Here is a 56,898-nt window from a genome sequence, read left to right as displayed (position 1 = left end):
TCTCGTCGGCGGTGAGCGCGTAACCGGTGTTCGAGTCGTCGAGTGACTTGGCGAAGACGACGCCCGCCACCTGCCCGTTCGTGGTGAGCAGCGGGCCGCCGGAGTTGCCCTGGCGGACGGTCGCGTACAGCGAGTAGACGTCGCGGTGGACGGTGCCGCGGTGGTAGATGTCCGGGCCGTTGGCCTCGATACGGCCGCGGACGCGGGCGGCGCGTACGTCGAAGGCGCCGTTCTCCGGGAAACCGGCCACGATGGCGTCGTCGCGGGACTGTACGTCGCCGCTGGTGAACGTGAGCGCCGGCGCGTTCAGGCGCGGCACGTCCAGGACGGCGATGTCGCGCTGCCAGTCGTAGAGGACCACGCGGGCGTCGTACAGGCGGCCCTTGCCGCCGATCTGCACGGTGGGCTCGGAGACGCCGCCGACGACGTGCGCGTTGGTCATCACGCGGTCCTTGGCGAAGACGAAGCCGGACCCTTCGAGGACCTTCCCGCAGCCCGACGCCGTGCCGACGATCTTGACGATGCTGCGGCGGGCGTCGGTGACGACGGCGCTGTGCACGAGGTTCGGGTCGGGAGGGGGCACCGAGGTGATCGGCTCGGACCCGAAGGGCCCGAAGACCTGCGGCAGGCCGTTCTGCGCGAGGGTGGAGCTGAAGTCGGTGAACCAGGTGTCGGCTTCCTGCGGCACCACCCTGGAGACGCCGAGCAGCACCTTGGACGAGCGCACCTCGCGGCCTATCGTCGGCAGCGCCGTGGTGGCCAGCGCGCTGCCGATCAGCCAGGCCACCAGCAGCATGGCGAGCACATTGACCAGCGCGCCGCCGCCCGCGTCGATGGCGCGGGCGGGCGACCACGTGATGCGGGTCCTGAGCTTGTTGCCCAGGTGCGTGGTGAACGCCTGCCCCACCGACGCGCACACGATGACGACCACCACGGCGGTGATCACCGCGACCGAGCCCGGCGAGGAGTGGTCCGTCGCCTTGTCCCAGAACAGCGGCAGCAGATAGATCGCGGCGAGACCGCCGCCGAGGAAGCCGACCACCGACATGACTCCGACGACGAAGCCCTGCCGGTAACCGACCACGGCGAACCAGACGGCGGCGAGGATGAGCAGAAAGTCCAGCACGTTCACCTGGACACGGTCTCATGGCCGCCCCGCCCGACGGCACCGTACGGCCCAGGTGACCTGCGCGGTACGGCCGATGACCGGCACCAGGAGGCCGAACTCGCCCCGGACACGCACTGGACACCCCTCGACGGAGCCCCGGCACGCGCCCCCGAGGACCGCCGTACGTGCCCCGGCACGCGCCCCCGAGGACCGCCGTACGAGCCCCGCAGAGGCGGGGTACGGCGCGGACACGCCCTAGGCGAGCGGCACCTTGCGGTCGCGGTCCCAGGGCCGCTCCCAGCCCGCGAACTGCACGATTCTGTCGATCAGCCCCGCGGTGAAACCCCAGACCAGCGCGCCTTCGACCAGGAAGGCCGGGCCGAGGAAGCCGCTGGGGTGGGTCAGGGTCGCGCGGTTGGCGGGGTCGGTGAGATCGGCCACAGGCACCCGGAAGACGCGCGCGGTCTCGGCCGGGTCGACCACGCCGACCGGGGTGGGCCTGCGCCACCAGCCGAGCACGGGGGTCACGACGAAGCCGCTGACCGGGATGTAGAGCCGCGGCAGCACGCCGAAGACCTGGACGCCCGTCGGGTCGAGGCCGGTCTCCTCCTCGGCCTCGCGCAGCGCGGCGCGCACCGGCCCGTCGCCGTCCGGGTCGCCGTCCTCGGGGTCGAGGGCGCCGCCGGGGAAGGAGGGCTGGCCCGCGTGCGAACGCAGCGCCCTCGACCGCTCGATGAGCAGCATCTCGGGGCCCCGGTCGCCGTCCCCGAACAGGATCAGGACGGCGGACTGCCGCCCGCCGCCCTCGGGCGGCAGAAAGCTGCTGAGCTGTTCCGGCCGGACCCCGGCGACGGCGTCGGCCACCGGTTCGAGCCACCGCGGCAGCCCGGCCGTGCTGATCTCGACCCCGGTGCCTTCTCCGGCATCGGCGCCGAAGCCGGCTCGCGCGTCGGCGCCGAGGCCCGCTCGCGGGTCCGTGCCGAAGCCCGCGCCCGTCTCCGGCCCGGCACCCGTGTCCGCTCCGGTGCCCGCCCCCCGCGCGTGGGTCATGAGGCCGCCAGCGGGGGCGCGGGCTGGCCCGGGTAGTCCGGCGGGGGCTTCAGGCGCTGTCCGGGGGCGCCGCCCTTCTCGTACTTGAGCAGCTTCTCCGCCTTCTCCGGGTCCGTCTCGCCCTCGCCGTAGGCCGGGCAGAGCGGGGCGATCGGGCAGGCGCCGCAGGCGGGCTTGCGGGCGTGGCAGATACGGCGGCCGTGGAAGACGACGCGGTGCGACAGCATCGTCCAGTCCGACTTCGGGAAGAGCCCGGCGACGTCCTCCTCGACCTTCTCCGGGTCCTGCGACTCGGTCCAGCCGAAGCGGCGGGCGAGGCGGCCGAAGTGGGTGTCCACGGTGATGCCGGGGACACCGAAGGCGTTGCCGAGTACGACATTGGCCGTCTTGCGGCCGACGCCCGGCAGGGTCACCAGGTCCTCGAGACGGCCGGGCACCTCACCGCCGAACCGGTCCCGCAGCGCCGCCGAGAGCCCCTGCACGGACTTCGCCTTGGCGCGGAAGAAGCCCGTCGGGCGCAGGATCTGCTCCAGCGTCTCGGGGTCGGCCACCGCCATGTCCTCGGGCGTCGGGTACTTCGCGAACAGCGCGGGCGTCGTCTGGTTCACCCGCAGGTCCGTGGTCTGCGCGGACAGCACCGTGGCGACCAGGAGCTGGAAGGGATTCTCGAAGTCCAGCTCTGGATGCGCGTACGGATAAACCTCCGCCAGCTCGCGGTTGATCCGCCGCGCCTGCCGTACCAGTCCCGCATGCGTCTGCGCGACCTTCGCCTTCTTGATCTTCTTGACCACCGCACCACTCGTCGCCATGCCGCCAGCCTACGGGCCGCCGCCGACACAGGGCGCCACAACGATCGGGGCGCGGCGTCGCGTGGCCGGGACCGGCGGCTCAGGGGCGGCGGGGCGCGCCGTCACCGGCCGCGCCGGACGCGTGCGGGAGGTCGTCCCCCGGTCCGGGGCGCTCCCCCGCGGCACCCGCCGTCACGCCGTGCGGCCTGTCCGGTACGGGCCCGGCGGCATGCGAGCCGGTGACGATCCGCGAAGTGTCGGCGAGGCCCGCGCCGCGCCCGGTGAAGCCGCGGCCGACGCCGTGTCCCGGCGGGAGTACGGCCAGCTCGTGCAGGAGCTGCCGCAGCCGCAGCAACGGCCTGGTGACCGGCGGCAGCACCGTACCGGCGGCGGGGAGCCTGGTCAGGAGCGCCGCGTCGGCGGTACGCAGGGCGCGGGCGACCTCGGCCGCGGGCCGGCCCTGCGGGGCGGGCGCGAGCGCCAGGGCGGTGGCCGCGTGGCCGAGCGCGCGGCTGGCCTCCGCCAGGTGCGGCGCGGGCGCGAGGCCGGGTGAGCGGCGCGGGCCGAGCGCCAGGGCCCTGGTCTGCCGGGTGACGGCCGCGTAGAGGGTGAGCCGGTGCCGTACGAGGCGCGGGTCGTTGCCCCACACCAGGGGGCGGGTCAGCGGGCGCGCCACCAGGGCGAGCTGCTGGAGGCGGTGGTCCACCACGCGCACCAGGGCGTCGAGGTCGGCGCCGTCGGGGCTTGCGGACCCGTCCTCGCGGTCGGGGCGGCCGTCGTGCTCCAGGCGCGCGGCGGCGGCGTGCATCAGCTCGCCCACGGCAGCGAAGTAGCTGCCGCGCGCGCTGCTGACGGTGTCGCGCGTGCTGGTCGGCAGGACGACCAGGGCGACCGCTATGCCGATGGCGGCGCCTATGGCGGTCTCTTCGAGGCGAAGCATCAGCAGACCGGCGGAGAACTCGTGGAGCTGGGTGTAGAGCTGCGACACCATGATCGTGACGAAGAAGATCATGGCCGCGTAGGAGAGGCTGACCAGGTAGAAGCCGCAGGACATGCTGAGCACGATGACCGCGATCACCCACAGGGTGTGGCCCGCGGTCAGGTGCGCGAGGCCGATGCCCGCGCCGAGGCCGAGCAGGGTGCCGACGACGCGGTTGGTCGCCTTGATGAAGGTCTCCGAGCGGGTGGCGGTGCCGGTGAAGGCGATGAAGGCGGCGATCACCGCCCAGTAGTAGCGGGCCTCCGACAGCTCGCGGCCGATGACGATGGCCAGGGTGCCCGCGACGGCCACCTGGATCGCCTGCCGGGTGGTCAGCGAGAGGCCGCTGAGCCGCCGCCAGCCGCCGCGCGCCGAGACACCGCCCGCGACCGCGGCGGAGCCGGGCAGCCCGCCCATGGCCAGGGTCACGGCGGGGGCGAAGTCGGCCGGGGCGTCGAGAGCGTCGTCGTGGGTGCCGTGAGCGGGACGGAGGTCGCGGCCGGGGCCGTCTGCCGCGCCTTGTGCGGTCTTCGGGCGCCGCACCTTGTGCCCGCTTCCGTTGTGGGATCGTCCGACGTCCGCCTCCGCGGCGCGCCTGACCTCCCTGACCAGCACCGTGAACTCCCAGGCGGCGGTGGCCAGGTGATAGGCGAAGCAATCGGTGGCGGGTTCGGCGCGCGCGGCCGTCACCGGGTCGTCGGAGTCGACGAGGGCGAGTACGTCCCTGGCCCGCCGTTCGGCCGCCGCGTATTCGCTGCGCGCCAGGTGCGCGGCGATGGCCGCGGCCTCGGGCGCGAGGCGCCCTCCGGTGCCCGCGAGCGCGTCGGCCGCGGTCGCCACGGCGTCCACCGCCAGATGCGCGTCCAGCGTCCTGCGGCGTACTCCGGCCGCGGACCGGCCGGGCGGCAGGGTGCCGGGGTGGGCCGACCAGCCCTCGATGACCAGCGCGGTCTCGGCGAGCCTGAGCTGGCGCGAGTGCAGCTCGCGGCGGAGCCGGGCCAGCCGCCGCACGTCCTCGGGGTCGGTCTCCAGCAGGTCGGCGCAGACCCGGGCGACGGCCCCGGCACGGGCGCCGAAGGCGCGGCGGACGCGGGTCAGCGTCCGCTGGGGGTGGGCGCGCAGCACGGTGGTGGACAGCAGCAGGACCCAGCCGGTGGCGATGCCGACGGCCGCGAGCAGGTCGGGGAGCTGCGCGAGGCGGGCGTCGAGGAAGGCGGCGAAGAAGTAGCCCATCCAGATCATGAAGCCGTAGAAGAAGTACGGCAGTCCGAAGCGGCGGATGAAGACGGCCACGAACATGACGGCGACGAAGACCGCGAGCATCGCGTCGGTGTGCCCGGCCACCGAGACGCCGATGACCATGCCGGTGCCGATGGCGACCGGGAAGAACACGGCCGTGCGGATCTTCGGCAGCACCTGGGTGCCGTCCAGCGCCATCGAGCCCATCATCGCCATGACGGTGCCCAGCAGCATGCCGACGAGGGTGCCCTGGGGACCCGCGTGCGTGGCGCGCCCGTAGCCGTACTCGATCGCCAGGGTGGTGCTCATGGCGACCGCCGCGCCGAACGCCGTGCGGAGTCTTTGCAGGCCCGGGTCCGATCCGACTATCCGGTCCCAGACCTCGCGCGTCCAGCCGCTCGACCCCACCGCGTCCCCTCCCGCTCGGCCTCGCCGAATTCATCGGTATGATGCCGATATTAACACGTGCATCGTACCGATATCTGGATCTGGAGTGGCCGTGGCAGGGACCGCGAAGGCAGAGGGGACCGAGGGGACCTCCGCCGCGCTCGATGTGATCGAGCATCAGACCGCCGTGCTCGTCAGGAATTTCGAGCTGTTCTACCGGCGCACCGACATCCACGACACCCTGGACCGGGCCGAGTACCTGCTGCTGCGCACCCTGGCCGGGGGCGGCCCGCAGGACATCAACTCGCTCGCCGCCGCGCTCGGCCTCGACCCCTCGACGGCCGGTCGCCAGGCGGCAGCGCTCCAGGCCCAGGGCCTGGTCGCCCGCTCCCCCGCCCCCACCGACCGGCGGCGCAGCATCGTCACGCCGACCGCCGAGGGGCTGCGGCGGATGGAGGAGGTACGCGCCCGGCGCGCGGAGAGCCTGGCGGGACTGCTCGACGGCTGGACCGAGGAGGAACGACGCACGCTGGGTGCGATGTTCACCAAATACAACCGGTCGGTGGCCGCGCGCTTCCTGACGACGGCGCCGGGGACGACCGCGTCGGGGACCGCCCACGAGGGCGCCCACGAGGGCACGTCCACCGCGGCGCAGGCACCGGCGCCTGAACCGGTGCCGGTGCCGTAAATCCGCGAAGGTCCGGTAAACCCGCGCCGACGCGGGCGTTCGAGCCGTCCGGCGCGCAGGAATTCGTACGAAATTCGTACGGCCGTGCGCGAAGGGCCCACTCCGACGCCCCAGCCGTTATGTTGTTCGCTCATAGCGGAATTCGGCTCAGGGGCCACCCGTTCGGCCCTTCCTGAGCCGTTTACGGACCCCGATCGGACCCCCAATCGGACCCCCGGAGCACGGCTACGGGCCTGGATAAGACATCCTTGTGATTGATCGCACTGTTTGAGACGTCATGCATCATGGGGAAATCCCAGCGATGTCGACAAGGAGAGAGCTCGTGGACGACGTTCTGCGCCGTGCCCCGCTTTTCGCGGCGCTCGACGACGAGCAGGCCGCTGAACTGCGCGCCTCCATGACGGAGGTCACGCTCGCGCGTGGCGACTCGCTGTTCCACGAGGGTGACCCCGGGGACCGGCTGTACGTCGTCACCGAAGGCAAGGTCAAGCTGCACCGCACCTCGCCCGACGGCCGCGAGAACATGCTCGCCGTGGTGGGCCCCGGTGAGCTGATCGGCGAGCTGTCGCTCTTCGACCCCGGCCCGCGCACCGCCACCGCCACCGCGCTGACCGAGCTGAAGCTGCTCGGCCTGGGCCACGGCGACCTCCAGCCCTGGCTGAACGTACGGCCCGAGGTCTCCACCGCCCTGCTGCGCGCCGTCGCCCGCCGCCTGCGCCGCACCAACGACGTCATGTCCGACCTGGTCTTCTCCGATGTCCCCGGCCGCGTCGCCAAGGCGCTGCTCGACCTCTCCCGCCGCTTCGGCGTGCAGTCGGAAGAGGGCATCCACGTCGTCCACGACCTCACGCAGGAAGAGCTGGCCCAGCTCGTCGGCGCCTCGCGCGAGACCGTCAACAAGGCCCTCGCGGACTTCGCGGGCCGCGGCTGGCTCCGCCTGGAGGCCCGCGCCGTGATCCTCCTGGACGTCGAGCGGCTGGCCAAGCGCTCCCGCTGACGCCCTCGGCACCGCACGCACACGAAGGCCCCCGCCCGGTCGAACCGGGCGGGGGCCTTCGCGCTGCCGGGCGGCCCCGGCTACCAGGCGAGTTGGGCGATCTCGTCCGCGACGGCCGCGCAGGCCGCCGTGGACGGGTCGATCAGCGGGAAGTGGCCGGTGCCCGGCAGCCACGCGGCGACGACCTCCTCGCCCGCCACCGCCGCGGCACGGGCGAAAGCTTGGCTGACCTGCGACGGAACCTCATTGTCAGTGGTGCCGTGCACGATGGTTGTGGCGATACCGGTGGGCAGCAGCGCGGCGGGGTCGGCGTCGGGCAGACGTGCCGTCAGGTGCTCGGGTCCGCCCAGCAGGTCGACGACCGCGCCGGAGCAGACACCCAGCCGGATCGCCGAGGTGAGGTCGGCGATCGGGGCGAGGGCCACGACGCCGCGTACGGGGGGAGGTGAGGGGCGGTGCCAGGGGGATTCAGGGGGCAGGACATGACGGGCGGCGGCCCACAGCGCGAGGTGGCCGCCCGCGCTGTGGCCGGTCAGGACGGTGCGGCGGGGGTCGACCACGTCGGCGCCGAGCGCCCGCACGGCGAGCGCGGGCAGCGCGTCGAGGGCGGCGGCCACGTCGTCGAAGGTGTCGGGCCAGCGCCCGGCCGGTGGCAGCGCGTCGGGCGCGGGGTCCGAGCCGTCGCGGCCTTCCTGCGGCGCCTCAAGGGCCGGGCCGCGGCGGTATTCGACCGACGCGACAGCGTAGCCGTGGGTGGTGAGGTGGGCCGCGAGCGGCGAGACGTGGGCGCGGTCGTGGGCGGCGCGCCAGGCACCGCCGTGGAAGAGGGCCACCAGCGGGGCCGGACGGCCGGTGGGGGCGCCTTCGGCGGGGGCGGGCCGGTAGAAGTCGACCACCTGGTCGGGGTGGTCGCCGTAGGACGCGGTGGCGTCCGGCGGCACCGGAGCGTGGCCGAACGCCGACGCCTCCTCGGCCGCCGCCCGTCGCCCGGAGGCGGCATCGGCGGCGGGCGGGGACGTGGAGGGGTCGGCAGCGGACATCGGTTACGTGGTCCCTTCGGGTACGTCGAGCGGGTCGGTTTTCTGCGGTACGGCGGTGGGTCGGGCCGCGACGGGCGTGCCCGGCCCGCCGGCCAGGACGTCGGCCAGTACGCGGGCGGCGCGCAAGGCGTCGGCGTACCGGGTGTAGAGCGGTGTGAAGCCGAAGCGCAGCACGTCGGGGCGCCGGTAGTCGCCGACGATGCCGCGCGCGGTCAGCTCGCGCATCACCTCGCCCGCCCCCGCGCAGCGCAGCGAGACCTGGCTGCCGCGCTCCGCGTGGTCGGCGGGTGTGATCGGCTCGGCGCGCCCGTACGGCACCAGCGCGGCCACGCAGTCCAGGAAGAAGTCGGTCAGCGCCAGGCTCTTGGCCCGCACGTCCGCGACGGCGACACCGTCCCAGACGTCGAGCGCCGCGTCCAACGCGAGCAGCGACAGGATCTCCGGCGTGCCGACCCGCCCGCGGGGCGCGCCGTCCGCCGGGGCGTACTCCGGGGCCATGCCGAACGGGTCGGCGTGCGAGTTCCAGCCCGGCAGCGGCGAGTCGAAGCGCGGCTGAAGCTCACGCCGCACATAGAGGTACGCGGGCGCGCCGGGCCCGCCGTTGAGGTACTTGTACGTGCAGCCGACCGCGAGGTCCACGCCGTCCGCGTCGAGCGCGACGGGCAGCGCGCCCGCGCTGTGGCACAGGTCCCAGACCGCGAGGGCGCCCGCCGCGTGCAGGGCCGCCGTGACGGCGGACAGGTCGTGCAGCCGCCCGGTGCGGTAGTCCACGTGGTTGACCAGCGCCACGGCGGTACGGTCACCGGCCGCGTCCGCGATCTCGGCCGCGTCCACCGCGCGCACGGTGTGACCGGTCAGCCGGGCCGCCGACGCGGCGATGTAGCCGTCTGTGGGGAAGGTCGCCGCGTCCACCAGGATCTCGGTGCGGTCGGCGGGCGCCATCCGCACGGCGGCGACCAGCGCCTTGAAGACATTCACGCTGGTCGAGTCCCCGACCACGACCTGCCCCGGCGCGGCGCCCACCAGCGGCGCGATCCGGTCGCCGATCCGCTCGGGTGCGGTCCACCAGCCGCTCTCCTCCCAGGACCGGATGCGCAGCTCGCCCCACTCCCGGGTGACGACGTCGCTCAGCCGGGGCAGCACGGCGGTGGACAGCGCGCCCAGCGAGTTGCCGTCCAGATAGACGGTGTCGTCCAGCACGAAGCGGTCCCGCACGGCGGCCAGCGGATCGGCGGCGTCCAGCGCGTCCGCGCGGTCCTGAAGGGCGGCATCCCGTGCCGCGACGGCCTCAGACATGGCTGCGCGCCGTCCACAGCTCGGGAAAGACGTTCTTCGTGGCGCGCTTCTCCAGCCAGGCCACCCCCGCCGAACCGCCCGTGCCCGACTTGGCGCCCATCGCCCTGCGCGTGGCCACCAGGTGGTCGTTGCGCCAGCGCCAGACCAGCTCGGCGACATCCGTCAGGGCCTCGCCGAGCCTGATCAGCTCGGTGTCCTGGTCGGCGTCCGCGTATACGCTCTGCCACGCCCGCTCGACCTCCGCGTGCGGCTCGTACCGCAGCGCCGGGTCGCGCTCCAGCACCTCGGCGGGCACCGCGTAGCCGCGGCGGCTGAGCAGCCGCAGCACCTCGTCGTACAGGCTCGGCTCGGTCAGCGCCTTCTCCAGCTCCGCGTGCGCGCTGGGGGTGCCCCGGTGCGGCACCAGCATCGACGCGGACTTGTCCCCGAGCAGGAACTCCAGCCGCCGGTACATCGCCGACTGGAACCCGGAGCCCTCACCGAGAGCCGACCGGTACGCGTTGAACTGCGCGGGGGTGAGATTGGCGATCGGTTTCCACGAGGCGTTCAGCGACTCCAGCTCCGGCAGGCTGCGCCTGAGCGCCGCCATCGCCGTCGGCAGGTCGTCCTCCCTGAGCGCCGCCGCCGCGGTGGTCCATTCGTGGACCAGCAACGTGAACCACAGCTCCATCACCTGCGTGGTGACCAGAAAGGCCATCTCGCCGGGCTCGTCGGACAACGGGTGCTGCAAGTGGGTCAGTACGGACGCCTGCACGTAGTCCTCGTACGGCGTGCTGCCCTCGAACGAGAGGTTCGGGGTCGCCGCCTCATCGGTCGGTGCGTCGGACATGGTCTTACCTCCAGAAGCGGACCCGGGATCACCGGGCTACGCCGAGATCATCTGCGGTGCGGCCCAATCCGGCAAGGCCCGGCTCCCCCCAGGGTGCCCCTGCGCAAGGGCCACCGCCCCCGGGGTGCGCTCGCGCGAGGGGCTGCGCCCCTCCGGTACCGCTGCGCGAGGTGGGTTCGCCGGTAGCCATGGAGCCGAAGGGCGCGCCGGTGTCGAAAGCGACGATGAGCAGGGAGCGAGGAACGAGCGACCGTCGAAGAGGACCGTCGACACCGGATCTAAGCGCCCGGAGGCGGAAGGGCGGCAAAAAAAAGGGGATCGCGGTGAGCCTGCGCAAGACGGCTCCCCCGCACGTTCCGCCGCCACCCCGACCTCACCCACGACGGCTCCCCCGCACGTTCCGCCGCCACCCTGAGCCAACGCGAGAGGGATCACCCCTCACTCCACCCCCGGACCTCCCACGTACGTCCCCTTCGGGTCGTACGGCCACTCGTTCGCTCGGCACCCGTTCAGGCCCTTGATCTGCTGCATCATCACCGGGGCCGGCTTTCCCGGGCCCGGGCAGCCCTCGTGGCCGTGGCCGATGCGGTGGCCGACCTCGTGGTTGATGATCAGGGCGCGGTAGCCCTCGATGGGGCCCTTGAACTCGGGGGAGCCGAGCAGCCAGCGCTTGAGGTTGACGACGACGGTGGAGCCGACGTCGCAGTTGACCTCGCCCCGGGTGAGGAGACCGGCGGCTCCGCAGATGTCGTCGACGGTGTCGGGGGTGGCGATCTTGACGACGAAGTCGGCGCGGCCGGAGGAGACGAGCTGGAAGCCGTCGTGGCCGTCGGCGGTCCAGCCGCGGGGGTTGGCGAGGATGGCGGCGATCTCGTGGGCGGCGTCGGCGGCGGACAGGTCGATACCGCCTTCGACCTCGACCTTGTAGCGGCGGACGGTGCCGTGTCCCGTGGCCTTGCCGCTGGCGTCGGCGGTGCTGAAGCGGCCGGTGCCGGAGACGGGCACCTTCGGCGGCTCCGCCTTGTCCCTCGCGGACGGCGGAGTGCCGCCCCCGGTGTCACCGTCACTGCCGCTGGCGTCGCGGGCCGGTGCCGTGGTGGCGCCGAGGCCGTGGTCGATGGCGGCGGCGGAGTCGACGTTCCTGCCGTGGTTCCAGGTGGCGTACCCGACGCCCGCGGTCACCATGATCAGTCCCACGGCCAGGGCGGAGCCGACTATCGCGGCGCGGCCCCTCGTCCGACGTCGGCCCGGTTGACGGCGTGGCTGTGCCAAGACTCCCCCTGCGCTGGCGCAGCGGTCGTCGAGGCCCCGGCTCCCCTGCCGGTCGCACCCCGTGCTGCGTGTGGACAACCGGATCAGAATCGCACATGGATACGGGGGCTGAGGCGTCGGTCCGCCCTTGTGGCACGACTGCGACAAAGCACGTTCCCCCTGGTGAGACCCAGGGGGAACGCGGGGGAAACAGGAAAAGAAGGGCGGGCCGGCCGTCAGGTCAGGGTGTCGGCGGCGGTCGGCGAGCTGTCCCGCAGGAAGACCGTGCAGCGCTCGTACTCGTCCTGCTCGCCGATCGCCTGGGCGGCGCGGGCCAGCGCGTGCAGGGCGCGGAGGAAGCCGCGGTTCGGCTCGTGCTCGAAGGGCACGGGACCGTGGCCCTTCCACCCGGCGCGGCGCAGCGAGTCGAGGCCGCGGTGGTAGCCGGTACGGGCGTAGGCGTACGACTCCACGACGCTGCCGGCCTCGAAGGCGTCGTCGGCGAGCTGCGCCCAGACCAGCGAGGAGGCCGGGTATTTCGCCGCGACCTCGGCGGGCGCGGTACCGGAGGCGAGCAGTTCGCGCGGCTCCGGGTCTTCGGGCAGATGGGTCGGGGCGGGTCCCCCGAGCAGGTTCTCGTTGATGGCCATGCGTTCCAGTCTGCCCGAGCCCCCACCGGAAAGGCCCCCGGCAGATGCCAGGGGCCTTCGGCGGCGAGCCCGAAACCGCGCGGGGAGGCCCGGAGGCCGCCCGCACATCCAGCCGTACGAGGGCCGACAACGTCATGCGGTCCGTCCCGGAACCCGTCCGGAAGCCGATCCTGTGCAGTACGCCGTCCCGGAACCCGTCCGGAAGCCGGTCCCGTCCGGAAGCCGGCCCCGTGCGGAACGCCGTCCCGGAACCCGTCCGGAGGACTACTTGCGCTTGTTGCCCGCCGACCGCAGGTTCTCGGCGGCGACGACCACGCGGGCGGCCATGCCGGCCTCGGCGGCCTTGCCCCAGACGCGGGGGTCGTAGGTCTTCTTGTTGCCGACCTCGCCGTCGACCTTCAGAACGCCGTCGTAGTTGCGGAACATGTGGTCCGCGACGGGCCGGGTGAAGGCGTACTGGAGGTCGGTGTCGATGTTCATCTTGACGACGCCGTTCTCCAGCGCCTCGTTGATCTCCTCGAGCGTGGAGCCCGAGCCGCCGTGGAAGACGAAGTCGAAGGCGTTGGCCTTGCCGTACTTCTGGGCGACCGCGTCCTGGAGCTCCTTGAGGATGCCCGGACGCAGGACGACGTTGCCCGGCTTGTAGACGCCGTGGACGTTGCCGAAGGAGGCGGCCAGCAGGTAGCGGCCCTGCTCGCCCAGGCCGACGGCCTCGACGGTGCGGTAGGCGTCGTCGACGGTGGTGTAGAGGTTGTCGTTGATCTCGTGCGAGACGCCGTCCTCCTCACCGCCGGTCGGGGTGATCTCCATCTCCAGGATGATCTTGGCCTTGACGGCCTCGGCCAGCAGTTCCTTGGCGATGGCGAGGTTGTCGTCCAGGTTCTCCGCCGAGCCGTCCCACATGTGGGACTGGAACAGCGGGTCGCGGCCCGCGGCCACGCGCTCCTGCGACACCTTCAGCAGCGGACGCACGTACGCGTCCAGCTTGTCCTTGGGACAGTGGTCGGTGTGCAGCGCGACCGTGATCGGGTACTTCTCGGCCACGATGTGCGCGAACTCGGCGAGCGCGACCGAGCCGGTCACCATGTCCTTGTTGTACTGACCGCCCAGGAACTCCGCGCCGCCCGTGGAGATCTGGATGATGCCGTCGCTCTCCGCCTCGGCGAGGCCGCGCAGCGCGGCGTGCAGGGTCTGCGACGAGGTGACATTGATGGCCGGGTAGGCGAACTTGCCTGCCTTCGCCCGGTCGAGCATCTCGCTGTAGACCTCGGGGGTTGCGATGGGCATCGTGTCCGCTCCTCATGATCTGCGGGTGGTCCTGCTGTGGCCTTACTGGCGTGGCGACGTCTTTGTCGCCCCCATCTTCCCAGACTCGAACGGATACACCACCTCCGTGCACACCCAGTGGACGACGGCCTCCGGAGTGTTTCACGTGAAACACTCCAGAGGCCGGAAAAACGCAGGTCAGAGCCGGTCGAAAGCGCTCAGGACCCGGTCGGGGCAAGCTCGGAGCCCGCTCAGCGCCGGCTCAGGACCGGCTCAGGACTGACTCAGGACCGACTCAGGACCGCGACACGGCTGCGCGGCTCAGGCGGCTCACGCGACTCAGGCGAGGCCCAGGTCGTCCAGCGAGTACGCGGCCAGGTACGGCAGTCCCGCGTCCGCGATCGCCCCGGCCGCGCCGCGGTCCACGATGACGGCGACGGCCACCACCTCGCCGCCCGCCTCCCGTACCGCCTCGACCGCGGTCAGCGGCGAACCGCCCGTGGTCGAGGTGTCCTCGACCACCAGCACGCGGCGGCCCTTGACCTCGGTGCCCTCGATACGGCGCTGCAAGCCGTGCGCCTTGTTGGCCTTGCGGACCACGAACGCGTCGAGCCGCTGCCCGCGCGCCGCGGCGGCGTGCAGCATCGAGGTGGCCACCGGGTCGGCGCCGAGCGTCAGCCCGCCCACCGCGTCGAAGTCCAGTTCGGCGGTGAGGTCGAGCATCACCTGTCCGGCGAGCGGCGCGGCCTCGCCGTCCAGGGTGATCCGGCGCAGGTCGACGTAGAAGTCGGCCTCGAGCCCCGAGGAGAGGGTCACCTTGCCGTGCACCACGGCCTTGTCCTTGATCTGCCGCAGCAGCGCGTCTCGCGTCTGGTCACTCATGCCGACCAGTATCCCGGCAGACCGGGGGCTCAGCCGATCCGGTGCCAGGTCCACTCCGTGCTGATCTCCAGCGGGTCGATCGGGGTGACCAGGCGGGGCAGGGTGTTGAGGCCGTTCGGCGGGCCGGACTGGGGCTCGACGCAGACCGCCTCGGTCGGCTCGGTGTAGACGACCGCCCATTCGGAGGGGCTGGTCACCCGGACCGTCATCTCGCCGGGCCAGGTGAGGGTGATGTCCACGCCGTCGGGCATGCCGAAGCAGTCGTCCCAGGGGCCGGGCCTGGGGTCGACGCGGTTGCCGTTCGGCAGGTGGTTGTCGCCGCGCTCCTCCTGCCAGGCGGCGGTGAAGGCCAGTTCGACGTCCTGGCCGCCCTGGCCGAGGTTGCGCAGCCACCACGGGTGCCAGCCCGCCTGCGCGGGGAAGGAGTCGCCGGACGCGTCCGCCTCGACGCTGAGCGTCAGCTTCACCGAGTGCGGGGCCAACTCGACGGTGTGCGTCACCCGTCCGGGGTACGGCCACGGCTCGGCGAGGTCGAAGTAGTACGCGGCGGTGGTCTCGGTCGCGGGCGCGGCCTCCTGCCAGGCGGTGTGGCGCCCGGTGCCGTGGATGGCGTGCGGGGGCGCGTCGACGGGGAGTTGATGGGTGACACCGCCGTTGCGGAACACCCCGTTCTCCGTACGGCCGCACCACGGCACCATCAGGAAGGCGCCGAATTTGTCTCCCTGGCGCAGGAGTTCGGTCCCGCCGACCTTCAATGAGGCGATCCGGCAGCCGTCGTGGGGCCGCAGGATCAGTTCGGCGTCGCCCGCCGTCAGCTTCGTCTCGTTCGACACGGAACGAGAGTAACCGGGCTGTGTTACCTGCGGCGTCGCAGCACCCGGCCGACGACCACGGCGGACGCGACGAGAGCCGCGGCGGCGGGGGCCGCCCAGCGCAGGGTCGCCGCCGCGGAGGTGGCGTCCGGCGCGGGTACGGGCGCGTAGCGTCCGCGCGGCGGCGCGTGGTCGACCTCCTCGGCGCTGCGGCCGATCATCGTGCGGCGGGCGTGCGCGGCCTCGGCGGGCGGCACCAGGTCGTCCAGCGCGGCGGCGCTCTCCGGGACCTCCACCTCGACCTCGACCAGCTCGAAGTCGTCCAGGTCGGACGGCGGGGCGGGCTCGCCGAGGTCGTCCACGACGTCCGCCTCGGGCTCGGCGGGCTCGGCATCCTCATCGGAGTCGGCCTCGGCGGAGTCGGCCTCGTCGAAGTCGGCGGCGGTGTCGGCGGCGGTGTAGGAGGGGTCAGAGGGGTCGGACTCCGTGGTGATCCTGGAGTCCCCGGCGGGCGTGTCGGCGGCGTCCTCCGCGGTGTCATCAGCGGTGTCAGCCGTATCGCCAGCGGTGTCAGCGGCTTCCTTGGCCGCGGCGTCCGCCGCTCCCGCCTCGGCGCCCGGCTCGTCCGGCCGGTCCGACGATTCCGCCTGCACCAGCGATTCCGCCTGCTCCGCCGATTCCGCCCGCTCCGAGGCCGCCCCTGCCTCCACGACCGGCACGATCGTTTCTTCGACGGTCACGTCGGCGGGCGCCGGGTCCGGGGCCGTCTCCTCCTCCGGCGCGTGCGCCGCCAGGTCCGCGGAGAAACGGTCCAGCAGCCGCCGTACCGCCGCTTCCACGACGTCCGGCTCGTACGACGCCAGGCGGCCCTCGGCCTGGGCCGCGCCGCGGAAGATCAGCAGGGCGCCCGGCTCCGGGTGCGTGGCCTCGGCCACGACGATCTCCAGCGTGGCCTTGACCGTGCCCGTACCGCGCACCTCCGTACCGCTCGCCTCCGCCGCGAAGGGCGACGAGGCGCCGGTGACGCGGACCGTGCCGCGGTAGGTGATCGTGGAGCCGCCCACGCGCAGCCGGAGGCGGCCCGCGGCGCCGCCGTCCGGCGCGGACCCGTCAGCCCCGTCGGCGCCGTCCGCGGCGCCGGACGCGTCCGGCTGCCAGCCGGGCAGGCTCGCGGTCACGCGCGCGGGGCTGCGCAGGGCGTGGCCGATGCGGGTGGGGCTGACCGGGACGAAGACCTCGTGCTCCATGCGGCGGAGCCTACCCACCGGGACGGTGCCACGCGGCTTCGCGGGCGGAACTTTTTACGGGCATACGTGGCACGCGGCCCGGGCCCGTACGGACGCGCCCGCCGCCGTACACCCGCCGCCGTACACCTGCGGGCCCGGGCCCGTAGGGACGCGCCCGCCGCCGTACGCCACCGCCGTACACCCGCCCCCTTGTGCACACGCCCGCCGCCGTACACCCGCCCCCTTGTGCACACGCCCGGCGCCGTACGCCCGCCCCCGCACCCGTACGCGGGCGTCCCGTCCCCTTACGCCACCCGGCGTCCCCGCTGGCCGGCCGTCTCACCGCACCCTCGGGCGCAGCAACGTCGAGGCCGGGAGGGACTCGGTGGGGCGGCCGGCCAGCGGGGCGGCGGCGGCCTTGCGCAGCAGCGCGGGGGTCAGCCAGAGGTCAGGGGGGTGGCGGGGCGGGAGGGCGATGGCGGGGGTGGTGAGGCCGGACAGCACGAAGCCCCAGTTCGTGGCGGACGGCGGCACCGAGCCCGACCAGCGGTCGGGCCCCGCCTGCGCCCCGCACGTGCGGCCGGTGATCCAGTACGGCGCCGTCCGCAGCCCCACCGCCCGCAAGGTGGCCTCGATGGTCCAGAAGGTGTGCGTGGAGGCGCTGGGCGTGCCCGCGTGGACGGCGAGCCGCCCGCCGGGGGCCAGCGTGCGCGCGGCGAGCCCGTAGAACTCCTCCGAGTACAGCTTCGCGCTGCGCGAGATCCCCGGGTCCGGCAGGTCGGCGATGATCACGTCGAACGGTCCGCGCCGCTCCTCGCGCAGCCAGTCGAAGGCGTCGGCCGTGACGGCGGTGACGCGCGGGTCGTCGTACGCGTGCCGGTTGAGCGCGGACAGGCCGGGGTCGGTACGGGCGAGGCGGACGAGTTCGTCGTCGAGGTCCACGACGGTGACGGCGCGGACCCCGCTGTAGCGCAGCGTTTCGCGCAGGGCGAGGCCGTCGCCGCCGCCGAGGATGAGGACGCGGCCGTGCGGGCCGTTCATCGCGGGGTGCACCAGGGCCTGGTGGTAACGGAATTCGTCCGTGCCGCAGACCCGTAGCCGTCCGTCCAGGAAGAGTTGGAGCGGGGCTCCGGTCCTGCCGCCGCCGGTGAGGACGATCTCCTGCACGGCGGTCTGTTCCGCGACGCGCACCTGTCCCCCGTACACCGCGTGCCGCGCCGCCGCTTCGAAGGGCCCGGCGGCAGCGGCGGCGGCGCCGAGCACCGCGAGCACGGAGACGTTCGCGGCCAGCAGCCACCAGCGGGTGCGGGCGGACAGGTCGCCGCGGAAGAGCCACAGCACGGTCGCGCCGCCCGCCACCGCGTTGACCACGCCGGTGGCCAGCGCGCCGGTCAACTGCCCGAAGTGCGGCAGGAGAAGGAAGGGGAAGGCGAGGCCGCCGACGAGCGCGCCCACGTAGTCCGCGGCGAAGAGGTCGGCGACGGCGCCGCCCGCGTCCTGCCGCCGGATCCGCTGGACGAGCGTCATCAGCAGCGGCACCTCGGCGCCGATCAGCACGCCGATCGCGAACGCGCAGCCGATCATGGCCAGTCGGGCCTGTCCCGCCCACGCGAAGCAGGCGTAGAGCGCCATCACCGACAGCCCGCCGACCAGCGCGAGCGCCGTCTCGACGGCGGCGAAACCGGCCGCGGCCCGTATCCGCAGCCGCTTGGCGAGCAGCGAGCCGCAGCCCATCGCGAAGACCATCACGGAGAGGATGACCGACGCCTGGGTGACGGAGTCGCCGACCAAGTAGGAGGCGAGCGCGACGAGTTCGAGCTCGTAAACCAGGCCGCAGGCGGCGCAGACGAAGACGGCGGCCAGGACCAGCGCGCGTGCGGCGCCCGCGGCCACGGGAAGCCGCAGGTCGAGTGGTGCCGCGGTGCGGCCTGGCTGGTCGATCATGAGTGCACGCTATGTCAGTCCGGTGGCGGCACAAGTCACCCACAGGGGTGTAATCAGGGGCGGTTGACGGCGCTTTCGCGGACCGCACCGGCGCACGGGGGTACGGGTGCGGCGCACGGTGTGGACGTATGTGCCGCTGGCCGTACGGGCGTTCGTCCGTCGGTGCGTACGGAGGTACGGTTCGCGCGCCGGACCGCCCGCGCGCGGGTGCCGCCGACGTACGTCCGTACCGCGCGGGTCGGGAGGCGCGGCTCCGCGCGGACCGGCGCCGTACGCCCCAACATCCCTTCAAGGAAGGGCGTTCACCCGGGTCCTGGTGGTCACCAGCCGTCCCTCCTGCGGGTACGCGTGCCAGGTGCGCCACCGCACGCTGCCCTCCGCGCACTGCACGAGCATCGCGGTGAAGGCGTGCGGGTCGCCGGGGAAGGTGCCCGCGAGGCCGTTGGGGTGGTCGGCGACCAGCGCGAGCAACTCCTGGGCGCGGCCCGCGAAGGAGCCCTGCGACAGCGTCTCGATCCGGGCCGCGAACTCGTAGTCCCAGCCGCCGACCCTGCGTGCCACGCCGAACGGCAGCGGCGCCTGGCTGCCCGGCATGCACGCGACGGTCTCCGAACACCCGCCGTCACGACCGGTGTCGACCAGGACCTGGTGGGACGCGCCGAGCAGCCGCATCTGGACCTTGGCCCGCAGCCCGCGCGTGTCGCCGACTTCGAGGTCGAGCACGGCGAGCGCGGGCAGCGGGTCCTTCCCGAGACACCACGCGAGGTCTCCGGCACGGGTGTCGGTGTAGGCGGTCTGGAGGGTGGTGAGCATGGGTCGGCTCCGCAAGCACGCAGTGGATGATGGGCCGACCCGCGTCTGACGGAGAGACGCGGCGGCTCGGTGCCCACGTGGGGTCCGGTAGATCCGAGAGCTACGGAATCATGAAACTCGCGCCGTCCTCAGCGTTTTTACCCATCTGTGCGTACTTTCCATCCCTTGGAGCGCTTAAGGGCTCACGTGTTCACTACGTCGTTCCCACACCGCTTCCGGGCGCGCCCGGCGCACACCCCCGGCGGCGGACGCCGTACGGTACGGAACCCGGGACGCGTCCCGGTACGGTCCCCGTACGGTTCCGACGGAGAGTGGGTGCGGGAAATGGGCGGGCGGGAAGCGGGCGGGCTGGAAACGGACGGGCTGGGAGCAGGCGGGCTGGAAACGGGCGGGCGGGAAATGGCCGGGCTGGAAGCCGGCGGGCTGGAAGCAGGTGGCCGCATGCGGGACAGGCCGCTGCTGAACCGCCGCCTCGACGGCCTCGGTACGACGATCTTCGCCGAGATGTCGGCGCTGGCCCTCTCGACCGGCGCGATCAACCTCGGCCAGGGCTTCCCCGACACCGACGGTCCCGAGTCCGTACGGGAGGCGGCCGTCCGCGCCCTGCGCGACGGCCGCGGCAACCAGTACCCGCCGGGCCCCGGCGTCCCCGAGCTGCGGCGCGCCGTCGCCGACCACCAACGCCGTTTCTACGGGCTCGACTTCGACCCCGACACCGAGGTCCTGGTCACCGCGGGCGCCACCGAGGCCATCGCCGCCGCGATGCTCGCCCTGCTCGAACCGGGCGACGAGATCATCGCGTTCGAGCCGTTCTACGACTCCTACGCCGCCTGCATCGCCATGGCGGGCGCCGTCCGCGTCCCCCTGACCCTGCGCGCCCCCGACTTCCGCCCCGACCTCGCCGCCCTGCGCGCCGCCGTCACGCCTCGTACGCGGCTGCTCCTCCTCAACTCCCCGCACAACCCGACGGGCATGGTCCTCACCCCCGCCGAACTCACCGAGATCGCCGCCATCGCCGTCGACCACGACCTCCTCGTGGTCACCGACGAGGTCTACGAACACCTCGTCTTCGACGGCGTCCACACCCCCCTGATCTCCCTCCCCGGCATGCGCGACCGCACGGTCTCCATCTCCTCAGCGGGCAAGACCTTCTCCTTCACCGGCTGGAAGGTCGGCTGGGTTACCGCCTCCGCTCCCCTCCTCGCGGCCGTGCGCACCACGAAGCAGTTCCTCACCTACGTTGCCTCGGGCCCGTTCCAGTACGCCATCGCGGAAGCCCTCCGCCTCCCGGACGCGTACTTCACCGCTTTCCGCGACGACCTCCAGGCGAAGCGCGACCTCCTGGCCGACGGCCTCACCGCGGCCGGCTTCGAGGTCTACCGCCCCCAGGGCACGTACTTCATCACGACGGACATCGCGGCCCTCGGCGAGAAGGACGCCCTCGCCTTCTGCCGCTCACTCCCCGAGCGCTGCGGCGTGGTCGCCGTCCCCAACTCCGTCTTCTACGACGACCCCGACGCCGGCCGCACCCAGGTCCGCTTCGCCTTCTGCAAGCGGCAAGACGTCCTCAAGGAAGCGGCAGCCCGCCTCCACGGATAGCAGCTCACAGCTGTAATGCAGGGTCCGGGTGGCGGCAGAGAGTCGTCCGCCCGGTTGCTGAACATCCCCACTGCCAGGGCAGCGGTTCACTGAGGCTTCGTCGGCCACACGTCCGGCGCTCTGGCCGACCGGCGGTGCGGGGCCTCTGCCGTGCGCAAGTGGGCTGCAAAGGCGAGGCCCGTGACAGTCGAGACGTAGGCTGGTCCACAGTGCTTCCTCACTCGGCGCCGTATCGGCTGGCAGGCCAGCGGCGCCGGGGTAGATCGTTTAGGGCGGTCGTCATGCGCTCCGGCGGGTGGTGCTCCAACGCCACAGGGCCGGGCGGCCGTCGGTCGGAGGTCTGGCTCCCTCCAAGCGGCGGATGACAACAATGATCCGCAGAAAACACGTTTTGCCTGACGGCATTTTCCGGGCTACAAAGCGGACCGGAACACCACACCCTCAGTCGGCCCTCTCCACGACCCCACCGTCTCCCGCATCCATCCCATGTCTCCTCGCTCGCCATCGGCACGACTCGTCAGCAGGAGAAACCCGGTCCTCGAGCCCCCGCGCCGGAGCCGACAGTCCCACACGATCAGGAGCTGGGTCAGACCGGAAATCCGTGATAGAAGCCGATGGCGCAGCCCCGACGGGCTTCGTTCACGTCCGGCGGCCCCGACTCAGCCTCCGCAGGCTGGCCGCACCGAGCGATCCACCATCACGCTCGAATAATTCGGGAGCGGTGGAGTGCAGGTGGCTCGTACGATCGCGAGCGGGATGGGGCTCGTAGCGCAGTGGTCGTCGCGCCTTCACCGCATGTGGGAGGACGCCGGTTCGAATCCGGTCGGCCCCATCCCCTTCCTGCGCGGGATCGGTCTCCTTCCGATCAGCGAAGCTGGGGGCACCTGGGGTCCGGGAAACGTCATTTTCCCGGCTACTTCAGGAGTCGGAAGCCGGGCTGTTGTACCCACGCCCTGAGGAAGTCGGCTGAGCCGTACGCGGCGAGCCACGGATCGGTCACCGTCGCGACGATGCCCGGAAGGCCGGTCACGATCGGTACCTGGTCCTCCCGTAGTTCGACGTTGGCGATGCCGCCGATCAAGTCCATGACGGCGGCGGTCAGCAGAGCCGCCACGACATGGTCGACGGGACTGTTGCAGAACGCGACGACATCGACGGCGTGGGTCGGAGCGAACCCGATAAGAGGTTCCTGGTCGACCTCATCGGCGTGTTCGGCCTCGAAGACGACCTCGTCGCCGATACCGGATCCCACGAGGGAGACCAAGATGGGCCGACGTCCGTCTTCGCCCGAGGTGTCCGTGACACCAAGGCTCTCCGCGCGGATGTGCACGTTGTACTCGCCCAGCCGCGTCTCCTCAAACCCCACCGAGGAGCGAACCAGGAACTCGCGGACCCGCAGGATTGCCGCGTGCGACGGGGCCTCAGCCAATTCGATCACCAACACGGGTCCGCTCATGGCTCGGAGAGTAGCCAGGTGGGATCGCCGTCCCCAACGAATTACTCAGCGTGCCGGCTCCTCAAACCCGGGCCAGGCCGGGAGCCGATCGTGGCCCACCTCCCACGGTCCGTGGGTATACGTCACCGGTCAGATCCCGAAAACGGCCTCTTCTTGCGGCGGTACCGGAGGGTCGAGGACATCACGGAGGCGGGTGATGTCCCGGTGCCACTTCCGCCCTTCCGCAACGTCGTCCCACAGCTCTGCGATTTCCGACGACTCAGCCACCACCTGGTCCAGGGCTTCGACAGCGAGCGTCCGGAGTTCAGCCGAAAGCCCTGGCAACGGCTCCGACGGACTGTAGTTCGAACACGCGGGTCGGCCGCCCGGCTGCCGCGCGACGACCAAGGCTGCTGCGGCAACGGCTCGCTCGGCGTCAGGGGTCTCAAGAAAATCCCTGGCATCGGCAGCGCGCTTGAGGACTCTGCGGATCATGGGCTCGCGCTCCTCCAGCGCCGCCTCGTCCAGGTCGCCGGCGAAGTCAGCGGCGGTGTCGTTGTCGAAGGGGCCGATGTCCCAGGTACCCACGTGATCTCCTCGCGTAGCATCCCGGGAATCCTCGCAGTGGCCACCGACAGCCGAGCCTGGAGCGTGCCTGCGCCACACAGCAGGCGGCGGGAGGCCATCGATTGGAGCACACGGGCTATTCCCTCGACATCGCGCAGCGCAACGGCATCGCGCATGACCGCATACGGGAGATCGCGACAGCCGTTGTCGGGGTACTCCTCTGAGTGCTCCAGCAGGTACAGCGTGCATGCGCCCCGTCCCCACGCCACCCTCACCCGGCTCCTGGCCGCCCTCGACGGCGATGCCCTGGACGCCGCGATCGGCGCCTACCTGGCCGAACGCGGCCACACCGATGCCCGCGCCGTCAGCTCGGCGCCCCGGGGCGGCGATCGCGGTGGACGGCAAGGCGCTGTCCGGGTCCGCGCACCGTCGGCAGCGCCACCGGCACCTGCTGTCTGCAGTCACCCACGCCCTCGCCGTCACCCTGGCCCAGGCTGAGGTGGGGGCCAAGGCCAACGAGACGGCCGCCTTCCGGCCGCTGCTCGAACCACGCGAACTGACCGGCGGCGTGGTCACCTTCGACGCCCTGCACAGCGTCAAAGACCAGGTGCGCTGGCTGGTGCAGGAGAAGAAAGCCCACTACATCGCGGTGATCAAGGGCAATCAGCCGACCGCGTCGGCCCAGCTCAAAGCGCTGCCATGGCAGAAGGTGCCCGTGGCGCACACCGTCTCCCGGGCCGAACACGGGCGGAGTGAGTCCCGCTCGCTCAAGACCATGGCCATCGCACGTGCCAGGGCACCCCGGCCGCCAGTCATCCATGGCCCGGAGGCCAGGGGACGCGTTTCGCAGCCAGGCGCTGCTTAACTATGCCGCCAACCGACATGCACCATTCGTGGTACATGGACTAATCTTGGTACATGCCTATGAAGCGCACCAACGTCTACGCCGACCCGGAAGATCTGGCGATCATCAAGGAAGCCGCCGCCCGGCGCGGGGTCAGTGAAGCCGAGATCATCCGGCAGGGCATCCATCTCGCAGCCATGGCGAACCGCGTCTGGGACGAACCGCTTTTCTCCCGCACCTTTGAAGGTTCGGGGCGTACTCCTTCCAAGGACGACGTCCGCAACGCGGTCGCCGACGGCGTCCGGCGCGAGGGCAACTCCGAGGTCACGGCGTGATCATCGTCGTCGCCGACACATCGGGCCTGCTGGCCGCGCTCGACTCCACGCACCCGGAACACCAGGGGGCCAACGAGGCGATCATGGCTGCCGGACTCCTCGTGATGTCCCCACTGCTGCTCGCCGAGATCGATCATGTCGCGACCCGCGAGCTGGGACGGGAAGCGGCTGTCAGCGCGATCGACGACATCCGGCGGTGGATGCGGACAAGCCGGATCGTCGTGCCGGAAATCACCGAGGCTCACCTCTCAGCCGCACAAACGCTGCGCGCCCGGTATGCCGCGCTCAGCCTCGATCTCGCCGACGCCGTGAACGTCGCACTCGCTGCCGAGTACGACACTGACGCCGTTCTCACGCTCGACCGTCGGGACTTCCGTGCCGTCCGCCCATTGAGCCGGCACAAATCCTTCCGCGTCCTGCCCGACGACCTACCGCTGTAATGAGTGCGTGAAAACGGCGTGGCCTGGGTGACGGGGTCGCGGGAGCTGGTGGCCGCCGTCCGCACCACCAAGCAGTTCCTCACCTACGTCGCCTCCGGGCCCTTCCAGTACGCCGTCGCCGAGGCCCTCGCCCTGCCCGACGCCTACTACGCCGACTTCGCCGCCGACCTCCGCGCCAAGCGCGACCTGCTGGCGGCGGGCCTGCGCGACGCCGCCGACTGCCTCCGCACGGCATTCAACAGCTGAGCGGGGCCGGGCTGCCGAGGCGGCTCAGCCGATCCGGTCCAGCGCCTCCGTGGCCGCGCGGCAGATCTGTTCGTCCAGGAGGATGCCGCCGCCGTAGCGGCGGTCCGCGTCCAGCACGGCGCGCAGCGTCGGCGCCGCGGCCGCCGCGGGGCTGCCGATGCGTCCCAGCGCCCGGACCGTTCGCAGGACGAGCGGCGTGACCTCGTACGCGGCCAGCGGCCGCAGTTCGGGCAGCAGGGTGTCGACGGCGGTGGCCGCGTCGCCGGTCAGCCGCCACCATGCCTCGGCCGCGCCGACCCGGCTCCACGCGCCGGGGCAGCCGAGCAACGGCCGGACGGCGTCCGCGTAGCGGAAGGCGAGGGAGCCGAGGTCGGCGAGACGGGCCAGTGCCGCGCGGCCGAGGCCCGCAAGGGCTGCCGCGCCGATCACGCGCAGGGCCAGTTCGGGGTCGCCGGTGACGCGCCAGTGCGCCCAGGCAGCGGTTTGCGCGCCGTGCCACCCCTGCGACGCGGGCGGCGGCACACAGCCGATTCCGTCGGCGCCGCGCGGGGGACGCAGGTCACCGCGGGCGAGTCCGGCGAGCAGGTCGGCCACCGCCTCGCCGCCCGCCGTGCGGGCCGCGGGACCGATCCGCCCCAGGGCGTCGGCCGCGGGCCCGGCGTACGTCGTGTCGAGCAGTCCGGCCAACTCCGGTGTCGCGGGCACGGCGGACGGGCCCCACGCGGTGAGGGCGTTCAGCACCTCGGGTATGCCCCGGGTGCCGGGGCCGCCGCGGAGCCGTTCGCGGAAGGCGGGCAGCAAGTGCGGCGCCCACCGCAGGGGCGGCGGCTCGCCCCTGAGGTAATGGCTGCCGAAGCGCTCCCGGTACCGGGGCAGGGCACGGTCGTCGGCCGCGCCCATCAGCGCCCGCACTGCCAGATCGACGGTCAACGTCGAGGTGGCGGCCCGGTCCTGCTCTTGGACGAAGCGCGCCAGCCGGTCCGCGTACGGGGTCACCGCCGCTCCGCCCCCGGCGAGGATGTCGAGCGCTTGCGCGCGGACCCGGTCCTCGTCGTCCAGTCCGGCGACGACCGCTTCCCACAGTCCGGCCGACGGACGCCGCCAGTACCGCAGTTGGGCGTCGGCTGCCACCAGGGCGGCGCGGCGCAGGTCCGCCCTCGGGGCCCCGGTCAACGCGCCGACCAGTTCCCGCGCCTCCCGCGGCTGCGCCCGCAGCGGATCCGCGAAGCCGCGGACCGCCTCGCGCCCCTGGGACCCCCATGGCACGTCGGGCAGGGACGCGGCACCAAACGCGACGAAGGCGCTTCCGGCCGTGCCGCCGAGTCCCCTGGCGGCGGCGGACGTTGTCGCGGTCGGCAAGGCGGCCCGGATCGCGGCCAGCCGGACCAGGGGGTCGGGGTGCGTCAGCCAGGGCCGGAACCAGGACGCGTCGGTGACCGCGCCGTGCGCCGACAGGCTTCCCAGCGCCAGTAGTTGGGCTTGCAGGGCCGTGGGGTCCGATTCAGCCGCCGCCTGCCTCCTGAGGCCGTCGAGGGCCGACGCGTCGTCGCCCGGGACCTCCCCCAGGAACACGGCGGCACAGGTCCGCACGCCCGCGTGCGGGTCGGACAGGAACGGGACCACCCGCGGCCGGCCGGCCACCAGCGCGGCCAGCGCCAGCCGGTCCTCCCGCCACCGCTTCCCGGACAGCAGGCGGGCCTGCCGGGCGAGCAGATCGAGGATCCTGCGGCGGTGGTGCGGGTCGAGGGCGGGGAGAAGACCGAGGAGAGCGGCGGCGGCCGGGGCGAAGTACGGGGCTCCGACGTGATCGCGGAGGCGCTTGTCCAACTCCGCCCAGGAGGCGCGCCGGTCGGCAGCCGTCAGGAGTCCGGCCAGCAGCCCCGGTGTCCGCTCGCGCCCGGGCGGGACCTCTTCCAGAACGTGCCAGGGCGCTCCGGCCCCCAAGGTGTCCACCAGGGGAGCCTAGAGAGGCCGGGTTCGGACGCGGGGGTGCGGGTCCCGGAGGGGCAAAGGTGACCCCGACGGCGAGGGGGGATTAGGTTAGGCTAACCTAAGCAGTGTGAGAGCTGGGGAGAGTGCTGGCGGCGGGATGCCCTCGCGGGGGCATGAGTTGGCGGCCACAGGGATGACGGTCGCGTACGACCGGGTGGATGTCGTGCATGACGCCGCCGTGTCGCTGCGGCCGGGCGAGGTGACGGCGCTGGTGGGGCCGAACGGCAGTGGGAAGTCGACGCTGCTGCGGACGCTGGCGCGGTTGCAGCGGGCCCGGGAGGGCGCGTTGACGCTGGACGCGGGGACGGACGGATTCCAGCTCACGTCACGGGAGTTCGCGCGGCAGGTGGCGCTGCTGACCCAGGGGCGGCCGACGCCGAGCGGGCTGAGCGTGCGGGATGTCGTGGAGTTCGGCCGGTATCCGCACCGGGGGCGCTGGGGCCGGCCGGACCCCGGCGGGACCGGCGCGGTGGAGCGGGCTCTGACGCTGACCGGGGTCGAGCACCTGGCCGCGCGGGGCGTCGAGCACCTGTCGGGGGGACAGCTCCAGCGGGTCTGGCTCGCGAGCTGCCTCGCGCAGGAGACCGGCGTGCTGCTGCTCGACGAGCCGACGACGTATCTCGACCTGCGGTACCAGATCGAACTGCTCGACCTGATCCGCGACCTCGCCGACGACCACGGGATCGCGGTCGGCGTCGTCCTGCACGACCTCGACCAGGCCGCGGCCGTCGCCGACCGCGTCGCGCTGCTCCACGACGGCCGGATCGTCGCCGACGGCCTCCCCGAGGACGTCCTGACCCCCGAACGCCTCACCGAGGTCTACGGCATCCGGGTCGACGTCGACACCGACCCCTCGACCGGCCGGCTGCGGACCCGTGCCGTCGGCCGCCACCACAGCAGAAGCCAGACCGAGGACCGGACCACAAACGACCGGACCACAAGCGACCGGACCACAAGCGACCGGAACAGAAGCGAAAGGCTCCACCCCACCTCATGAGACGCCTCCCCGTACCCGCCGCCGCAGCCACCGTCGCCGCCGTCGCGGCCCTCTCCCTGACCGGATGCGGAACAACGCACTCCGCCGCCGACGAGTCGGTCAAGTCCACGGACTCCGCCTCCGCTTCGGCCTCGGGGCCGATCACCCTCACCGACGCCAGCGGTACGGAGGTACGCCTCGACGCGCCCGCCACCAAGGTCATCGGCACCGAGTGGAACGTCGTCGAGGACCTGGTCGCGCTCGGCGTCGACCCGGTCGGCGTCGCCGATGTGAAGGGGTACACGGACTGGGACAAGGCCGCCCCGCTGAAGAACTCCCCCAAGGACATCGGCACCCGCGGCGAGCCGAGCATGGACACGATCGCGGCCCTGTCGCCCGACCTCATCGTCGCGACCACCGACCTCACCTCGTCCGCCGTGACCCAACTGCGGAAGATCGCCCCCGTCCTCCAGATCAGGTCCGCCGACTCCACCGACCAGATCGGCCTGATGACGAAGTCCCTCGACCTCATCGCGCAGGCGACCGGCACCACGCAGAAGGCGACCGAGGTCAAGCAGGCGTTCGACGCGAAGCTCGCGGAGGGCAAGAAGGCCCTCGCGGACGCCGGTCTCGCCGGGACCCCGTACGCCTTCGGGGACGGGTACGTGCAGGCCAACCAGGTCTCGATACGCCCGTTCACCAGCGGCTCCCTGATCGGGAACGTCAACGAGCGGATCGGCCTCACGAACGCCTGGAAGGTCAAGGGCGACAAGGACTACGGCCTGGCCACCACCGACGTCGAGGGCCTCACCGGGCTCGGCGACATCCGCTTCACCTACATCGCGAACGCCTCCGACGGCGACCCCTTCGCCGACACCCTCGCCAAGAACGCCGTGTGGAAGTCGCTGCCCTTCGTCAAGGCGGGCCACGTGAGCCGACTGCCCGACGGCGTCTGGATGTTCGGCGGTCCCGCGTCGATGGAGGCGTACGTGGACGCCGTCGTCGCCGCCCTCACGAAGTAGCGAAAGGGCGAAGCAGCGCCGTGAGCGTCACGACTCCCCCGCGCACCACCGAGCCCGCGTCCGACGCACGGACGGCCGCGCCCGCCCAGGGCGCGGCCGCGGTGACGGCCGGACTGGTCCTCGTCCTCGTCCTCGCGGTCGCCGTCCTCGCCGTCGTCGACATCACGCAGGGCACCGCCGACGTCGGCGCGGGCGAGGTGTGGAAGGCGCTGACCGGACGCGCGGAGGACGGCGACGCCTCCGTGGTCATCGCCTCGCGGCTGCCGCGCATGGTCGCGGGCCTCGTCGTCGGCGTCGCGCTCGGCGCGGCCGGCGCCGCGCTCCAGGCGGTCAGCCGGAACGTACTCGCCGCGCCCGACACGCTCGCGGTCAACGCGGGCTCGTACCTGGCGCTCGGCATCCTCACCGTCACCGGCGCCTCGCTGCCGCTGCTCGCCTCCTCGGGCGTCGCGTTCGTCGGCGGTCTCGCGGCGGCGGCGCTGGTGCTCGCGCTGTCCGGGCTCGGGGCCGGGACCGTACGGCTGGTGCTGGCGGGCAGCGCCCTCGCGCTCGGCCTCGGCTCGGTCACCGACGCGCTGCTCCTGCTCTTCCCCGAGCAGACCAACGGCCTCTACCAGTGGAGCCAGGGCAGCATCAGCCAGAACGGCTTCGACGGCGTGAACCAGATGGCGCCGATCGCCCTGCTCGCCCTGCTCGGGCTGCTGCTGGCCGGCCGCCGCATCGACGCGCTCGCGCTCGGCGACGACGCGGCCCGCGGGCTCGGCGTGCCGGTCCTGGGCACCCGCGTCACGGTCGTCCTGCTCACGACGCTGCTGTCCGCGGCGGCGGTGACACTGGCCGGGCCGATCGGCTTCGTCGGCCTGTGCGCGCCCGCGCTCGTCCGCCCGCTGGCCCGGCGGTTCCGCGGTCTGGTCAGGGCGCGGGCGGCCGTTCCGGTCGCCGGGCTCGCCGGCGCGGCGCTGGTCCTCGGCTCCGACGTGCTGCTGCGGGCCACGGTCGGCGCCGAGTCGGCGGTCGCCGTGCCCACCGGGGTCATCACGAGCGTCGCGGGCTCCGTGTTCCTCGTCGTGATCGCGCTGCGCACCCGCGGCTCCGGCGCGTCCGCCGCGCCGGACCGGCTGCGTATCCCCAGCCGGGCGGCGTTCGTCGCCGTCCTGGCCGTACTCGTGGCCGTGTTCGTCGCCGCGGCCGTCGCGGCGGTGCTTCTCGGCGACACCAAGCTGCTGCTCGGCGACGTCGTGAACTGGGCGCAGGGCAGGGCCGACCACGTCGTCACCTTCGTCCTCGACACCCGCGTGCCCCGCGTGCTGGCCGCGCTCCTGGCGGGCGCCGCGCTCGCCCTGTCCGGGACGCTCGTCCAGGCCGTCACCCGCAATCCGCTCGCCGAGCCCGGCATCCTCGGCGTCTCGGGCGGCGCCGGTCTCGGCGCCGTGCTGCTGGTCACCACCGTGCCGACCGCCGGGTCGTGGAGCGTGGCGGGCGCGGCCTTCGCGGGCGCGGCGGCCACCGCCGCGGTCGTCTTCGGGCTCTGCGCCCGGGGCGGTTTCCAGCAGAACCGGCTCGTCCTGGTCGGTGTCGGCGCCGCCGCCGGGACCTCGGCCCTGATCAGCCTGCTCATCGTCCTCACCGACCCGTTCAACGCGACGAAGGCGCTGATCTGGCTGTCCGGTTCGACGTACGGCAGGACCATGCCCGATGTGCTGCCGGTCGCGGCCGTCCTCGTCGTCGGCGCCGCCGTGGCCTTCTCCCGCCGCGCCGAACTCGACCTCGTCTCGCTCGACGACGACACCCCGCGCCTGCTCGGCCTCGCCCTCGGGCCGACCCGCCTCGGCCTGCTCGGCGTCAGCGTCCTGCTCAGCGCCACCGCGGTCGCCGCCGCGGGCACGATCGGCTTCGTCGGCCTCGTCGCCCCGCACGCCGCCCGCGCCCTCGTCGGCCGCCGCCACATCCGCGTCATCCCCGTCGCCGTCCTCCTCGGCGCCACCCTCGTCTCCGTCGCCGACCTCCTCGGCCGCACGGTCATCGCCCCCGCCCAGCTCGGCGCGGGCCTGATGACAGCGGTCATCGGGGCGCCGTACTTCGTGTATCTGCTGGTCAGGACGCGGCGGTGACACGGTCACGACGGTGACAGTCGCGCCGGGCGCTCCGGCGCTTGTCACACCCCAGGAGATCGACGTACAATTTCCTGTACGTAAAGGAGGCCGACTATGAAGACCATGACGTACTCGGAGTCGCGCGCGCGGTACGCCGAAGTGCTCAACTCCGTCAACGACGACCGCGAAGAGGTCGTCATCACCCGGGCCGGACACGACCCGGTCGTCATCGTCTCCCTCGAGGACTACGAGTCCCTGAAGGAGACGGCCTACCTGCTGCGCAGCCCGGCGAATGCCCGGCGCCTCCTCGCGTCCATCGACGAGTTGGAGAACGGCGGCGGCACGGTACGCGAACTCGTGACGGACACGACGGGCGAATAAGGGCCGCACGTGAAGATCACCTTCTCCTCCCGCGCCTGGGAGGACTACCTGTGGTGGCAGCTTCAGGACCGGAAGATCCTCAAGCGCATCAACACCCTCATCGCGGATATCGCCCGGAACGGCAACGAGGGGATCGGCAAACCGGAACCCCTCAAGCACGGATTCCAGGGCTACTGGTCACGCCGCGTCAATGACGAGCACCGTCTGATCTACCGCGTCACCGAGGACAGCGTCCTGATCGCACAGTGCCGGTACCACTACGAGAGCTGACCTCAAGGACCGACAGGACGGACCGATTCCCGGGAGCGATGAGTTTTCCGTGCCCCGGCGGTCGTAGGGGGAGGTGTACCTACGAGGAACAGGGAGCGGTCATGTTCGGACAGACGCAGGCGTTCAGCGGATTCTCGGTGGACGACGTGGAAGCGGCGAGGAAGTTCTACGGGGAGACGCTCGGAATCCGGGTGTCCGAGGCGAACGGGCTGCTGACGCTGCACCTCGCGGGGGACCGCAACGTGCTGGTGTACCCGAAGGGGGCGGACCACCGGCCCGCGACCTTCACGATTCTCAACTTCCCCGTGCCGGACATCGACGCGGCCGTGGACGAGCTGGGCCGCCGGGGCGTGCGGTTCGAGCGGTACGAGGGGATGCCGACGGACGAGAAGGGGATCTTCCGCGGCGGCGGCCCGCTGATCGCGTGGTTCACCGACCCGGCCGGGAACGTGCTGTCCGTGCTGGAGCAGGACGCGTAGGGCCCGACGGCCTCACGAGGGCGGCACGACCGCCTCACGCGGGCGGCACGACGGCCTCACGCGGGCGGCACGACCGCGTCCGTCGCGAGGCGCGCGTGCAGATGGGAGTCGTGGCGCGCGCCCGCCGGGTCGAGGAAGAAGGCCCGCATCAGGCCCTCCTCACGGAAGCCCGCGCGGGCGGCGACCCGGCAGGAGCCGGGGTTGGCCAGCGAGTGGTCGAGGCTGATGCGGTACACGCCGAGGCCGCCCGCGGCGGGGACGGCGAAGGCCCAGCCGGCGGCGGCGTGCAGGGCGCGGGCGGCGACGCCGCGGCCACGGGCGGCCGGGGTGACCCAGTACGCGGCCTCGGCCTGCCCGGGGATGCGGTGGACGTCGCGGATGGTGACGTAGCCGAGCAGGTCGTCCGAGGCGGCGTCGGTGACGGCGAGCGCGGCCGAACCGTTCTGCCAGGAGACCAGCCGCGGCGCGAGCCATATGGCGGCGCGGTCCGCGACCGGCGCGGCGTTGACGGCCAGGCCACCGGCCCAGCGCAGGATCTCCGGGTCCTGCATGGCGCGGGCGACGGCGGGCTCGTCGGACTCGGCGAAGGGGCGCAGACGCAGGTCACCTGCGGTGAGCTCGTGCGGGGTGAGGCTGCGGGCGAATGCGGAAGTCATGTCCGCACCCTAAGCCGGGGGCCGGGGCGGCCCGACGATCACCCGGCGACGGCCCGAGGCGGTCGCCCCGGGACCGCTCGGCGACGGTCAGGTCGGCACCCACCGGCGCCCCGGCAACCGCCCACGCCGGTCACCCGCCATCACCCGGCGACCGTCACGCCGGTCACCCCGCCACCACCCGGCAACCGCCCACACCGGTCACCCCGCCATCACCCGGCGACCGCAAAAGCGACCCCCCGGCACCCCCGACCGTGGGTGAACGTGCGGCCTCCTCGGGCGTGTCAGACCCGGACCACGGGGCGCGGAGCGCGATAGTCGGTTTGTCCGACTAAGAGAAGTTCGCGAGCCCCCCGAGGAGCCGGGTCCATTGGTCGTCGTCGAACCGGTGACGTCGTCGCCGAAAGCACTGGCCGTGCGGGCGGCGACGGGGGCCGGCCCCGCGGTGGCGGGCTTCGTCGTGGCCCGGATGGCGGGCCTGGTGGTGCTGACGCTGTGGGCGCACCGCACCCACCGCCACCCGCGCGATCTGCTCGGCCTGAGCTGGGACGGCCTCTGGTACCACCGGATCGCGGAGTGGGGCTACGGCACCTTCATCCCGGCCTGGGAGGCGCCGGGCCTGCGGTACGACGATCTGGCCTTCTTCCCGCTCTACCCGATGACGGTGCGCGCCGCCGACGCGGTGCTCCCGGTCGGCTCGGTGGCGTGCGCGCTGCTCGTGGCGTGGGCGGGCGCGGTGGCCGCCGCGTGGGGGATCTACGCGGTGACCGAGCACCGCTACGGCCGCAGGACGGCGACCGCGCTGGTCCTCGTATGGGGGCTGCTGCCGCACTCGGTGGTGCTGTCGATGGCGTACACCGAGTCGCTGATGACGGCCTTCGCCGCCTGGGCGCTGTACGCGGCCGTCACGCGCCGCTGGCTGACCGCCGGGCTGCTGGCCGTACTCGCCGGGCTGACCCGGCCGAACGCCGTCGCCGTGGCCGCCGCCGTCTCGATCGCGGCCCTCGCCCACTGCCGCAGGGACCCGCGCGACTGGCGGGCCTGGGCCGCGGCCGTCGCCGCGCCGCTCGGCTGGTGCGGCTACCTCGGCTGGGTGGGCCTGCGGACCGGAGCCGTCCGCGGCTACTTCGACGTGCAGACCCGCTGGGGCTCGCGGTTCGACTTCGGCCACTACGCGCTGCACTACGTCAAGCACATGGTGCTCGAACCCGAGACGCTCTCCGCCTACATGGCGACGGCGGTGTGCGCGGCGGCGGCCGTCCTGCTCGTACTGGCGCTGCTGGACCGGATGCCGCTGCCGCTGCTGGTGTACGCGGCGGTGCTGGTGGTGATCGCGCTGGGCGGCGCGGGCTTCTTCTCCTGCAAGCCCCGCTTCCTGCTGCCCGCCTTCCCGCTGCTGGTGCCGTGCGCCGCGGCGCTCGCGAAAGCCCGGCCGCGCACCGCCGCCGTGACGGTGGCGGCGCTGGCCGGGATCTCACTCGGCTACGGGACGTACCTGCTGACGGTCGTCCCCGTGCCCCTCTGACGGACCCGTGCCCCTCCGAGGCGAGGGGACCGCGTCAGTCGTCGCTGCCGCCGTCGCCCTCGGCGCCGCCGTCCGTACCGCCCTCGACGTCCTTCTCCAGGCCGAGCGTCTCGCCGACCCACTTGTCGAATTCGATGGACGCGCGCACCCAGCTCACCGTGCTGGACACGAAGTGCTCGAGGCCGACGCCGAGGCCGATCAGGAGCTGGGCCTCGCCGATCAGACGGACGGAGCCGTCGTCGTGCGTGTGCGTGTAGACCTTGGGCCACAGGGTGCGGCGGTTCCAGTCGTCGATGACCTCGTGGAGCTGAGGCTTGTCGTCGACCGAGTACGCGTGGTCGTAGAAGGTCCGGACGGCGAAGACCGCCTGCTCACCCTCGCCGCGGAACATGAAGTACGTGCGGAATTCCTCCCACGGCGCGGCGAGGTCGCCCTCCTCGTCGACGAGGTACTTCAGCTCCATCTGTTCGAGCAACTGCTTGACCAGTTCCTGGTCAGGGATGACCACGCTGCCGGCGGGTCCGTTCGGCTCGGGGTCCTGGCCCCCGAAATTGGGGATCGAGGACGGGTCGATGCTCACGGTGAAGGTTCCCTTCGAGACGTTTCTCCTCCATCCTCCCCCATTCCCGCCGGGCGGTGGCAACCCCCGGCGATACGCGTTGGGCGTACCGCCGGGGGCCCGCCGGTGAAAGGCGTCACCGCCCGCCGGTGAAGGGCGTCACCGCCCGCCCGCGAAGGGGGTCACCACCTGCCCCCGAAGGGCGTCACCACCTGCCCGTCGGGCACCTCATTTGCTGAGGTCGGGCCCCGTCGTCGGCCCCACGATCAGGCCGTCGGCCGCCCGGTCCACCCGTACGTTCTGCCCGTCGATCACCTCGCCCGACAGGATCGCGCGGGCCAGCGGGTCGCCGATCGCGGTCTGCACGAGGCGGCGCAGCGGCCGGGCGCCGTACGCCGGGTCGTTGCCCTCCTCGGCGAGCCAGTCGAGGGCGCCGTCGGTGACTTCGAGGGTGAGGCGGCGGTCGCGCAGCCGGTCCGCGAGCCGGTCGGTCTGGAGCCGGGCGATCTGCCGCAGCTCGGTCGGGTCGAGCGCGGAGAAGACCACGGTGTCGTCCAGCCGGTTCAGGAACTCCGGTTTGAAGGACGCGCGGACCGTCTCCAGCACCCGCTCCTTCTTCTGCGCCGGGTCCAGCGCCGGGTCGACCAGGTAGTGGCTGCCCAGGTTGGAGGTGAGGATCAAGATGACGTTGCGGAAGTCGACCGTACGGCCCTGCCCGTCGGTCAGCCGTCCGTCGTCCAGCACCTGGAGCAGGATGTCGAAGACCTCGGGGTGCGCCTTCTCCACCTCGTCCAGCAGCACGACGCTGTACGGGCGGCGCCGTACCGCCTCGGTGAGCTGGCCGCCCTCCTCGTACCCGACGTAGCCGGGAGGCGCGCCGACCAGCCGGGCGACCGAGTGCTTCTCGCCGTACTCGCTCATGTCGATCCGGACCATGGCCCGCTCGTCGTCGAAGAGGAAGTCGGCGAGCGCCTTGGCCAGCTCGGTCTTGCCGACGCCGGTGGGGCCGAGGAAGAGGAAGGAGCCGGTGGGGCGGTCGGGGTCGGCGATGCCGGAGCGCGAGCGGCGTACGGCGTCGGAGACGGCGCGTACGGCCTCGGTCTGGCCGATCAGCCGCTTGCCCAGCTCCTCCTCCATGCGCAGCAGCTTCTGCGTCTCGCCCTCCAGCAGGCGGCCCGCGGGGATGCCGGTCCAGGCGGCGACGACGTCGGCGATGTCGTCGGGGCCGACCTCCTCCTTGACCATGTTCGTCGAGGGACCCTGGGCCGCGGCCTCTTCCTCCTCCCTGGTGGCCTCCTCCAGCTCGGCCTCCAGCTTGGGCTTCTCGGCGTAGAGCAGCTTGGACGCGGTCTCGAAGTCGCCGTCGCGCTGGGCGCGTTCGATCCGCGTACCGATGTCGTCCAGCCGCTCCTTCAGCTCACCGACCCGGTTGAGGCCCTGCTTCTCCTTCTCCCAGCGCGCGTTGAGCCCGCGCAGCTCCTCCTCGCGGTCGGCGAGGTCCTTGCGGAGCTTTTCCAGCCGCTGTACGGAGCCGGGGTCGGTCTCGTTCTTGAGCGCCATCTCCTCCATGCGCAGCCGGTCCACGGCCCGCTGGAGCTCGTCGATCTCGACGGGCGAGGAGTCGATCTCCATGCGCAGCCGGGACGCGGCCTCGTCCACCAGGTCGATGGCCTTGTCGGGCAGGAAGCGGGAGGTGATGTAGCGGTCGGAGAGGGTGGCGGCGGCGACCAGCGCGGAGTCGGCGATCTGCACCTTGTGGTGCGCCTCGTAGCGGCCCTTGAGGCCGCGCAGGATCGCCACGGTGTCCTCGACGGACGGCTCGGCGACCAGCACCTGCTGGAAGCGGCGCTCCAGCGCCGGGTCCTTCTCGATCCGCTCGCGGTACTCGTCCAGCGTCGTCGCGCCGACCATCCGCAGCTCGCCGCGGGCCAGCATCGGCTTGAGCATGTTGCCCGCGTCCATGGCGGAGTCGCCGCCCGCGCCCGCGCCGACGACGGTGTGCAGCTCGTCGATGAAGGTGATGACCTGGCCGTCGCTGTCCTTGATCTCGGCCAGGACGGACTTCAGCCGCTCCTCGAACTCGCCGCGGTACTTCGCGCCCGCGACCATCGCGCCGAGGTCGAGCGAGACCAGCCGCTTGTCGCGCAACGACTCGGGCACGTCGCCCTTGACGATCCGCTGGGCCAGGCCCTCGACGACGGCGGTCTTGCCGACGCCGGGCTCGCCGATCAGCACCGGATTGTTCTTCGTACGGCGGGACAGCACCTGGACGACGCGGCGGATCTCCTGATCGCGGCCGATCACCGGGTCGAGCTTGCCCTCGCGGGCGGCGGCGGTGAAGTCGGTGCCGTACTTCTCCAGGGCCTTGTACGTGCCCTCGGGGTCCTGGGTGGTCACGCGCTGCCCTCCGCGGGCGGTCTCGAAGGCGTCGAGCAGGCTCTTGGCCTTGGCGCCCTGGGCGGCGAGCAGCTCACCGGCGGGTCCGCCCTTGACGGCGGTCCCGATCAGCAGGTGCTCGGTGGACAAGTAGGCGTCGCCCAGCTCCTTGGCGCGTTGCGAGGCGTCCGCGATGACGGCCAGCAGGTCGCGGTTGGCCTGCGGGGGCGCGACGGTGGAGCCCTGCACCTTCGGCAGAGCCGCGACCAGCCGCTCCGCGCCCGCCCGCAGCGTATCGGGGTCGGCGCCGGTGGCGGCCAGCAGGTCGAGGATGTTCTCGTTGTCCGTGCCGCTCAACAGGGCGAGCAGCAGATGCGCGGGCGTCAGGTCCGGGTTGCCCTCGGAGACGGCCCGGGTGTTGGCGGCGTTCAGCGCTTCCCGGCTCTTGTTGGTCAGCTCGGCGTCCACTGGCGTCGGCTCCTCCTCTTGATCGACGTGTCCGATGCTCCGATGCGATCGGCGTAAACCTGCCTTGAGCAACATGAGGCAAGTTGAGTCTATTCCACTCAAGGTGACTTTGGGGCGACTTCGGGAACGGTCACACGGAGACGTCGGGAACGGGGCGGAGAGTCCGCGCGCCGGACCCCGCGGCGAGCAGATGTGTTTTTGTATGAACGTTGAGTAAATCCCGGCGGCGGTGCGACAATGCCTGCTTCAACTCCGCTGGAAGGCAGCGGAGTTGGGGTCCGCTCCAGCCGTTTTGGCCGCATCTGCGCTTGTCCGTACGGCCGCATGTCCGCTTGACTCCTCCATACCCGCCGTCCGTGAGGACTCCCATGAGCGACGCGCACTCCATGGACCCGACCGGCGCCGCGCTGCACGCGGACGCCGCCGCACTGCGCGAGGCGGGGGCCGTCTGCCCCGTGACACTGCCGGACGGCGTCCCCGGGATGATCGTCTCCCGTTACCAGGAGCTGCGCGATTTCTTGGCCGACCCCAAGGTGGCCAAGAACGCCGCGCACTTCGCCGCCCTCCAGCGGGGCGAGGTCCCCGAGCAGTGGCAGCTCAACGCCTTCGCGCTGGTCAACGGCATGACGACGGCGGACGGTGACGACCACAGGCGGCTGCGCGGCCTGGCCACCAAGGCGTTCACCCCGCGCCGGGTGGCCGCGATGCGCCCGCGGATCGAGGCGCAGGCCGCCGAGCTGCTGGCCGCGCTCCCCGGCCGCGCGGACGCCGACGGCGTGGTCGACCTGCGCGAGTGCTACGCCTATCCGCTGCCGATGGGCGTGATCTGCGAGCTGCTGGGCATCGCCCCCGCCCACCGGGACCGGCTGCACGCCCTCAGCCGCCTGATCGTCAGCACCAGCAGCTCCGCGGCCGACGCGATGGCCGCGCAGCGCGAGACGTACGCGATCCTCGGCCAGGTCGTCGCGGAGCGGCGCGCGGCACCCGGCGACGACCTGACGAGCGCGCTGATCGCGGCGCGCGGCGAGGAGAGCGGTGACGGCTCCGGCGACGGGTCGGGCGGCTCCCGCGACGGCTCCCGCGCTGCCTCCGGCGGGCGCCTCAGTGACGCCGAGCTGACCGGCACCCTGCTGCTGATGATCGTCGCCGGGCACGAGACGACCCTCAATCTGATCGTCAACGCGGTACGCGCCCTGTGCGGCCACCCCGACCAGCTCGCGCTCGTGCTGGCGGGCGAGGTGTCCTGGGACGCGGTGGTCGAGGAGACGCTGCGCTGGGACGGCCCGGTGGCGAATTTCCCGTTCCGCTACCCGATCACCGATCTGGTGGTTGACGGCACCTCTGTGCCGCGTGGTACAGCCGTCCTCGCCGGATACGCCGCCGCCGGACGCGACCCGCGCGAGTACGGCCCCGACGCCGACCGCTTCGACATCACCCGCCCCGCCAACCGGCACCTCGCCTTCGGCCACGGCAGCCACTACTGCCTGGGCGCGCCGCTGGCCCGCCTCGAAGCGGTGATCGCCCTGCGCGGCCTGTACGCCGCGTACCCCGGCCTCGCCCTCGCCGTCCCCGACGCCGAACTCCCGCCGCTGCCGGGCTTCGTGGGCAACAGCACCGCCGCGCTCCCGGTGCGCCTGACCTGACCCGTACGAGCCCGGGCCTGACCCGTACGAGCCCGCGCCTGACCTGTACGAGCCCGCGCCCGGCCCGTACGAGCCCGAGGCCGCCCCCTGCGCACCCGCCCGCGCGCCTCCGCGTACCGTCCCGTCCATGGCATCCGATCCCCGCTCCCCCGCACCCGGCTACCTCGCCTTCTGGCGCGAGCGGCACCTGTGCACCCTCACCACCCCGCGCCCCGACGGCTCCCCGCACGTCGTCCCGGTCGGCGTCACGTACGACCCCGAGGCGGGGCTCGCCCGCGTCATCGCCAATGGCAGGAGCACCAAGGCCCTGAACGTCCTGGCGGCGGGCCCCGGCGGCGCGCGGGTCGCGGTCTGCCAGGTCGAGCGGCGGATCTGGGCCACCCTCGAAGGCGTGGCCACCGTCTCCGCCGACCCGGACCGCGTCGCCGAGGCCGTGCGCCGCTACACCGAGCGCTACGGCCGCACGCCCTCCCCCAACCCGGACCGCGTCGTGATCGAGATCGCCCTGACCCGGGCGATGGGCAACGCGTGAGGGGGTATCACGGCACGCCGTCGGCGTAACGCCCACAACACGCGTAACACCCGCAACGCCCGTACGGCGTACGGCGGATGACGGCATTCGTCGGCTGTTCGCCCGGAACTCACCCCCACAAGGCGGGGTCTTCGCGTAGGACGGCTCTCATCGGGCGCGGAAGCCGCCCGCCCGCAGTCGTCAGCCGTCAGCCGTCGTACGTGAAGGGGTCTTCATGGAGCACACCAAGGGTGCCGCGCGGGTACGCGTCCGCACCGTCGTGGCCGCCGTCGCCGTACTCGCCGCCGTCGTACCGCTCGCCCTCGACTCGACGGCCCAGGCCGCCGTGCCCGGTCACCAGCCGGACCCCTCGGCTGCCACCGGCCACCGCAACCCCGTCTCGTCGCGGTGGACGACGCGGGACCTCGCGCCCGGCCTCCAGGTCCGCACCGGGACGATCCGGCGCGCGGACGCGGCGCCGTCCTGGACCGTCACCGTCCAGCGGCCGGCCACCAGCAGGCTGACCGGCGCGCCGACCGGGCTCGAAGTGAGCGACAGGGCGTGGGCGGACGACACGGCGGCGCGGCTGCGCGCGGCGGGCTTCGCGCCGCGCGTCGAGACCGTCCAGTGGCCCGCCTACAGCGACACCCCGCACGGCACGATGGGCCTGCGGGTACGGATCGGCGGGTACGCCACGCAGGCCGCCGCCACGGCCGCCGCGCAGCCCGTCACCGCGGCGGGCTTCCTCACCGCCGTCGAGTGGACCGGCTACGACGCCGACCAGCCCGCCGACGTGCAGAACATCCACATCGCGACCGTGGACCCGCGCGTGTTCCGCGGCACGGTCGCGGGCACCCACGACGGCGACGTCGCGCGCCGCGAGACCCCGTCGTCGGTCGCCAGGAAGCTGGGCTCCCTGGTCGCCGTCAACGGCGGCTTCTTCGTCATCACCAACGCCGGCGGCATCCAGGGCACCCAGTCGGGACTCGGCGCCTACGACGGGCGGCTGGAGTCGATGTCGGCCGGCGCGCGCGCCGCCCTGGTGCTCGCCGACGGCGGTCGGCACTTCCGTATCGCCGACCTGAACAGCACGGCCACCGCCCGCGCGGGCGGCGCGTCCTACGCCGTGCAGGGCGTCAACCGGCTGCCCGGCACGGTCCGCGACTGCGGGCGCCCCGGCGGCACCCCGAGCGAGCTGCCCTGGCAGGACGTCACCTGCTACGAGAAGGACGACCTGGTGGTGTTCACCCCCGCCTTCGGCGCCGCCCTGCCCACCGGCACCGGTGTCCAGGCCGTGCTCGACGCCCGGGGCGACGTGGTGTCCGTCGGCGCGCGCGGCGGCCGGGTCCCCGCCGACGGCTCGGTGCTCCAGGGCATCGGCTCGGCCGCCGACTGGCTGACCGCGTACGCCCGTACGGGTGAGCGCGTATCGGTCGGGACGACCATCCGCGACACCGAGGGCGAGATCCTCGCCCTCGGCCCCGACGACAGCGTCGTCAGCGCCGCCCCCACCCTCGTCCAGGACGGCCGGATCGCCGTGGACGCCGCGGCCGAGGGCGTCGTCGACCCGCTCGACCTGTCCTTCGGCTACGTCTGGGCCAACGGCCGCCAGCCCCGCACCCTGGCCGGGATCGACGACCGGGGCCGCCTGCTGCTGGTCACCGTCGACGGCCGCCAGACCGGCGGCGGCAGCGAGGGCTTCACACTCATGGAGGCCGCCGCCTTCATGCGCTCCCTGGGCGCCGTCCAGGCCCTCAACCTCGACGGCGGCGGCTCCACCACCTTCGCCGTCGACGGCACCCTCGCCAACAACCCCTCGGACGCGACGGGCGAGCGCGCCGTGGGCGACTCCGTCCAGGTCGTCCCGGCCGCGCTCCACTGACCGGCGCCGCCGACCGGACGCACGACGACGGACGGTCCGTCTCCCCCGCGTGGGGGAGACGGACCGTCCGTCGTCGTAAGGAGCCGTGGGCCGTACGGGTGAGCGGGCGTCAGCCGTCGCGCTTGGGCCGCCAGACCACCAGCGCGCTGGTGTGCTGGACGTCCTGGTAGGGAACCAGGTCGCGGCGGTACGAGGCGTGCACGGCGGCCTCGCGCTGCTGGATGACGGCGGCGGCGCCCTCGACGGCGGCGGAGAGCTCGGCCACGCGCGCCTGGAGGGCGGCGACCTGGTTCTCCAGCTCGATGATCCGCTTGATGCCCGCGAGGTTGATGCCCTCGTCCTGCGAGAGCCGCTGCACCTCGCGGAGCTGCTCGATGTCACGGGTGGAGTAGCGACGGCCGCGCCCGGCGGTACGGTCGGGCGAGACCAGCCCGAGGCGGTCGTACTGACGCAGGGTCTGCGGGTGCAGCCCGGACAGCTCGGCCGCCACCGAGATGACGTAGACCGGGGACTCCTCGGTCAGTTGGTAGGGATTACGGCCGCGCGGGCCTCTCATACCGCTTCCGTCGACGCTCATTCAGGTCACGCTCCCTTTGCGGCCTTGAACAGCTCCGCCCGCGGGTCGTGCCCCGCGGTCGCTTCCCGGTAGGACTCCAGCGCGTCCAGCGCCTTGCCCTCGGTCTTCTCCGGCACCGCCACCTCGATGGTGACGAGCAGATCGCCCCGTGAACCGTCCTTGCGCATGGCGCCCTTGCCGCGGGCGCGCAGCGTACGGCCGTTCGGCGTACCGGCCGGAAGCTTAAGGGTGACCGGCGGGCCGCCCAGCGTGGGCACCTTGATCTCGCCGCCGAGCGCCGCCTCGGCGAAGGTCACCGGCACGGTGACCGTGAGATTGGACTCGCGGCGCCCGAAGACCGGGTGCGCTCCGACGTGCACGACCACGTACAGGTCGCCGCCGGGGCCGCCGCGCTCGCCGGGCGCGCCCTTGCCGCGCAGCCGGATCCGCTGCCCGTCGGTGACACCGGCCGGGATACGGACCTGCATGGTGCGCGAGGAACGGGCCCGCCCGCTGCCCTTGCAGACGTCGCAAGGGGTCTCGGCGATCAGGCCGCGGCCCTTGCAGTCCACGCACGGGTCGGTGAGCGAGAAGCCGCCACCGCCGCCGCGCGAGACCTGCCCGGTGCCGACGCAGGTCGGGCACACCCGGGGCGTGCCGTTCTTGTCGCCGGTGCCGGAGCACGCCTTGCAGGGCGCCTGCGAGGACATCCGCAGCGGGACCGTGGCCCCGTCGACCGCCTCGGTGAAGCTCAGCGTCACCTCGGACTCGATGTCCTGGCCGCGGCGCGGCTGCACCCGCGTGCCCGCGCCGCCCCGGTTGAACAGACCGCCGAAGACGTCGCCCAGGCCGCCGCCGAAGCCGCCGCCCTGCCCGCCGGTGGTCTGCCCGCCGGGCTGGCCGCCCGTGCCGCCGAACAGGTCGCCGAGGTCGAAGTTGAAGCCGCCGGCGCCGCCCGCGCCGGGACCGGGGCGGAAGCCGCCGTTCCCGAACAGCGCGCGGCCCTCGTCGTACTCCTTGCGACGCTTGGCGTCGGACAGCACGTCGTTGGCCTCGGAGATCTCCTTGAAGCGCTCCTCGGCCTTCGCGTCGCCCTTGTTGGCGTCCGGGTGGAACTCGCGGGCGAGCTTCCGGTACGCCTTCTTGATCTCGGCGTCCGTGGCGTCCTTGGGCACGCCGAGGACCTTGTACAGGTCCTTCTCCAACAGGTCCCTACTGACGCTCATCCCCGACGTCCCTCCTCTCCACCACTTCCAGGCGCGCCGCCGGTGACCGGCACACTCCTACGCCCACTTACTTCTACGCCGTCAGCCCTCGTCCGGGCCACCGGTCTCCTCTTCGTCGGCCTTCTTCTCCGCCGCCGACTCGTCCTTGCCCTGGCTGCCCGGCTGCGGTTCGGCGACCGCGACCCTGGCGGGCCGCAGATTGCGCTCCCCGATGCGGTACCCGGGCTGGAGGATCTGCACGCATGTGGTCTGCGTGACATCCGGCGAATAGCTGTGCATCAGGGCCTCGTGCACCAGCGGGTCGAAGGGCTCGCCCTCCTTGCCGAACTGTTGCAGCCCCAGCTTCGCCGCCACCGTCTCCAGCGACTCGGCGACCGACTTGAAGCCGCCGACCAGCTCGCCGTGTTCCCGCGCCCGGCCGATGTCGTCGAGCACCGGGAGCAGTTCGGTGAGCAGATTGGCGACCGCGACCTCCTTGACGGCGACCCGGTCCCGCTCCACCCTGCGGCGGTAGTTCTGATACTCGGCCTGGAGCCGCTGGAGGTCCGCGGTGCGCTCGTTGAGCGCGGTGCGCACCTGGTCCAGCTGTGCCCGCAGGGCCGTCAGCTCCTTCGCGTCCCCGTCCGGGGCCGGGGCCGCCGGGCCCGCCTCATCGGCGGACCCGGCGGCCTTCGCGGCGGCGTCCGGCTGCTCCTCGCCGGCCTCTGAAGGGACGTCGGGCTCCGACTCGAAGCCCTTCGGCTCCTCCGTCACGCGGCACCGTCCCTCTTGTTGGCGTTCTCGTCGTCGACGATCTCGGCGTCGACCACGTCGTCGTCCGCGGCGGCGTCGGCCTGACCGTCGGAGGGGGCGTCGGCGGTCGCGCTGCCGGAGGCGCCGTCGGTCTGCGCGTACAGCGCCTGGCCCAGCTTCTGGCTGGTGGCCGCGACCTTCTCGGTGGCCTCGCGGATCGCGGCGGTGTTGCCGTCGTCCGTCGACTCGTTCTTCAGCTTCTCCTTGAGGTCCGCGACCGCGGTCTCGACCTCGGACCTGACGTCCTCGGGGAGCTTGTCCTTGTTGTCCGCGATGAACTTCTCGGTCTGGTAGACGAGCTGCTCACCCTGGTTGCGGGTCTCGGCGGACTCGCGGCGCTTGTGGTCCTCGTCCGCGTACTGCTCGGCCTCCTGGCGCATGCGGTCGACCTCGTCCTTGGGCAGCGAGGAGCCGCCGGTGACGGTCATCCGCTGCTCCTTGCCGGTGCCGAGGTCCTTCGCGCCGACGTGCATGATGCCGTTGGCGTCGATGTCGAAGGTGACCTCGATCTGCGGCATCCCGCGGGGGGCGGGCGGCAGGCCGGTCAGCTCGAACATGCCGAGCTTCTTGTTGTACGCCGCGATCTCGCGCTCGCCCTGGTAGACCTGGATCTGGACCGACGGCTGGTTGTCCTCGGCCGTGGTGAAGATCTCGGAGCGCTTGGTCGGGATGGTCGTGTTGCGCTCGATCAGCTTGGTCATGATGCCGCCCTTGGTCTCGATACCGAGGGACAGCGGGGTGACGTCGAGCAGCAGGACGTCCTTGACCTCGCCCTTGAGCACACCGGCCTGGAGGGACGCGCCGATGGCGACGACCTCGTCCGGGTTGACGCCCTTGTTGGCGTCCTTGCCGCCGGTCAGCTCGCGCACCAGCTCCGCGACGGCGGGCATACGCGTCGAGCCGCCGACCAGGACGACGTGGTCGATCTCCGAGAGCTGGATCCCGGCGTCCTTGATGACGTTGTGGAACGGCGTCTTGCAGCGCTCCAGCAGGTCGGTGGTGAGCTGCTGGAACTGGGCGCGGGTGAGCTTCTCGTCCAGGTGCAGCGGGCCCTCGGCGGACGCCGTGATGTACGGCAGGTTGATCGAGGTCTCGGTGGACGAGGACAGCTCGATCTTCGCCTTCTCCGCCGCCTCGCGCAGGCGCTGGAGGGCCATCTTGTCCTTGCCCAGGTCCACGCCGTGGCCGGACTGGAACTGCTTCACCAGGTAGTCGACGACGCGCTGGTCCCAGTCGTCACCACCGAGGTGGTTGTCGCCGTTGGTGGCCTTCACCTCGACGACGCCGTCGCCGATCTCCAGCAGCGAGACGTCGAAGGTGCCGCCACCGAGGTCGAAGACCAGGATGGTCTGGTCGTCCTTGTCGAGGCCGTAGGCCAGCGCGGCGGCGGTCGGCTCGTTGACGATGCGCAGCACGTTGAGGCCCGCGATCTCACCGGCCTCCTTGGTGGCCTGGCGCTCGGAGTCGTTGAAGTACGCGGGGACGGTGATCACCGCGTCGGTGACCTTCTCGCCCAGGTACGACTCCGCGTCCCGCTTGAGCTTCTGCAGGATGAAGGCGCTCATCTGCTGCGGGTTGAAGTCCTTGCCGTCCAGGTTGATCTTCCAGTCGGTGCCCATGTGGCGCTTGACCGACCGGACGGTCCTGTCGACGTTGGTGACAGCCTGGCGCTTGGCGACCTCGCCGACGAGCACCTCGCCGTTCTTGGCGAAGGCGACGACGGACGGCGTGGTCCTGGCGCCCTCTGCGTTGGTGATGACGGTGGGCTCGCCGCCTTCGAGAACGCTGACGACGGAATTAGTCGTGCCCAGGTCGATGCCGACCGCACGTGCCATGGTGAAATCCTCCTGCTGACTTGAGTGGAACTGACTCAAGACTGCACGACCCGGGATCTTCTGTCAACAGACGTGAGTCGACCCCACTCAACTTATCTCTGCTTTATGTGCGCAGGGCGGATGTTCTCGCAGGTCGGACGGGGTGCGGCGGGGTGCGGCGAGGTGCCGCGTCAGCGGCTTGGAGAGGCCGGCACCGGGCGGTCCGCGCGCAGCGCCGCCAGCAGCGGACCGGACTCGGCCGGCCGGGCCGTCAGCGTACGGAAGACGAGGGCGCCGTCCGGCACCTTGCGCAGGCTTCCCGCCAGCTCGTACAGCGCGGGCAGCGTACTGAGTCCGGGATCGGCCGTGAGGGACGAGGTGGCCGTGTCGACCAGGCCGAAGAACCGGGCCGGATGATGCAGCGTGTCCGCCCCGCGCGCCTCACGAGTCAGCGTACGCAACAGCTCGCGGCGGCGCTCACCGGCGTGGGCGCCGACCGCGGCCTCGATCCGGTCGAACCCGGCGAGGTCCACCACCATGTGGTGGTCGACGCGGATGCCGCTGAGCCGTTCGAAGGCGCGGATCGAGCAGGCCGCCCCGCCGCCGCTGAAGGCGCGGCCGAAGGGTTCGTACGCGGCCGGGCTCGTACCGCCGTCCGGGCGGGGACAGCTCGGCACGCCGACCTTCAGGGAGCGCGGTACGCCGACGGCGGCGGCGTGGCGGCGGTCGGCGGACAGGTGCAGCAGGACGGCGGCGTCGGAGGTGTCCTCACCCGGGGGCGCGCCGGAGCCCGGGCCGCGCTCGGCGTTCTGGCCGCCGTGGGCTCCGCTGCCGATCGGGGTGCCCTGGCCGCTCGGGCCGCTCTGGCCGCCCTGGCCGCCCTGGCCGCTTTCGGAGCCCAGCATCAGGATGTTGCGCGCCTGCGGCACCAGCGCGCGGGGCCGCTCCTTCGCGTACCGGGCGAGCACCTTCTCCGCGGCCCGGTCGGTGTGGATGTTGCCGCTGAACTTCCGGTAGGACGCCCAGCCCAGACCCGCCGTCACCACGAGGAGGAGCCCGGCGCCGATCGCGACCCAGCGCAGCACGGCCCGCATGCCCGCCTCCTCCCGCGTGATCGTGGCGCCTCGTCCGTCATGGCCCGCTCGCGCGGTGGCCCGACATCCGATGAACTTAATGTCGCCTTTGCCATACTTGTCACGATTAGGGCTAATTTAAGCGTCATGGAACCCACCGAAGACAGCCGGCACGTCGTCGTCGTAGGCCAGGGCCATGTCGGGCTGCCGCTGGCACTGCGGGCGGCGGAGGCCGGTTTCACGGTCATCGGGATCGACATCGACGAACAGCTGGTCAAACGGCTGACGGCCGGGGACTCCCGCGTCGGCGACGTCCCCGCGGAGCGGCTGGCCGAGGCCCTCGCCTCCGGCCGTTACCGGGCCAGTACGGACTACGCCGACGCCCGCGACTTCGACGTCTGCGTGATCACCGTCCCCGTACCGGTCCACGACGGCGTCCCCGACCGCGGCGCGATCGTGGACGCGGGCCGGGCCGTGGCCCCGCACCTGCGCCCGCGCGCCACCGTCGTCCTGGAGTCCACGACCGCGCCCGGCACCACCGAGGAGCTGCTGCGGCCGGTCCTGGAGGAGATCAGCGGCCTGACCGCGGGCAGCGCCTTCCACCTGGGTTACAGCCCCGGGCGCACCGACCCCGGCAACCCCCGGTGGCGGCTGGAGAACACCCCCAAGGTCGTCTCCGGTGTGAACGTACGATCGCTCCTCGCCGTCGACGGCTTCTACTCCCGAATCGTGCGCAATACGGTGCCGGTTTCGTCGCCGCGCACCGCCGAGCTGACCAAGCTCATCGAGGACGCCTTCCGCCAGGTGAACATCGCCCTGGTCAACGAACTGGCCACCGTCACCGGGCCGATGGGCACCGACATCCGCGAGGCGATCGACGCGGCGGCCACCAAGCCGTACGGCTTCCTGCCCTTCCACCCCGGCCCCGGCGTCGGCGGTCACCGGCTGCCGGTCCCCCGCGGTCTGCTGCGTTTCGCGGCGCTCGCCGAGGAGATCAACGGGCTGATGCCCACCCAGGTGGTGGACAGGATCGCGGCCGGTCTCGACGCCAGGCAGCGGCCGGTCGAGGGAAGCCGCGTCCTTCTGCTGGGTCTCGCTTACAAACGCGACAGCGGCGACCTTCGCGAATCGCCCGCGCTCGCCATCGCGGCCGGGCTGACGGCGCTCGGCGCCCGGGTGCGCGCGGTCGAGCCGTACGCGGACCCGGCCCGGCTGCCCGCCGACCTGCTGTGCGTGGAGCTGACCGAGGAGGAGGCCGCGGCGGCGGACGTGGTGGTCGTCGTGACCGACCACGACGTCTTCGACTACACGATGGTCGCGCGGGCGGCGACGTACGTCTTCGACACGCGGAACCGGTGCCGGGGTGAGAGCGTGGAGCGGCTCTGAGCCGGTCACGGCAGGGCGCGACAGGCCGCACCGCGACGCAGATCACGAGTTGCACGGCTGTATGCGCCCGCGGATCGCGGGTAATCTCAGCGGAGACCGGATTAAGTTACCGCTTAGTACGACCTTGCTCGTACGACTCGTACGGGACCTTGCTCGTACGACCCGTACGACCCTGTACAAGCGTTGCCCGTACGACCTTGCCCAGCACGAAGCCTTCCCGCCCGATCCTGAACCCACGGCCCCCTCCCACTGAACCGCCGCGCAGGCCCGAGGAGCCCACATGCAACTCGCCGCGATCATCGTGTCGCTGGTCCTCACCGCGGTCGGCGTCGCCCTGATCAGCCTCGCCGTCGCGCAGATCTTCCGGTTCGTCACGCTCGGCCAGCCCGTGCCCGCGGGCTCCCGCACGAACGACTGGGTGGCCAGGTCCACGACCCTGGCCAGGGAATTCGTCGGCCACACCCGGATGAACAAGTGGGGCGTCGTCGGCGTCGCGCACTGGTTCGTGGCGGTCGGCTTCCTCACCCTCGGCCTGACGATCGTCAACGCGTACGGCCAGCTCTTCAAGGCCGACTGGATCCTGCCGTGGATCGGCACCTGGCTGCCGTACGAGGTGTACACCGAGTTCATCGCGGCGCTCACCACCCTCGGCATCCTCACCCTGATCGTGATCCGGCTGCTGAATCTGCCCTCGCGCGCCGGCCGCAAGTCCCGCTTCACCGGTTCGACGGCCTGGCAGGCGTACTTCGTGGAGTACGTCGTTCTGATCATCGGCCTGGCGATCCTGACGCTGCGCGGCCTGGAGGGCGCCCTGCACGGCGTCGACCACTACGAGGCCGCGTACTTCGTCTCGTACCCGCTGGTCGCCGCCTTCCGGAAGATGAGCACCGGCAGCCTCCAGAACACCGTCTACGCCGTCGCCATGGTCAAGCTGGGCGTCACGATGATCTGGGCGATCGTGCTCGGCCTGCACACCAACATGAGCGTGGCCTGGCACCGCTTCCTGGCCTTCCCCAACATCTGGTTCAAGCGGAACGCGGACGGTCCGGTCGCGCTCGGCGCGCTCCAGCCGATGGTCTCCGCGGGCAAGCCCATCGATTTCGAGGACCCGGGCGAGGACGACCAGTTCGGCGTCTCCCAGATCGAGCACTTCTCCTGGAAGGGCATCCTCGACTTCTCCACCTGCACCGAGTGCGGGCGCTGCCAGTCGCAGTGCCCCGCCTGGAACACCGGCAAGCCGCTCTCCCCCAAGCTGCTGATCATGTCGCTGCGCGACCACGCGCACGCCAAGGCGCCGTATCTGCTGGCCGGCGGCGGCAAGAACGCCGAGGGCGAGGAGACCGGTACGCCCGAGCAGCTCGCGGGCGTCCCCGTCGCCGCGCTCGCCGAGGCCGAGCGCCCGCTGATCGGCACGGCGGAGGAGAACGGGGTCATCGACCCCGACGTGCTGTGGTCCTGCACCACCTGCGGCGCCTGCGTCGAGCAGTGCCCGGTCGACATCGAGCACATCGACCACATCGTCGACATGCGCCGCTACCAGGTGATGATCGAGTCGTCGTTCCCGAGCGAGGCGGGCACGATGCTCAAGAACCTGGAGAAGAAGGGCAACCCGTGGGGCCTGCCGAAGAAGCAGCGCCTGGCCTGGGTCAAGGAAGTCGACTTCGAGGTGCCGGTCGTCGGCGAGGACGTCGAGGACCTGACCGAGGTCGAGTACCTGTACTGGGTCGGCTGCGCGGGCTCCCTGGAGGACCGCGCGAAGAAGACCACCAAGGCTTTCGCCGAGCTCCTGCACATCGCGGGCGTCAAGTTCGCGATCATGGGCGGCGACGAGAACTGCACCGGTGACTCCGCCCGCCGCCTGGGCAACGAATTCCTCTTCCAGCAGCTCGGCCAGGAGAACGTGGCCATGCTCAACATGGCCTTCGGCGAGTCCCTCGACGAGGACGGCGCGGTGGACCCCTCCACGCGCAAGCCGCGCGCCTCGAAGAAGATCGTCGCCACCTGCCCGCACTGCTTCAACACCATCGCCAACGAGTACCCGCAGCTCGGCGGCGAGTACGAGGTCGTCCACCACACCCAGCTCCTCCAGCACCTCGTGGACGAGGGCAAGTTGGTGCCGGTCACGCCGGTCGAGGGCCTGATCACGTACCACGACCCCTGCTACCTCGGGCGGCACAACAAGGTCTACACACCGCCGCGCGAGATCATCGCGTCCGTGCCCGGTCTGCGGAACGAGGAGATGCACCGCCACAAGGAGCGCGGCTTCTGCTGCGGCGCGGGCGGCGCGCGGATGTGGATGGAGGAGCGGATCGGCAAGCGCGTCAACAACGAGCGCGTCGACGAGGCGCTTTCCCTCAACCCGGACATCATCTCCACCGCGTGCCCGTTCTGCCTGGTCATGCTCTCCGACTCCGTCAACGGCAAGAAGAACGACGGCCAGGCGAAGGAGGCCCTCCAGGTCGTGGACGTCTCGCAGCTTCTCCTCCAGTCGGTGAAGGCGCCGGCGGACGCGGCCGAGCTGAGCGAGGAAGCGCCGGCCGGGACGGCCTGATCCGGGGCCTCACCAGCCCTTACGGGTTCCCCTAGGGGTTTGCCCGGGGGTCCGTCGACGGGTTCGCCGCCGCGTGTCACAGGTTGGCAGCAATGGGCGGCGGCGGACCGGCCGACAGGAGCGGTGCGGCGGCTTACCGGGTACGTTCGATGACGTGGCTGGATTCAGGAATCGACACGGTGAGGGCGGTGGCCGGGGCGGCCGTCCCGGCCAGGGGCCGGGATACGGCGCGGGTCACGGGCAGGGCGCGGGTCAGGGGCAGGGTGCCGGTTACGGGCAGGGCTCGGGTCAGGGACACGGCGCGGGGTACGGGCAGGGCGCCGGTTACGGGCAGGGCTCGGGTCAAGGCCAGGGCGCGGGGTACGGGCAGGGCGCGTACGGAACGCCTCCCGGTGAGCCGGAGTACTACGCGCCCTCGGCGGGGCAGCCCGGCGGGTACGACGAGTCGCCCGGCCAGACGAAGGCGTTCACGCTGGGCGCCGGGTTCGCGGGCCAGGGCCAGGAGCCGTACGTCGATCCGTACGCCGGGCAGCAGCCGTACGCGCAGCCTTCGCACGCACAGCCCCCGTACGCCCAGCCCCCGTACTCGGGCGACAACGTGGCGACGTACCGCGCGGGTCAGTCCGCCGCGCCGCCGGTCGGTCCGCGGCTGCACTGGAAGGAGTTGCTGAGCGGCGTCGTGCTGCGCCCCGGCCGTACCTTCTGGCAGATGCGCGACCACACGGTCTGGGGCCCGGCCCTGACCGTGACCTTCCTCTACGGGCTGCTCGCCGTCTTCGGCTTCGACGCCGCCCGCAGCGACGTCCTGGACGCGACGCTCACCACCAGCATCCCGTGGGTGCTCACCACGGCCGTCGCCGTCGTCATCTCCGCGGTCACGCTCGGCGCGGTCACCAACACCCTCGCGCGGCAGTTCGGCGGCGACGGCGCCTGGGCGCCGACGATCGGGCTCTCGCTCCTGATCACGACGCTCACCGACGCCCCGCGTCTCTTCTTCGCGCTCTTCCTCGGCGGCGCCAACAGCTTCGTCCAACTCCTGGGCTGGCTCACCTGGCTGGGCTGCGCGGCGCTGCTCACCTCGATGGTCAGCAAGTCGCACGACCTGCCGTGGCCGAAGGCGCTCGGGGCGGCGTCGATCCAACTGATCGCGCTGCTCTGCCTGTTCAAGCTGCCGCTGATCTGACCCGCCCCGGGGTCTCAGACCTTGGTGCGGTGGAAGTTCATGAAGGACCGTGAAGGCGTCGGCCCGCGCTGCCCCTGGTAACGGGAGCCGTACTGCTGCGATCCGTAAGGGAATTCGGCGGGCGAGGTCAGCCGGAAGAGGCAGAGCTGCCCGATCTTCATTCCGGGCCAGAGCTTGATCGGGAGCGTCGCGACATTCGACAGCTCCAGCGTCACATGCCCGGAGAAACCGGGGTCGATGAACCCCGCGGTCGAGTGCGTCAGCAGCCCCAGCCGCCCCAGACTCGACTTCCCCTCCAGCCGCGACGCCATGTCGTCGGGCAACGAGATGACCTCGTACGTCGACCCGAGCACGAATTCCCCCGGATGCAGGATGAACGGCTCGTCACCCTCCGGCTCCACCAGCCGCGTCAGATCCGGCTGTTCCACCGCCGGGTCGATGTGCGGATACCGGTGGTTCTCGAACACCCGGAAGAACCGGTCCAGCCGCACATCAATACTCGACGGCTGCACCATCGACGGCTCGAACGGGTCCACGCGCACGCGTCCGTTGTCGATTTCGGCTCGAATGTCCTTGTCAGAGAGAAGCACGCCCCGAAGGTTACGCGCCCGGAGCGGCCCCGACCCAATCCTCCGGCCCGGAGCCGCCACCTCACCGGCCTCCGACTACCGCTTCTCCCCGCCCCCGGCCACCGGCACCGCGTGCCTCAGCCGCGCGCACTTGGGACACCTCAACAACCGCCCGGGCCCCAACCGCTCGGCCCCCAAATGCTGCATCGGGAACGAAGCCGTACTGAACACATGCCCCTCGGCACAACGAACAACGGTGCGCTCCATCAAGTCCCTTCCCCAACCAACCGGCGTGGACGACAAACCCACACATTAGGGGATCAACCCACCGCGCACCCACTCACCACTCCGCCCCCAACCTACGCCCCACCCCACCCCCCACATGCGGTAGACTCCCCCACGAAGCCACCCCCACCAGGGCCTTCACGCGGATGTAGTTTAATGGTAGAACATGAGCTTCCCAAGCTCAGAGCGCGGGTTCGATTCCCGTCATCCGCTCTTTGATAAAGCCCCAGGTCGAAGACTTGGGGCTTTTTTTTTCAAGACCGATTCTGGGAACGCGCGGTCAAGGACGACCGATGGTAGATATTCAAGGCCGGCTTCGATAGTGCGCTAGACGCGAGGCGTCCCATTCCATAATCTCAAGAATGTCATCGAGATATCCACTGGTTTCGTAACTGTGCTCCCTCAAAAACTCCTGATACAGCAACAAAAGACCATCGCGAATAGTCTCAAAGCAGCGCCAATAGTAGCCCGACTCGATCGAATCGCCATCTTCCTCTCCGGCAGCAAACCCGAGAACAGCCCATGTGGCTTCTTCCACCTGGGCCGGCGGCAGCCCGTCGGCGAACATCGCCATGACAACCGTGCACACCGCAGGCGCAGGGGGCATCAGGATCGACTGGATGAACACATGCCCGTCCAGAGCGCGCAGCACACCCGGGTTCCCGTCGATCGCGGATTCCAGCAGCGCGATCAGATGTACCGCCGATTCTCCGCAACCACACTCCACCGCATCCCAGTCCTGCCGACCTAGTTCTCTTCGCGCAAGACTCAATTAATTCAGCTCCTCGAACTAGGATGGGAGCAAGTCGTACTGGAGCACCCGACTTACTTTCCTGTTTACTTTACTATTTACTCAAGGCCACATCACCATACTCCACCCGGCTCGCCCTCGACACCCGGACCGAAGGCACTGGGTGGATAATCAAGTTGACACTTTATGCAGACGCTCTTCGCAGCCGGCTCATATTCTCTTGGATCCGACCCTGTCACAGCCTTCGTTGTGTAGGCGATGCCAAGACGCACCTTCGTCCAGTCCCCGCCCAGTGCGCGGACCACATTCCCTTCTGCGCAGTAGGTGGCTTCGCAGCCCAAGACATCCGGACCGGACGAGGCAACTGCCATCTCGCCAGTCTCGGTGTGATAACCCGAGACATACGATCGAGTGGCGAGTTTCGAGACGCGGTTGTCGACGGCCGCGGAACGGGCGAGATTATCACCTCGGTCGGTTCGCTCGGCCGGTGACCAGTCTGCGGGGGCTGCTTCCTTGTGCAGGTACGCGGGACGAGACTTCGCGCCGCGCGGTCCGCGTGAGGTGGTTCCCCGTGGGCTGGGCTTTTCAGTGCCCGTAGCCGGATCGCTCGGCTCGGCTACGGCCCTGTTCTGGGCGGGGTCCGCTTCCCAGTTGTCGGCGGGGGCCGGGTGGCCATCACCAGCTGCGTCCTCGAAGGCCTTCGTGCCGGCCGTGGGCGTTTTGGCCTTGCCGCCGTCGGTCTCCGCGGACTTGGCCGCGCCTGAATCCTCGCCGGAGTCCTCGCTGGTGGGGTCGCCTCCCACACCGGGGCCGCAGTCGCCCATGAGGGCGGCACATGAGGAAACGACCGCTGCGGTTCCGGCCTCAGCACAAGCTGGTCCAGCAACACCGAGAGACTCCCCGGTACAAACCCCGACAGCCGTCACTGCGACAACTGCGACCGTGGCCACGGCCACGTATGGTGCGGCCTTCTCAACGACGTGGCCCGCACAGCTCCAGAAGCTGTGGCAACCGCCACCACCGCTCTTCTTGCCAGTACTCGAAGTGCTCCCGCTGGAGGTGGTGGAGGAGGTGGAGGTGCTACCCGCGTCAGGATTGCCGGGGGGCGGGCCGCAATCGATGGCGCACGTGTTCATCGACGGGTCGTTGTACCAGTCGTCGTATCCGGTGGGGTCGGAACCACTGGCCGGGTTGTCGGCGGCGTAGGCGTAGCCGCCCATCTGGTTGGGGTCGCCCGCCTGGAAGAGCGGGTCCGCTGTCAGGAAACGGCCCTGAGCGGAGTCGTAGTTGCGGGCGCCGAGCAGGTCGAGTCCGGTGGCCGCGTCCGTGGGTTGTCCCAGGAAGCCGCGATTCTCGTCCGGAGCCACCCAGGTCGTCGGCTTGGCGCCGCGCGGATTGCCGTAGGGGTCGTAGAAACGGCGGGTGACCGCCAGTGTGGTGGCGTCGACGGCGGTGGTGGCGGTGCCCTGAACGGTGGCGACCTGGTAGGTGACCGTGCCGGTGCTGGAACGGGTGACGGTGGTGCCGTCGGGTCCGGTGATGTTGCGCAGGCCGGTCAGTGTGCTGTTGGCGACGTTCAGGGTGATCTGCTCGGTGCCACCGAAGAGGTAGAGGACCCGGGTGGTGTCGGTGCTGTCGACTGCCGCGGTCTGCTCCAGCAGGCTGCCGTCAGCGTCGTAGAGGTACTTGCTCGTGTTGGTGTGTGCTCCGTTACCGGTGGCTACGCTCGCGGTACGACCCTCGGCGTCATAGGTGAAGGTCTGCGTCTGGCCGGCGGACACGGCTCCGACCGCGGCGTTGGTCCAGGTCTGTCCACTGCTTCCGCAGGCCGCCAGCGTCAGCTGGGTGGCGTTGGTGGCACTGGCCGCCGGGTCGGTGAGGCACATCGTGGTGGCAGCTGCGCTGACAACCGTGTTGGCACTGGTGATCTTCCACTTCTGGGTGACATCTGCAGAGCAGGTGTCGATGACGATCTTTGTGCCCGACGTGGTGGCGTTACCGGTGGTGTCCAGGCACAGACCCATCACCCGGATGGTGCCGTCGGTGCCGACCGACAACTTCTGGGCGTTGGCGGTACCGCAGGTGTTGATCTGTACCTTGGCGCCGGGCGTGGTGGAGGACGCGGCGTCCTCGACGCATTTCCTGCCGCCGCCGCTCAGAGCGAATCCGCTGATCAGCGGTCCGGTCGAGGCCACCTTGCGATTGGTCGTGTCGCCCGCGTTGACACCGCCGTGCGTCGGGTCGGTGTACGCGGGCGTCGAGGTCGCGGTGCCGGTGGTCGGGTTTGTCGTAGTGGTGGCGCCCGCCTGGTCGGGCAATGCCACGCTGGTCGTGCCGTTGGCGCCGGTGTAGGAGGTGGCTTGAGTGGAGTCGCCGGCTGCGTTGCCGGTGGAGTCGTGGTCGACCATGCCCGTACGGTCGCCGAGCAGGTCGTAGCTGTAGCTCTGCCAGTACGGTGCCGGGCCGCCGACGGTCGTCGTCTTGACGGGTGTGGTGGTACTCGTCTGCACGGAAGCGGTGTTGCAGCGGCCGACGCTGCCGACCGGGGCGCTGCTCGGGTTCGTGATTCCCGCGGTGTCGGTCCAAGCAGCGGTCAGCCGCTGGAACGAGTCGTAGGTGAAGCACTGGGTGTCGTGCGTGGTGTTGTTCTGCAGGTCGTCGGCAGCGGTGAGCTGACCCGACTGGTCGTAGCGGTAGTCGACGACATCAAGGGCGGTGACTGAGGTCTGCACCATCGTTGATGTCTGTGTGGTGCGGCCGGTGGTGACGTCGTACTGGGCAAAGGTCGCCAATTCCTTGCCGGTGGGGCCATAGTTGGTCTGCAGCACTCGCCCGAACGGGTCGTGGACCGCGGTGTCGAGGTAGGACGGCGTGTTGGAACTGCTGATGAACCCGCCGATGCCGTCGAGGTTTCCCTGCTGCGTATATCCGAAGTCGATGTCCTCGGCCGGGAGCTTGCCGTCTGCCTGGTATTTAACGGTCGACAGCAGACCGACGGTCGGCGTGTACGCGTTGGTGGTGCTGTACGTGACAGTGCCGCTCGCCGGAGGCTGGCTCTGCCCGGCGGCGGCAAACCCGTCCGCGGCGGGCACGGTCACCGTGGAACCTGACGGCTGATAGGCGGCGTTGTAGCCGGTCACAGCCTGGGTGTACGCCTTGCTCGTCGTCCCC

General features: G+C 71.7%; 48 protein-coding genes, 2 tRNA genes and 1 pseudogene (2 of these 51 only partly in view). 22 read left to right on the top strand and 29 right to left on the bottom strand.

Features of this window, described 5'->3' with window-relative positions; genetic code table 11:
- The 4 genes from ACZ37P_RS20975 to ACZ37P_RS20960 form a co-directional block, all read right to left on the bottom strand.
- A protein-coding gene (locus ACZ37P_RS20975; protein WP_391041546.1) for a MarP family serine protease crosses the window boundary here: on the bottom strand, window positions 1-1,132 show its 5' portion. 68 nt of this gene lie to the left of the window's left edge; 1,132 of the gene's 1,200 nt are visible here — the first part of the coding sequence; the start codon lies at window positions 1,130-1,132; its stop codon lies beyond the left edge, outside the window.
- A gap of 231 nt (window positions 1,133-1,363) precedes the next feature.
- Window positions 1,364-2,158, bottom strand: coding sequence for an NUDIX hydrolase (locus ACZ37P_RS20970; RefSeq protein ID WP_391158232.1), 795 nt, complete (start codon window positions 2,156-2,158; stop codon window positions 1,364-1,366).
- Window positions 2,155-2,967, bottom strand: a complete 813-nt coding sequence (gene nth / locus ACZ37P_RS20965) for an endonuclease III (protein WP_355346183.1) — start codon at window positions 2,965-2,967, stop codon at window positions 2,155-2,157. The genes ACZ37P_RS20970 and nth overlap by 4 nt, the downstream gene beginning before the upstream one ends.
- A 79-nt stretch (window positions 2,968-3,046) precedes the next feature.
- Window positions 3,047-5,473, bottom strand: a complete 2,427-nt coding sequence (locus ACZ37P_RS20960) for an FUSC family protein (RefSeq protein WP_467347975.1) — start codon at window positions 5,471-5,473, stop codon at window positions 3,047-3,049.
- A 190-nt stretch (window positions 5,474-5,663) separates the two neighbouring features.
- Here ACZ37P_RS20960 and ACZ37P_RS20955 point away from each other — a divergent pair, with 190 nt between their 5' ends.
- Window positions 5,664-6,239, top strand: a complete 576-nt coding sequence (locus ACZ37P_RS20955) for a MarR family winged helix-turn-helix transcriptional regulator (RefSeq protein WP_467347974.1) — start codon at window positions 5,664-5,666, stop codon at window positions 6,237-6,239.
- Between the two features lie 322 nt (window positions 6,240-6,561).
- Entirely contained in the window at window positions 6,562-7,236 is a 675-nt protein-coding gene (locus ACZ37P_RS20950; protein WP_033174884.1) for a Crp/Fnr family transcriptional regulator, read from the top strand.
- An 80-nt stretch (window positions 7,237-7,316) separates the two neighbouring features.
- On the opposite strand, the gene ACZ37P_RS20945 is transcribed toward ACZ37P_RS20950, so the two are convergent.
- The 11 genes from ACZ37P_RS20945 to ACZ37P_RS20895 form a co-directional block, all read right to left on the bottom strand.
- Window positions 7,317-8,276: an alpha/beta hydrolase family protein gene (locus ACZ37P_RS20945; protein ID WP_391041556.1), complete on the bottom strand. Its 960-nt coding sequence runs from the start codon at window positions 8,274-8,276 to the stop codon at window positions 7,317-7,319.
- A 3-nt stretch (window positions 8,277-8,279) separates the two neighbouring features.
- The gene (gene kynU / locus ACZ37P_RS20940) at window positions 8,280-9,572 is read right to left on the bottom strand and encodes a kynureninase (protein ID WP_467347970.1); all 1,293 of its coding nucleotides are present in this window, start codon (window positions 9,570-9,572) and stop codon (window positions 8,280-8,282) included.
- On the bottom strand, window positions 9,565-10,401 hold the full coding sequence (locus ACZ37P_RS20935; protein ID WP_401851871.1) for a tryptophan 2,3-dioxygenase family protein: 837 nt from the start codon (window positions 10,399-10,401) through the stop codon (window positions 9,565-9,567). The genes kynU and ACZ37P_RS20935 overlap by 8 nt, the downstream gene beginning before the upstream one ends.
- A 438-nt stretch (window positions 10,402-10,839) precedes the next feature.
- The gene (locus ACZ37P_RS20930; RefSeq protein WP_402712766.1) at window positions 10,840-11,598 is read right to left on the bottom strand and encodes a DUF3152 domain-containing protein; all 759 of its coding nucleotides are present in this window, start codon (window positions 11,596-11,598) and stop codon (window positions 10,840-10,842) included.
- A 290-nt stretch (window positions 11,599-11,888) separates the two neighbouring features.
- The gene (locus ACZ37P_RS20925) at window positions 11,889-12,302 is read right to left on the bottom strand and encodes a DUF3151 domain-containing protein (protein WP_355346204.1); all 414 of its coding nucleotides are present in this window, start codon (window positions 12,300-12,302) and stop codon (window positions 11,889-11,891) included.
- 264 nt (window positions 12,303-12,566) lie between these two features.
- The gene (gene fbaA, locus ACZ37P_RS20920) at window positions 12,567-13,589 is read right to left on the bottom strand and encodes a class II fructose-bisphosphate aldolase (protein WP_355346207.1); all 1,023 of its coding nucleotides are present in this window, start codon (window positions 13,587-13,589) and stop codon (window positions 12,567-12,569) included.
- A gap of 318 nt (window positions 13,590-13,907) precedes the next feature.
- Window positions 13,908-14,450, bottom strand: coding sequence for an orotate phosphoribosyltransferase (gene pyrE / locus ACZ37P_RS20915; RefSeq protein ID WP_355346210.1), 543 nt, complete (start codon window positions 14,448-14,450; stop codon window positions 13,908-13,910).
- A 29-nt stretch (window positions 14,451-14,479) separates the two neighbouring features.
- The gene (locus ACZ37P_RS20910; RefSeq protein ID WP_355346213.1) at window positions 14,480-15,283 is read right to left on the bottom strand and encodes an aldose epimerase family protein; all 804 of its coding nucleotides are present in this window, start codon (window positions 15,281-15,283) and stop codon (window positions 14,480-14,482) included.
- A gap of 23 nt (window positions 15,284-15,306) precedes the next feature.
- Window positions 15,307-16,509 carry an SRPBCC family protein gene (locus ACZ37P_RS20905; RefSeq protein ID WP_467347966.1) on the bottom strand — a complete coding sequence of 401 codons (1,203 nt, stop codon included), beginning with the start codon at window positions 16,507-16,509 and terminating at the stop codon, window positions 15,307-15,309.
- 318 nt (window positions 16,510-16,827) lie between these two features.
- Complete coding sequence (locus tag ACZ37P_RS20900; protein ID WP_391041565.1) at window positions 16,828-18,432, bottom strand: polyamine aminopropyltransferase; 1,605 nt, start codon at window positions 18,430-18,432, stop codon at window positions 16,828-16,830.
- 288 nt (window positions 18,433-18,720) lie between these two features.
- Window positions 18,721-19,245 carry a DUF2617 family protein gene (locus ACZ37P_RS20895; protein WP_355346222.1) on the bottom strand — a complete coding sequence of 175 codons (525 nt, stop codon included), beginning with the start codon at window positions 19,243-19,245 and terminating at the stop codon, window positions 18,721-18,723.
- A gap of 441 nt (window positions 19,246-19,686) precedes the next feature.
- Between ACZ37P_RS20895 and ACZ37P_RS20890 the strand changes: the two genes are divergently transcribed.
- A complete protein-coding gene (locus tag ACZ37P_RS20890) occupies window positions 19,687-20,844 on the top strand; it encodes a pyridoxal phosphate-dependent aminotransferase (RefSeq protein WP_467347963.1) in 1,158 nt (385 codons plus the stop codon).
- A 758-nt stretch (window positions 20,845-21,602) separates the two neighbouring features.
- Window positions 21,603-21,676: transfer RNA gene (locus ACZ37P_RS20885), tRNA-Ala, on the top strand.
- Window positions 21,677-21,757: 81 nt separating this feature from the next.
- Here ACZ37P_RS20885 and ACZ37P_RS20880 read toward each other — a convergent pair.
- Both ACZ37P_RS20880 and ACZ37P_RS20875 read right to left on the bottom strand, forming a co-directional pair.
- Complete coding sequence (locus ACZ37P_RS20880; RefSeq protein ID WP_401717280.1) at window positions 21,758-22,300, bottom strand: DUF6368 family protein; 543 nt, start codon at window positions 22,298-22,300, stop codon at window positions 21,758-21,760.
- A gap of 129 nt (window positions 22,301-22,429) precedes the next feature.
- Window positions 22,430-22,867, bottom strand: a complete 438-nt coding sequence (locus tag ACZ37P_RS20875; RefSeq protein WP_467347962.1) for a DUF4259 domain-containing protein — start codon at window positions 22,865-22,867, stop codon at window positions 22,430-22,432.
- 373 nt (window positions 22,868-23,240) lie between these two features.
- On the opposite strand from ACZ37P_RS20875, the gene ACZ37P_RS20870 reads away from it, so the two are divergent.
- The 4 genes and pseudogenes from ACZ37P_RS20870 to ACZ37P_RS20855 all read left to right on the top strand — a co-directional run.
- Entirely contained in the window at window positions 23,241-23,711 is a 471-nt protein-coding gene (locus ACZ37P_RS20870) for an ISAs1 family transposase (protein WP_467347961.1), read from the top strand.
- A gap of 53 nt (window positions 23,712-23,764) precedes the next feature.
- Window positions 23,765-24,025 (top strand): ribbon-helix-helix domain-containing protein, encoded by a 261-nt coding sequence (locus ACZ37P_RS20865; protein WP_401717289.1) that lies wholly within the window; start codon window positions 23,765-23,767, stop codon window positions 24,023-24,025.
- Window positions 24,022-24,465 (top strand): type II toxin-antitoxin system VapC family toxin, encoded by a 444-nt coding sequence (locus ACZ37P_RS20860; RefSeq protein ID WP_401851788.1) that lies wholly within the window; start codon window positions 24,022-24,024, stop codon window positions 24,463-24,465. The genes ACZ37P_RS20865 and ACZ37P_RS20860 overlap by 4 nt, the downstream gene beginning before the upstream one ends.
- Before the next feature lie 18 nt (window positions 24,466-24,483).
- Window positions 24,484-24,678 (top strand): annotated as a pseudogene (locus ACZ37P_RS20855) (aminotransferase); the annotation flags it as partial.
- 57 nt (window positions 24,679-24,735) lie between these two features.
- On the opposite strand, the gene ACZ37P_RS20850 reads toward ACZ37P_RS20855, so the two are convergent.
- Window positions 24,736-26,664 carry a hypothetical protein gene (locus tag ACZ37P_RS20850; RefSeq protein ID WP_467347958.1) on the bottom strand — a complete coding sequence of 643 codons (1,929 nt, stop codon included), beginning with the start codon at window positions 26,662-26,664 and terminating at the stop codon, window positions 24,736-24,738.
- 136 nt (window positions 26,665-26,800) lie between these two features.
- Here ACZ37P_RS20850 and ACZ37P_RS20845 point away from each other — a divergent pair, with 136 nt between their 5' ends.
- The 6 genes from ACZ37P_RS20845 to ACZ37P_RS20820 all read left to right on the top strand — a co-directional run bounded on the left by ACZ37P_RS20845 (window position 26,801) and on the right by ACZ37P_RS20820 (window position 31,924).
- Entirely contained in the window at window positions 26,801-27,700 is a 900-nt protein-coding gene (locus tag ACZ37P_RS20845) for an ABC transporter ATP-binding protein (RefSeq protein ID WP_467348118.1), read from the top strand.
- Window positions 27,697-28,701: an iron-siderophore ABC transporter substrate-binding protein gene (locus ACZ37P_RS20840; RefSeq protein ID WP_467347956.1), complete on the top strand. Its 1,005-nt coding sequence runs from the start codon at window positions 27,697-27,699 to the stop codon at window positions 28,699-28,701. The genes ACZ37P_RS20845 and ACZ37P_RS20840 overlap by 4 nt, the downstream gene beginning before the upstream one ends.
- 20 nt (window positions 28,702-28,721) lie before the next feature.
- Entirely contained in the window at window positions 28,722-30,812 is a 2,091-nt protein-coding gene (locus tag ACZ37P_RS20835; protein WP_467347955.1) for an iron ABC transporter permease, read from the top strand.
- 96 nt (window positions 30,813-30,908) lie between these two features.
- Complete coding sequence (locus tag ACZ37P_RS20830) at window positions 30,909-31,175, top strand: type II toxin-antitoxin system Phd/YefM family antitoxin (protein WP_355346231.1); 267 nt, start codon at window positions 30,909-30,911, stop codon at window positions 31,173-31,175.
- A gap of 9 nt (window positions 31,176-31,184) precedes the next feature.
- Window positions 31,185-31,445, top strand: a complete 261-nt coding sequence (locus ACZ37P_RS20825; RefSeq protein WP_355346234.1) for a Txe/YoeB family addiction module toxin — start codon at window positions 31,185-31,187, stop codon at window positions 31,443-31,445.
- A 101-nt stretch (window positions 31,446-31,546) separates the two neighbouring features.
- The gene (locus tag ACZ37P_RS20820; RefSeq protein WP_355346237.1) at window positions 31,547-31,924 is read left to right on the top strand and encodes a VOC family protein; all 378 of its coding nucleotides are present in this window, start codon (window positions 31,547-31,549) and stop codon (window positions 31,922-31,924) included.
- 56 nt (window positions 31,925-31,980) lie between these two features.
- Here the strand turns inward: ACZ37P_RS20820 and ACZ37P_RS20815 are convergent, their stop codons facing one another.
- Window positions 31,981-32,580 carry a GNAT family N-acetyltransferase gene (locus ACZ37P_RS20815; protein WP_467347952.1) on the bottom strand — a complete coding sequence of 200 codons (600 nt, stop codon included), beginning with the start codon at window positions 32,578-32,580 and terminating at the stop codon, window positions 31,981-31,983.
- Between the two features lie 367 nt (window positions 32,581-32,947).
- On the opposite strand from ACZ37P_RS20815, the gene ACZ37P_RS20810 reads away from it, so the two are divergent.
- Entirely contained in the window at window positions 32,948-34,102 is a 1,155-nt protein-coding gene (locus tag ACZ37P_RS20810; protein ID WP_355346243.1) for a hypothetical protein, read from the top strand.
- A 34-nt stretch (window positions 34,103-34,136) separates the two neighbouring features.
- On the opposite strand, the gene ACZ37P_RS20805 is transcribed toward ACZ37P_RS20810, so the two are convergent.
- Together ACZ37P_RS20805 and clpB are read right to left on the bottom strand one after the other, a co-directional pair.
- A complete protein-coding gene (locus tag ACZ37P_RS20805; protein WP_355346246.1) occupies window positions 34,137-34,682 on the bottom strand; it encodes a type III secretion system chaperone family protein in 546 nt (181 codons plus the stop codon).
- Window positions 34,683-34,889: 207 nt separating this feature from the next.
- A complete protein-coding gene (gene clpB, locus ACZ37P_RS20800) occupies window positions 34,890-37,505 on the bottom strand; it encodes an ATP-dependent chaperone ClpB (protein WP_355346249.1) in 2,616 nt (871 codons plus the stop codon).
- Window positions 37,506-37,873: 368 nt separating this feature from the next.
- On the opposite strand from clpB, the gene ACZ37P_RS20795 reads away from it, so the two are divergent.
- The 3 genes from ACZ37P_RS20795 to ACZ37P_RS20785 all read left to right on the top strand — a co-directional run bounded on the left by ACZ37P_RS20795 (window position 37,874) and on the right by ACZ37P_RS20785 (window position 41,541).
- A complete protein-coding gene (locus ACZ37P_RS20795; protein ID WP_401851774.1) occupies window positions 37,874-39,148 on the top strand; it encodes a cytochrome P450 family protein in 1,275 nt (424 codons plus the stop codon).
- Window positions 39,149-39,275: 127 nt separating this feature from the next.
- Window positions 39,276-39,680, top strand: coding sequence for a pyridoxamine 5'-phosphate oxidase family protein (locus tag ACZ37P_RS20790; protein ID WP_355346252.1), 405 nt, complete (start codon window positions 39,276-39,278; stop codon window positions 39,678-39,680).
- Window positions 39,681-39,894: 214 nt separating this feature from the next.
- Window positions 39,895-41,541 carry a phosphodiester glycosidase family protein gene (locus ACZ37P_RS20785; protein WP_467347949.1) on the top strand — a complete coding sequence of 549 codons (1,647 nt, stop codon included), beginning with the start codon at window positions 39,895-39,897 and terminating at the stop codon, window positions 41,539-41,541.
- A 109-nt stretch (window positions 41,542-41,650) separates the two neighbouring features.
- Here ACZ37P_RS20785 and ACZ37P_RS20780 read toward each other — a convergent pair whose 3' ends face one another.
- From ACZ37P_RS20780 to ACZ37P_RS20760, 5 genes are all read right to left on the bottom strand, one after another.
- Window positions 41,651-42,118: a heat shock protein transcriptional repressor HspR gene (locus ACZ37P_RS20780; RefSeq protein WP_391041587.1), complete on the bottom strand. Its 468-nt coding sequence runs from the start codon at window positions 42,116-42,118 to the stop codon at window positions 41,651-41,653.
- A gap of 5 nt (window positions 42,119-42,123) precedes the next feature.
- Entirely contained in the window at window positions 42,124-43,323 is a 1,200-nt protein-coding gene (gene dnaJ / locus ACZ37P_RS20775) for a molecular chaperone DnaJ (RefSeq protein WP_355346258.1), read from the bottom strand.
- Between the two features lie 81 nt (window positions 43,324-43,404).
- A complete protein-coding gene (gene grpE / locus ACZ37P_RS20770; RefSeq protein ID WP_355346261.1) occupies window positions 43,405-44,076 on the bottom strand; it encodes a nucleotide exchange factor GrpE in 672 nt (223 codons plus the stop codon).
- On the bottom strand, window positions 44,073-45,950 hold the full coding sequence (gene dnaK, locus ACZ37P_RS20765; protein WP_355346264.1) for a molecular chaperone DnaK: 1,878 nt from the start codon (window positions 45,948-45,950) through the stop codon (window positions 44,073-44,075). Before dnaK ends, grpE begins: the two co-directional genes overlap by 4 nt.
- A gap of 170 nt (window positions 45,951-46,120) precedes the next feature.
- Window positions 46,121-47,023, bottom strand: a complete 903-nt coding sequence (locus ACZ37P_RS20760) for an LCP family protein (RefSeq protein ID WP_467347946.1) — start codon at window positions 47,021-47,023, stop codon at window positions 46,121-46,123.
- 126 nt (window positions 47,024-47,149) lie between these two features.
- Between ACZ37P_RS20760 and ACZ37P_RS20755 the strand changes: the two genes are divergently transcribed.
- The 3 genes from ACZ37P_RS20755 (at window position 47,150) to ACZ37P_RS20745 (ending at window position 52,122) form a co-directional block, all read left to right on the top strand.
- Window positions 47,150-48,388, top strand: coding sequence for a nucleotide sugar dehydrogenase (locus tag ACZ37P_RS20755; RefSeq protein WP_467347944.1), 1,239 nt, complete (start codon window positions 47,150-47,152; stop codon window positions 48,386-48,388).
- A gap of 280 nt (window positions 48,389-48,668) precedes the next feature.
- Window positions 48,669-50,939 (top strand): (Fe-S)-binding protein, encoded by a 2,271-nt coding sequence (locus ACZ37P_RS20750; protein WP_467347942.1) that lies wholly within the window; start codon window positions 48,669-48,671, stop codon window positions 50,937-50,939.
- A gap of 154 nt (window positions 50,940-51,093) precedes the next feature.
- Entirely contained in the window at window positions 51,094-52,122 is a 1,029-nt protein-coding gene (locus tag ACZ37P_RS20745) for a Yip1 family protein (protein WP_467347941.1), read from the top strand.
- 14 nt (window positions 52,123-52,136) lie between these two features.
- Here the strand turns inward: ACZ37P_RS20745 and dcd are convergent, their stop codons facing one another.
- Window positions 52,137-52,712 carry a dCTP deaminase gene (gene dcd / locus ACZ37P_RS20740; RefSeq protein WP_355346279.1) on the bottom strand — a complete coding sequence of 192 codons (576 nt, stop codon included), beginning with the start codon at window positions 52,710-52,712 and terminating at the stop codon, window positions 52,137-52,139.
- 406 nt (window positions 52,713-53,118) lie between these two features.
- On the opposite strand from dcd, the gene ACZ37P_RS20735 reads away from it, so the two are divergent.
- Window positions 53,119-53,189: transfer RNA gene (locus ACZ37P_RS20735), tRNA-Gly, on the top strand.
- A gap of 91 nt (window positions 53,190-53,280) precedes the next feature.
- Here the strand turns inward: ACZ37P_RS20735 and ACZ37P_RS20730 are convergent.
- The gene (locus ACZ37P_RS20730) at window positions 53,281-53,748 is read right to left on the bottom strand and encodes a hypothetical protein (protein WP_467347939.1); all 468 of its coding nucleotides are present in this window, start codon (window positions 53,746-53,748) and stop codon (window positions 53,281-53,283) included.
- A gap of 92 nt (window positions 53,749-53,840) precedes the next feature.
- Window positions 53,841-56,898, bottom strand: partial view of a ricin-type beta-trefoil lectin domain protein gene (locus ACZ37P_RS20725; RefSeq protein WP_467347937.1) — the 3' portion only. Its footprint extends 1,589 nt past the window's final position; the window shows 3,058 of its 4,647 coding nt (coding positions 1,590-4,647); the start codon falls outside the window, past its right edge; the stop codon is at window positions 53,841-53,843.

The sequence above is a fragment of the Streptomyces sp. NPDC024632 genome, assembly GCF_055559175.1.
The sequence above is the reverse complement of the archived record's forward strand: the minus strand, read 5'-3'. Positions and strand labels throughout refer to the sequence as shown.

Excerpts from the sequence above, each read along its gene's own strand:
- ACZ37P_RS20935 (WP_401851871.1), bottom strand. The coding sequence starts at position 10,401 with ATGTCCGACGCACCGACCGATGAGGCGGCGACCCCGAACCTCTCGTTC.
- ACZ37P_RS20795 (WP_401851774.1), top strand. The coding sequence starts at position 37,874 with ATGAGCGACGCGCACTCCATGGACCCGACCGGCGCCGCGCTGCACGCG.
- ACZ37P_RS20815 (WP_467347952.1), bottom strand. The coding sequence starts at position 32,580 with ATGACTTCCGCATTCGCCCGCAGCCTCACCCCGCACGAGCTCACCGCA.
- ACZ37P_RS20785 (WP_467347949.1), top strand. The coding sequence starts at position 39,895 with ATGGAGCACACCAAGGGTGCCGCGCGGGTACGCGTCCGCACCGTCGTG.
- fbaA (WP_355346207.1), bottom strand. The coding sequence starts at position 13,589 with ATGCCCATCGCAACCCCCGAGGTCTACAGCGAGATGCTCGACCGGGCG.
- ACZ37P_RS20970 (WP_391158232.1), bottom strand. The coding sequence starts at position 2,158 with ATGACCCACGCGCGGGGGGCGGGCACCGGAGCGGACACGGGTGCCGGG.
- dnaJ (WP_355346258.1), bottom strand. The coding sequence starts at position 43,323 with ATGAGCGTCAGTAGGGACCTGTTGGAGAAGGACCTGTACAAGGTCCTC.
- ACZ37P_RS20840 (WP_467347956.1), top strand. The coding sequence starts at position 27,697 with ATGAGACGCCTCCCCGTACCCGCCGCCGCAGCCACCGTCGCCGCCGTC.
- ACZ37P_RS20780 (WP_391041587.1), bottom strand. The coding sequence starts at position 42,118 with ATGAGCGTCGACGGAAGCGGTATGAGAGGCCCGCGCGGCCGTAATCCC.
- ACZ37P_RS20905 (WP_467347966.1), bottom strand. The coding sequence starts at position 16,509 with ATGGAGCACGAGGTCTTCGTCCCGGTCAGCCCCACCCGCATCGGCCAC.
- ACZ37P_RS20880 (WP_401717280.1), bottom strand. The coding sequence starts at position 22,300 with ATGAGCGGACCCGTGTTGGTGATCGAATTGGCTGAGGCCCCGTCGCAC.
- ACZ37P_RS20790 (WP_355346252.1), top strand. The coding sequence starts at position 39,276 with ATGGCATCCGATCCCCGCTCCCCCGCACCCGGCTACCTCGCCTTCTGG.
- ACZ37P_RS20960 (WP_467347975.1), bottom strand. The coding sequence starts at position 5,473 with ATGAGCACCACCCTGGCGATCGAGTACGGCTACGGGCGCGCCACGCAC.
- nth (WP_355346183.1), bottom strand. The coding sequence starts at position 2,967 with ATGGCGACGAGTGGTGCGGTGGTCAAGAAGATCAAGAAGGCGAAGGTC.
- ACZ37P_RS20830 (WP_355346231.1), top strand. The coding sequence starts at position 30,909 with ATGAAGACCATGACGTACTCGGAGTCGCGCGCGCGGTACGCCGAAGTG.
- ACZ37P_RS20845 (WP_467348118.1), top strand. The coding sequence starts at position 26,801 with ATGCCCTCGCGGGGGCATGAGTTGGCGGCCACAGGGATGACGGTCGCG.
- ACZ37P_RS20890 (WP_467347963.1), top strand. The coding sequence starts at position 19,687 with ATGCGGGACAGGCCGCTGCTGAACCGCCGCCTCGACGGCCTCGGTACG.
- pyrE (WP_355346210.1), bottom strand. The coding sequence starts at position 14,450 with ATGAGTGACCAGACGCGAGACGCGCTGCTGCGGCAGATCAAGGACAAG.
- ACZ37P_RS20865 (WP_401717289.1), top strand. The coding sequence starts at position 23,765 with ATGCCTATGAAGCGCACCAACGTCTACGCCGACCCGGAAGATCTGGCG.
- ACZ37P_RS20760 (WP_467347946.1), bottom strand. The coding sequence starts at position 47,023 with ATGCGGGCCGTGCTGCGCTGGGTCGCGATCGGCGCCGGGCTCCTCCTC.
- ACZ37P_RS20900 (WP_391041565.1), bottom strand. The coding sequence starts at position 18,432 with ATGATCGACCAGCCAGGCCGCACCGCGGCACCACTCGACCTGCGGCTT.
- ACZ37P_RS20820 (WP_355346237.1), top strand. The coding sequence starts at position 31,547 with ATGTTCGGACAGACGCAGGCGTTCAGCGGATTCTCGGTGGACGACGTG.
- dnaK (WP_355346264.1), bottom strand. The coding sequence starts at position 45,950 with ATGGCACGTGCGGTCGGCATCGACCTGGGCACGACTAATTCCGTCGTC.
- ACZ37P_RS20755 (WP_467347944.1), top strand. The coding sequence starts at position 47,150 with ATGGAACCCACCGAAGACAGCCGGCACGTCGTCGTCGTAGGCCAGGGC.
- ACZ37P_RS20895 (WP_355346222.1), bottom strand. The coding sequence starts at position 19,245 with ATGCTCACCACCCTCCAGACCGCCTACACCGACACCCGTGCCGGAGAC.
- kynU (WP_467347970.1), bottom strand. The coding sequence starts at position 9,572 with ATGTCTGAGGCCGTCGCGGCACGGGATGCCGCCCTTCAGGACCGCGCG.
- ACZ37P_RS20925 (WP_355346204.1), bottom strand. The coding sequence starts at position 12,302 with ATGGCCATCAACGAGAACCTGCTCGGGGGACCCGCCCCGACCCATCTG.
- ACZ37P_RS20945 (WP_391041556.1), bottom strand. The coding sequence starts at position 8,276 with ATGTCCGCTGCCGACCCCTCCACGTCCCCGCCCGCCGCCGATGCCGCC.
- ACZ37P_RS20750 (WP_467347942.1), top strand. The coding sequence starts at position 48,669 with ATGCAACTCGCCGCGATCATCGTGTCGCTGGTCCTCACCGCGGTCGGC.